The sequence below is a fragment of the Acidaminococcus sp. BV3L6 genome, from assembly GCF_000468835.1.
Lineage (GTDB): Bacteria > Bacillota > Negativicutes > Acidaminococcales > Acidaminococcaceae > Acidaminococcus > Acidaminococcus intestini.
The window spans coordinates 1-52,809 of sequence record NZ_AWUR01000006.1; the positions used below are offsets into that span (position 1 = coordinate 1).

At 50.2% G+C, this 52,809-nt stretch carries 43 protein-coding genes and 1 other RNA gene; 3 read left to right on the plus strand and 41 right to left on the minus strand.

What is annotated here, in order from left to right:
* Positions 1 to 56 precede the first annotated feature (56 nt).
* The 37 genes from HMPREF1246_RS10680 to HMPREF1246_RS01080 form a co-directional block, all read right to left on the minus strand.
* Positions 57 to 3,542, minus strand: a complete 3,486-nt coding sequence (locus HMPREF1246_RS10680) for an autotransporter outer membrane beta-barrel domain-containing protein (RefSeq protein ID WP_231368191.1) — start codon at positions 3,540 to 3,542, stop codon at positions 57 to 59.
* A 646-nt stretch (positions 3,543 to 4,188) separates the two neighbouring features.
* Positions 4,189 to 4,932, minus strand: a complete 744-nt coding sequence (locus tag HMPREF1246_RS00905) for a 5'-methylthioadenosine/S-adenosylhomocysteine nucleosidase (protein ID WP_021736438.1) — start codon at positions 4,930 to 4,932, stop codon at positions 4,189 to 4,191.
* 3 nt (positions 4,933 to 4,935) lie between these two features.
* Complete coding sequence (locus HMPREF1246_RS00910) at positions 4,936 to 5,658, minus strand: SIMPL domain-containing protein (RefSeq protein ID WP_009015573.1); 723 nt, start codon at positions 5,656 to 5,658, stop codon at positions 4,936 to 4,938.
* A gap of 229 nt (positions 5,659 to 5,887) precedes the next feature.
* Complete coding sequence (locus tag HMPREF1246_RS00915; protein ID WP_021736450.1) at positions 5,888 to 6,388, minus strand: Rrf2 family transcriptional regulator; 501 nt, start codon at positions 6,386 to 6,388, stop codon at positions 5,888 to 5,890.
* A gap of 91 nt (positions 6,389 to 6,479) precedes the next feature.
* Positions 6,480 to 6,806, minus strand: a complete 327-nt coding sequence (locus tag HMPREF1246_RS00920; protein ID WP_009015575.1) for a co-chaperone YbbN — start codon at positions 6,804 to 6,806, stop codon at positions 6,480 to 6,482.
* A 401-nt stretch (positions 6,807 to 7,207) separates the two neighbouring features.
* A complete protein-coding gene (ftsY, locus tag HMPREF1246_RS00930) occupies positions 7,208 to 8,122 on the minus strand; it encodes a signal recognition particle-docking protein FtsY (RefSeq protein ID WP_009015576.1) in 915 nt (304 codons plus the stop codon).
* Positions 8,119 to 11,679 (minus strand): chromosome segregation protein SMC, encoded by a 3,561-nt coding sequence (smc, locus tag HMPREF1246_RS00935; protein ID WP_021736429.1) that lies wholly within the window; start codon positions 11,677 to 11,679, stop codon positions 8,119 to 8,121. Before smc ends, ftsY begins: the two co-directional genes overlap by 4 nt.
* A gap of 15 nt (positions 11,680 to 11,694) precedes the next feature.
* The gene (pyrR, locus tag HMPREF1246_RS00940) at positions 11,695 to 12,249 is read right to left on the minus strand and encodes a bifunctional pyr operon transcriptional regulator/uracil phosphoribosyltransferase PyrR (RefSeq protein ID WP_021736426.1); all 555 of its coding nucleotides are present in this window, start codon (positions 12,247 to 12,249) and stop codon (positions 11,695 to 11,697) included.
* Positions 12,250 to 12,261: 12 nt separating this feature from the next.
* Positions 12,262 to 13,218, minus strand: a complete 957-nt coding sequence (locus HMPREF1246_RS00945) for an RluA family pseudouridine synthase (RefSeq protein ID WP_035224064.1) — start codon at positions 13,216 to 13,218, stop codon at positions 12,262 to 12,264.
* Positions 13,170 to 13,625 carry a signal peptidase II gene (gene lspA, locus HMPREF1246_RS00950; protein WP_021736432.1) on the minus strand — a complete coding sequence of 152 codons (456 nt, stop codon included), beginning with the start codon at positions 13,623 to 13,625 and terminating at the stop codon, positions 13,170 to 13,172. Before lspA ends, HMPREF1246_RS00945 begins: the two co-directional genes overlap by 49 nt.
* 46 nt (positions 13,626 to 13,671) lie before the next feature.
* A non-coding RNA gene (ssrS, locus tag HMPREF1246_RS10175) (6S RNA) lies at positions 13,672 to 13,853 on the minus strand.
* 310 nt (positions 13,854 to 14,163) lie between these two features.
* Positions 14,164 to 15,954 (minus strand): aspartate--tRNA ligase, encoded by a 1,791-nt coding sequence (gene aspS / locus HMPREF1246_RS00955; RefSeq protein ID WP_009015581.1) that lies wholly within the window; start codon positions 15,952 to 15,954, stop codon positions 14,164 to 14,166.
* Between the two features lie 6 nt (positions 15,955 to 15,960).
* A complete protein-coding gene (gene hisS / locus HMPREF1246_RS00960) occupies positions 15,961 to 17,223 on the minus strand; it encodes a histidine--tRNA ligase (RefSeq protein ID WP_035224067.1) in 1,263 nt (420 codons plus the stop codon).
* A gap of 90 nt (positions 17,224 to 17,313) precedes the next feature.
* Entirely contained in the window at positions 17,314 to 18,384 is a 1,071-nt protein-coding gene (locus HMPREF1246_RS00965; protein WP_021736425.1) for an AI-2E family transporter, read from the minus strand.
* 11 nt (positions 18,385 to 18,395) lie between these two features.
* Positions 18,396 to 19,019 (minus strand): MBL fold metallo-hydrolase, encoded by a 624-nt coding sequence (locus HMPREF1246_RS00970; RefSeq protein WP_021736455.1) that lies wholly within the window; start codon positions 19,017 to 19,019, stop codon positions 18,396 to 18,398.
* 14 nt (positions 19,020 to 19,033) lie between these two features.
* A complete protein-coding gene (gene dtd, locus HMPREF1246_RS00975; RefSeq protein WP_021736437.1) occupies positions 19,034 to 19,483 on the minus strand; it encodes a D-aminoacyl-tRNA deacylase in 450 nt (149 codons plus the stop codon).
* Between the two features lie 9 nt (positions 19,484 to 19,492).
* Complete coding sequence (locus HMPREF1246_RS00980) at positions 19,493 to 21,715, minus strand: bifunctional (p)ppGpp synthetase/guanosine-3',5'-bis(diphosphate) 3'-pyrophosphohydrolase (protein WP_016459683.1); 2,223 nt, start codon at positions 21,713 to 21,715, stop codon at positions 19,493 to 19,495.
* Between the two features lie 13 nt (positions 21,716 to 21,728).
* Entirely contained in the window at positions 21,729 to 24,065 is a 2,337-nt protein-coding gene (gene recJ / locus HMPREF1246_RS00985) for a single-stranded-DNA-specific exonuclease RecJ (protein WP_021736428.1), read from the minus strand.
* Between the two features lie 11 nt (positions 24,066 to 24,076).
* Positions 24,077 to 24,439, minus strand: coding sequence for a lipopolysaccharide assembly LapA domain-containing protein (locus HMPREF1246_RS00990; RefSeq protein WP_009015588.1), 363 nt, complete (start codon positions 24,437 to 24,439; stop codon positions 24,077 to 24,079).
* 91 nt (positions 24,440 to 24,530) lie between these two features.
* Positions 24,531 to 25,472 (minus strand): D-2-hydroxyacid dehydrogenase, encoded by a 942-nt coding sequence (locus tag HMPREF1246_RS00995; protein WP_021736440.1) that lies wholly within the window; start codon positions 25,470 to 25,472, stop codon positions 24,531 to 24,533.
* Positions 25,473 to 25,831: 359 nt separating this feature from the next.
* Positions 25,832 to 26,104, minus strand: a complete 273-nt coding sequence (locus HMPREF1246_RS01000) for a YdbC family protein (protein WP_021736444.1) — start codon at positions 26,102 to 26,104, stop codon at positions 25,832 to 25,834.
* A 402-nt stretch (positions 26,105 to 26,506) separates the two neighbouring features.
* Positions 26,507 to 27,595, minus strand: coding sequence for an LptF/LptG family permease (locus HMPREF1246_RS01010; protein WP_021736449.1), 1,089 nt, complete (start codon positions 27,593 to 27,595; stop codon positions 26,507 to 26,509).
* Positions 27,596 to 27,603: 8 nt separating this feature from the next.
* Positions 27,604 to 28,323 (minus strand): LPS export ABC transporter ATP-binding protein, encoded by a 720-nt coding sequence (gene lptB, locus HMPREF1246_RS01015; RefSeq protein ID WP_009015592.1) that lies wholly within the window; start codon positions 28,321 to 28,323, stop codon positions 27,604 to 27,606.
* Positions 28,324 to 28,337: 14 nt separating this feature from the next.
* Positions 28,338 to 29,186: an LptA/OstA family protein gene (locus HMPREF1246_RS01020; protein WP_014128244.1), complete on the minus strand. Its 849-nt coding sequence runs from the start codon at positions 29,184 to 29,186 to the stop codon at positions 28,338 to 28,340.
* Complete coding sequence (gene lptC, locus HMPREF1246_RS01025) at positions 29,187 to 29,735, minus strand: LPS export ABC transporter periplasmic protein LptC (protein ID WP_014128243.1); 549 nt, start codon at positions 29,733 to 29,735, stop codon at positions 29,187 to 29,189.
* A gap of 16 nt (positions 29,736 to 29,751) precedes the next feature.
* Positions 29,752 to 30,621 carry a lysophospholipid acyltransferase family protein gene (locus tag HMPREF1246_RS01030; RefSeq protein ID WP_009015595.1) on the minus strand — a complete coding sequence of 290 codons (870 nt, stop codon included), beginning with the start codon at positions 30,619 to 30,621 and terminating at the stop codon, positions 29,752 to 29,754.
* Positions 30,621 to 31,163 carry an HAD family hydrolase gene (locus HMPREF1246_RS01035; protein WP_009015596.1) on the minus strand — a complete coding sequence of 181 codons (543 nt, stop codon included), beginning with the start codon at positions 31,161 to 31,163 and terminating at the stop codon, positions 30,621 to 30,623. The genes HMPREF1246_RS01030 and HMPREF1246_RS01035 overlap by 1 nt, the downstream gene beginning before the upstream one ends.
* Complete coding sequence (locus HMPREF1246_RS01040; RefSeq protein WP_021736439.1) at positions 31,164 to 32,129, minus strand: SIS domain-containing protein; 966 nt, start codon at positions 32,127 to 32,129, stop codon at positions 31,164 to 31,166.
* A 4-nt stretch (positions 32,130 to 32,133) separates the two neighbouring features.
* Positions 32,134 to 32,955, minus strand: coding sequence for a 3-deoxy-8-phosphooctulonate synthase (kdsA, locus tag HMPREF1246_RS01045; protein WP_021736448.1), 822 nt, complete (start codon positions 32,953 to 32,955; stop codon positions 32,134 to 32,136).
* Between the two features lies 1 nt (position 32,956).
* Positions 32,957 to 33,736 (minus strand): 3-deoxy-manno-octulosonate cytidylyltransferase, encoded by a 780-nt coding sequence (gene kdsB / locus HMPREF1246_RS01050; RefSeq protein ID WP_009015599.1) that lies wholly within the window; start codon positions 33,734 to 33,736, stop codon positions 32,957 to 32,959.
* On the minus strand, positions 33,733 to 36,264 hold the full coding sequence (gene lpxK / locus HMPREF1246_RS01055; protein WP_021736443.1) for a tetraacyldisaccharide 4'-kinase: 2,532 nt from the start codon (positions 36,262 to 36,264) through the stop codon (positions 33,733 to 33,735). The genes kdsB and lpxK overlap by 4 nt, the downstream gene beginning before the upstream one ends.
* 47 nt (positions 36,265 to 36,311) lie before the next feature.
* Positions 36,312 to 38,081, minus strand: a complete 1,770-nt coding sequence (locus HMPREF1246_RS01060; protein WP_009015601.1) for an ABC transporter ATP-binding protein — start codon at positions 38,079 to 38,081, stop codon at positions 36,312 to 36,314.
* Positions 38,078 to 39,211 carry a lipid-A-disaccharide synthase gene (gene lpxB / locus HMPREF1246_RS01065; protein ID WP_021736441.1) on the minus strand — a complete coding sequence of 378 codons (1,134 nt, stop codon included), beginning with the start codon at positions 39,209 to 39,211 and terminating at the stop codon, positions 38,078 to 38,080. The genes HMPREF1246_RS01060 and lpxB overlap by 4 nt, the downstream gene beginning before the upstream one ends.
* Positions 39,212 to 40,105: 894 nt before the next feature.
* On the minus strand, positions 40,106 to 40,252 hold the full coding sequence (locus HMPREF1246_RS10370) for a YvrJ family protein (protein ID WP_081690358.1): 147 nt from the start codon (positions 40,250 to 40,252) through the stop codon (positions 40,106 to 40,108).
* Positions 40,253 to 40,260: 8 nt separating this feature from the next.
* Complete coding sequence (locus tag HMPREF1246_RS01070) at positions 40,261 to 40,506, minus strand: DUF2922 domain-containing protein (RefSeq protein WP_021736452.1); 246 nt, start codon at positions 40,504 to 40,506, stop codon at positions 40,261 to 40,263.
* 97 nt (positions 40,507 to 40,603) lie between these two features.
* The gene (locus tag HMPREF1246_RS01075; RefSeq protein ID WP_021736447.1) at positions 40,604 to 40,810 is read right to left on the minus strand and encodes a hypothetical protein; all 207 of its coding nucleotides are present in this window, start codon (positions 40,808 to 40,810) and stop codon (positions 40,604 to 40,606) included.
* Positions 40,811 to 40,888: 78 nt separating this feature from the next.
* Complete coding sequence (locus tag HMPREF1246_RS01080) at positions 40,889 to 41,458, minus strand: N-acetylmuramoyl-L-alanine amidase (protein WP_021736446.1); 570 nt, start codon at positions 41,456 to 41,458, stop codon at positions 40,889 to 40,891.
* A gap of 446 nt (positions 41,459 to 41,904) precedes the next feature.
* On the opposite strand from HMPREF1246_RS01080, the gene HMPREF1246_RS11025 reads away from it, so the two are divergent.
* The 3 genes from HMPREF1246_RS11025 to HMPREF1246_RS01100 all read left to right on the plus strand — a co-directional run bounded on the left by HMPREF1246_RS11025 (position 41,905) and on the right by HMPREF1246_RS01100 (position 44,118).
* Positions 41,905 to 42,120: a helix-turn-helix domain-containing protein gene (locus HMPREF1246_RS11025; protein WP_367317818.1), complete on the plus strand. Its 216-nt coding sequence runs from the start codon at positions 41,905 to 41,907 to the stop codon at positions 42,118 to 42,120.
* A complete protein-coding gene (locus HMPREF1246_RS01095; RefSeq protein WP_035224079.1) occupies positions 42,117 to 42,659 on the plus strand; it encodes a sigma-70 family RNA polymerase sigma factor in 543 nt (180 codons plus the stop codon). The genes HMPREF1246_RS11025 and HMPREF1246_RS01095 overlap by 4 nt, the downstream gene beginning before the upstream one ends.
* Before the next feature lie 82 nt (positions 42,660 to 42,741).
* Positions 42,742 to 44,118, plus strand: coding sequence for a phage replisome organizer N-terminal domain-containing protein (locus HMPREF1246_RS01100; protein ID WP_021736433.1), 1,377 nt, complete (start codon positions 42,742 to 42,744; stop codon positions 44,116 to 44,118).
* A gap of 453 nt (positions 44,119 to 44,571) precedes the next feature.
* Here HMPREF1246_RS01100 and HMPREF1246_RS01105 read toward each other — a convergent pair whose 3' ends face one another.
* The 4 genes from HMPREF1246_RS01105 to HMPREF1246_RS01120 all read right to left on the minus strand — a co-directional run bounded on the left by HMPREF1246_RS01105 (position 44,572) and on the right by HMPREF1246_RS01120 (position 52,588).
* Entirely contained in the window at positions 44,572 to 47,892 is a 3,321-nt protein-coding gene (locus HMPREF1246_RS01105; protein WP_051296776.1) for a DEAD/DEAH box helicase family protein, read from the minus strand.
* Between the two features lie 40 nt (positions 47,893 to 47,932).
* Positions 47,933 to 49,915, minus strand: a complete 1,983-nt coding sequence (locus tag HMPREF1246_RS01110) for an Eco57I restriction-modification methylase domain-containing protein (RefSeq protein WP_021736430.1) — start codon at positions 49,913 to 49,915, stop codon at positions 47,933 to 47,935.
* Between the two features lie 958 nt (positions 49,916 to 50,873).
* On the minus strand, positions 50,874 to 51,485 hold the full coding sequence (locus tag HMPREF1246_RS01115) for a DUF6803 family protein (RefSeq protein WP_231368192.1): 612 nt from the start codon (positions 51,483 to 51,485) through the stop codon (positions 50,874 to 50,876).
* Positions 51,482 to 52,588, minus strand: coding sequence for a lactate oxidase (locus HMPREF1246_RS01120; protein ID WP_021736451.1), 1,107 nt, complete (start codon positions 52,586 to 52,588; stop codon positions 51,482 to 51,484). Before HMPREF1246_RS01120 ends, HMPREF1246_RS01115 begins: the two co-directional genes overlap by 4 nt.
* Positions 52,589 to 52,809: the final 221 nt, after the last annotated feature.

The window sequence follows — 52,809 nt, forward strand, 5'->3', positions numbered from 1 at the left end:
CCCCAAAAATGGGCATGTGAACCGCAAAGGATCCACATGCCCATATATGGTACTTATCAGAAGCTCCAGCGCAGTCCCACATCCCAGCTCCAGTTCTCATCGTAGCTGGAACCATCGCCCCGTTCAAGGTCGAAATAGGCCTGCAGACCGTCATTGATCTTATAGGCGCCGCCCAGTCCATAGGAGAACCAGGTATCGCCATAATCTTCATGGACGCGCAGCCGGTCCGTATCCACGGACATGACCGTCACATGGTTGCCGCCAAAGTCATGGTACCAGTTGGCTTTTGCATAGACCGCAAAACGCGGACTTTCATACCCAGCCCGGGCTCCAATCCGTCCCAGGGCGGTGTTCAGGCTTTCGCCTTCCACGTGCACCCCGTTCGAATCGGTGAAGGCATCGTTCCGGAAGTGTCCCAGGACAACCTGGGCCTGCGGCTCCACAAACCAGCCCTTTTCGTCCTTTTTCTTGTAGCCATATTCGGCTCCGAAGGAAAAGCCCGTACTGTTCGACTGACCGTCAATGAATCGGCCAAGACCGGTATAACCAAATTCATTTTCATACCGTGACCCTTTGAGGCTGAGGTCAAGGTACTGCCCGTTTTTCCAGACTTGCGTATCGTAAAGGCCTAGGGTATAGCCCTTGAGGTCCCCTTTCCCTGACACGTAGGTTGCATCGCCATCAAGGTAGGCAAAGCCCACACCGATGACGTGCTCCTTCGTGTCCGTCTTCTTATGGAGCCAGTCGTAGCCCACTTCGTACTCATTATACTTGGAGTCAACAAGAAAATCGCTCTCGCGGCTGAATTTCTTGCCCTTGCCCCGAGCCCAGATCCCGTTATCCGTATTGTCCGTAAGGGACCCATCCGCTTCGCCCATGCGGCGGAAGAGCGTATCCATGTCGCTTCTCCAAAGAAGGTAGTTGCCTCCCGTAATGCCGCCAAGGTTCCGGACCACCGTCGTGTGGTGCCCTTCGTCATTTGTCGGAGCCTTCGTAAAGCCCTTGAGGTACCAATCGGTGCTGTAGCCGTCTGTCACGTTGTCGCTGGTACTTGCAAGTTCAAGGTTGTAGTAGTAGAGAGCCGCTTCCGTTTCCCCGTCGCTCGCAAAGGATCCCTGTTCCTCGCCAACGCTCGCAAGGACCGTTCCAAGGACGCCGGACCAGGTATTGGACGTGCTGCTAAGATGCAGGGCCGTCGTTCCCGTATGGCTTCCCGTGACGTAGAGATGGTCGTTGCCCGTATTGGTCGACCCATCAGCGTCAAGATAGAGCGTTGCGCCGTCACCAGCAAAGGAACCTGCCGTCAGCGTCTCACCCAGCGTGCCGTCCATGAGGCTAATAGCTCCCCCCTCCGCGTTCAGGGTACTGACGGTAGAAGAATCCGTCAAATTCCACGTAGCACCGCTACTAAGGGTAAGTGTCATCGTATCGGCATCGTCTGTCGTCTTACCTGTAAAGGTATGGCTGACAGTTGCCGCAAGAGTACCGCTATCGGAAGTCGTAAGGTCACCCGTAAGGGAGCCTGTAGTTAAGGTCAAATTGCCGCTATCCGTGGCCGAAGCATCTCCCGTATAAGTTCCGGAGAGCGTCGCCGTAACAACGCCTTTATCCGTGGCCGTAAGGTCACCTGTAAGGGTCTTTGTCACCCCGGCGCTGCCAATCGTAAGTGCAGCCCCATTTCCCGTAGCAACGGCGCCGTTCTGCAAGGTAATCGCCGAGCCATCAAGGGATACTTCTGTATCGGTCCCATCCACTAATGAAACAGAAGCAACCGTACCAGCAAGGGTAAGGGACTCGGTCCTGCTGCTTCCTAGGGCAATGGCACTTCCATAGAGTGCTGAAATTGGATACGGAGACACTTCTAGAATAGGCGTATCTCTCGTCAACAAAATTGTTGTTCCATCTACTACGAGGGAAGATTCTATCCCATATGTGCTCACAATTCCACTGAACGTCACCGTATCTCCCGTGACAGTCGTCAAGTTGCTTTTTTGGTGGTTTCGTGTTGTCTGCATAAGCAGCGCAGTATTTATGACGACTGATTTGGTATTCTCATCGCCAATGGTAACGGTTCCGCCATAATCGTGATAAATCGCAAAATGCTGATCATCATTTAGTCCAATGACAATCTCATTTCCCTTTAGTGTGAGGTCAGCATCCTTCACATCAATATCAGCCCCAACATCACCCCCAATGGTAACAGTTGCTGTAGTATCGTCACCAATCGTGACAATACTTCCATCGTATATATCAATAGATGGACTACTGTACAACATTCCGTCTAAATAGTAGCTTCTATTGCCAATCGTGATGTCATTGCCGAGTATCGTTGTCTTTGTATTGACGGAATCAAAAAGAGTATCCACATAGACAGATTCTGTGCTTTTAGAACCAATCGTCAAGGCCCCACCCCTATAGGTATAGATGCGAGATTGTACAGCGATGGAAGATCCCAAAAGCTTCGTGCTAGCGTCACTGCCTACAGTCTGGATTGGGCCGTTTACGATTAAGGAATCCGTACTGTCCGAACCAATCACTAAGCTGCCGCCTTCATATTCAGTATCAAAGGTTTCTCCTGTTAATTTACCATTATGAATACCGTCTTCTGCCGTGACGGAAATGGTCTTTCCATAAAGCTCCAGCTTGGAGGCACCCCCACTAACAACAATGGACGAATCATCGCTGCTATTTTCCACATCGATTGCAAGGGACGTTGTACTATCGCTGCCGATTCGAACGGAAGCTCCCTCTTCCACATGAATCCCCCGCGTTTCGAGGTCATAATTATAAGTGACGCCATCTTCTCCAACTGTATTATGGGTCAGGGAAATCGTGGAACCATCGACAGTGATGCTGCTGCCGGAATCAACAGCTCCAACAGCTCCAATCGGGCCTTTTATGGTAACCGTACCCGATGCATTTACAGCAAGGCTGCTGCCACCGTCCGCATAGAGCGTGTGATCCTCATCTCCCCCGCTTCCCGAATCAGCAGAAGGATTTGGGCTATAGTTCAAGGTCACATCGCCTGCAGTTAGGGTAACGGAAGACGCCGCACCGTTATCTCCATCCGTTGACAGCACTTCTCCCGTTGTCGTAAGGGAAGTTGTATTTGCAGTCCCTATGGTAATGGTCGCTCCGTTGGTTGCTGTTACCGCTGCATAATCGTCCCCCTTATTGATGGTGATTTCTTTTGCATAAAGATTCACCGTACTCTTGTCCTCGGCAAGGATTTCCCCATTTGCCGTCAACCTGTCATAAGGTAAAGAGCTTGACCCAATCGTCACGACAGATCCTCCGCTGGCGTCGATGGCTCCCTCACCATCGGCGGTTCCTGATGGGGTAAAAGTAATCGTACCGCTCCCTGTCACGGTGACCTTAGCCTTATTTGTTGCATAAAGTTCGTCCAGTGTTTCATTGGACGAAGTCACGTCCGATGTTCCGCCATGATAGGAACTTGCAAAAGCTTCTCCCGACGCTAACGCGAAGAGGACGGCCGCCGATAAAAGTACTTTTTTCTTATGGGATAAATACATCATCATCATTCCTCCTTGAATGTTTCTGCCAAAGTGAGAAAAAATATGTCCTCAAATCAATGCCATCTGTTGTCACACTGTGCCCATATCCCCCAAGGGAAAAGGGGACCGAATGAAAATGAGGTTTTGCACACCACCTTTCCAACTCATATCTGTTTCTACAGGAAAAAGCCTTTTTTACCGAAACCCCAGAAAAAATGCCTGCCCCTCTTCCAGACATCCCAAAGAACGATTCCATAAGAAGACATGGCAAGTTTGGTTCGTTATAAATTATTTGATTTATCTCTCTATTCTTCCCATCCATTCCTATATTTGGTATCATTTTATCAGATAATGATTATTTTTTCCTATCAAAAATAAGATTTCTTTGTAAACAAGATGACTATTTTTAATTTATGTAACAATTGTTACATAAATTGCGATTTTTAGTTCCCAAAAGGATGATTTCCTAGCCACAGCAAATATAGGCGAAGGGGGCAGAAGCTCCAGCGCAGTCCCACATCCCGGCTCCATTTCTCATCGTAGCTGGAACCGTGCCCCTTTCAAGGTCGAAATAGGCCTGTAGGATGCATTTTACCTCATAGGGGCCGCCCACATAATAAAAACAGCCTCTCCCGATTCGAAGGGAAAAGGCTGTCGATTAGGTAACCATTGATTACATGAGGAAATTCTTCAATAAGCGATATAACGTCTCACAAACGGAGGGGTCAAAGGATAAGCCCCGTTCGTTATTATTGGAGATGATGCGGACAAACGCGCAGGGAACACGGAAACGTTTAGCAGTCATCCAAACTGCAGCGGCTTCCATTTCCTCGCAGAGGGCTCCCGTTTTTTCCCGTATGCGCCTGATCTGTTCAGACGCCTCGTTCCATTGATCACTTGAGGCGATGATGCCCGTGCGGTAGGAAGCGCCGCTTTTTTTGAGAAAAGCCTCCAGTATATATCGGAGCCTTTCATCCGTCTCAAGAAGCGGCGGCACATCGGGGAAGTCCATGGCAGCCACGGACTCGTGTTCAAGGCTGCCAAGCTCCATGAAACGCAGGCCATCACGCCCCAGATAGCGGGCGTTGGCATTATAAAGGGCACTTGCCAGCACCACGTCACCTACAGCAAGGTCGCCGTAACCGCCGGCCGTACCTTGGTTCACGATAAGGGAGGGCTGATAAAGAGCGCAGGCAAGAGCCGTTGCTGCACCAGCCGCGGCCGTGCCGATGCCGGTCTGCGAAATGATCAGGGGACGCGTGCCAAAGGTTCCTCGCCAAAAGAAAAAATCCCCATACACTTCAAGTTCAGCCCCTTTGAGGCGCTTGATGAAAGGAGCCACTTCCATTTCCATGGCGCCTTGGAGGACGATAGGTCCCTTCCCTTCTCCCAAAGATGTAAGCCTGGCATCAGACATGGGTTACTCCAAGGTCATGGCAAAGACCGTATTGACCGTAACGCTCACTTCATAAGGTTGGGGCGCAATGTTCGTTTCCGGTGCGGTGCTGTCGCTTGCAGTTTTTGCCATCATGAGAAGACGGGGAGAAGCGCCGAGGGTAAAGTTCGATTCACTGACACTGGCCTGACGCAGGACGCCAAGTCCCCGTCCACCCGCATTGGCGATGGTCTGGGCACTCTGGCGGGCATTTGTGACCGCTTCCGTCATGAGCTGACGGCGATAGACGGACTCATTCTGGAGACCATAGGAAAGGGATTCCACCCGGTTCACACCAGTTGAAAGCACACCGTCAACAACGGTTCCCAAGTCATTAAGATTCTTGACCTTGGCAGACCAAGAGGAATAGAGGCGATAGCCCGTCAGTTTCTGGCGTCCATTTTTTTCATAGGTATAAGTCGGTGCAACGGTGTAGCGCGTCGTTGCCCTATCAGCACTGGAAATCCCCAGGGCCGTAAGTTTGGCTAGAACCTTTGTTGACATTTGAGCGCCGCTGGCGCGGACGGCTTCAACCGTATCTCCCGTAGTTTCATAGGAAAACGTGACCGTTGCCATATCGGGTGCCACCATTTTGCGGGCCGTTCCCGTCACGGCAACCGTATCAAGAGGCTGCTCGGCATGAACCGTGGGAAGGCCAGTACTGAAAACACAGAGAAGAAGTGCGGCAGATGCTAAGAATTTTTTCACTTTGATTCACCTCATTACATTTGATGGCCTTATTATACCATGAGGGAGTGAAAAGAGGGTGAACTCTTTAACCAACGTGGTTGAAACAAAAGGGCAAAATTCCTGAGCATGGATTTTTCCTTTTGAATCTCTTGGGATCTGCCAGCTTTTTCCAAAAAGCAAAAGCCCCACAAACGATTCCATATCGTTCATAGGGGCGTTTTGACGGATTCAATTCGATTGCCTTGGATCAGGATCTGGAACGGTTTCGTTCATATCGATCCCACGCAGGGCAATCATGACAGCGCTCGCCATGGCATTTTTCCATACGGGCTCGCTGACGTTCAACAACTTCCTGGGCAATGGATTCGAGGGTGATGTGCTTCAATTCTTCCCGACAGGCGCGGTTCATCTCTTCATAAAGCCGGTCAAAGACAAGGGACATCCCGCTTGATATGAAGCAGTCCATATCTTCCGTCCCGCTCCGCCATTTGGTATCGACAAAGGAAATGCCGAGACCATCCGCAATGGTAAGAAGCGTCGCCTTTTCAGTGCCCGATACAGCAGCATAACCGCCGACATGACCTTCCTTGGTTTCAACAAGGCCCAATTTCTTTAATTTTCCCATGATCTTACGGACCCTGACGGGATTCGTACAGATATTGCGTGCCAGTTCATCACTGGAGACCAAAGTGCCCAAATGGGTCAGATAAACCAAGGCATGAACAGCCACAATGAAATCACTTTTCACTCACATGACTCCTTTTATACAAAAAGGAAATGGACACTCCATCCCCTCAGGCAGCCGCTTGGGCCGCTTTTTTAACCAGAACGGAAATACCTTAGAGAACTCCTTTTTCCTTCAGCCAGTCAGCGACAGCTTCTTTCGTCGGCGGGTTGACGAGGAGTTCACTATAGGTCCCCTTGCTGACGAGCATCAGGCTCGGAATGACTTCAATGTGGAACTGACGGGCCAGGGCTTCGTCATCATCGATGTTGACACCTGCAAAATCGACTTTATCATCGATTTCCATGGCAAGCTCACCCAGAGCGGGTTTCAATTTTGCACAGTATTTGCACCAAGGAGCAGAAAATCCTACGACTACAGGTTTCTTGCTCTTTACCACTTCGTTTTCAAAAGTTTCACCAGTAATCATTTTAAATGCCATATCAAACACTCCTTTATGACAAGAGATCCATAAGGACCGATGGAGAATGATTTCTTTGATTACTGTAATTTTATCTACTACAGTTTGGTTTGTCAAGATTGCATTTTTGGGGCATCAGAAAAGAGACTGAAGCCACTTGCCGCAATCAGAGTGAACGCGGCCGCTTCGATGCAGCAGGAAGTCCAGCTTGACGTTTCCAGTTTTGCCGCTTACCTACATCAAGCAAGCAGAAAGAAAGGAAGAAGCGAAAATAGACAAACGTCCGTTATTCCCTAAAGCGAAACCTTCCATTGGATAATAAGGTCAAGAGCCCATTGCCTTAGCAAGTACTTGTCTAAAGCAATGGGCTCACGTCCTGCATCAAATCCGGTTTCTTGTGCTGGCTCGGCTCACGGTCCTCATCACCGATCAAAAAGTGCATCCACAAAGACTTTCGGATCAAAGGGCCGGAAGTCCATCATACCTTCTCCGATACCAATCCATTTGACGTCAAGGCCCAGTTCTTCCTTGATGGCAACAACGACACCGCCTTTGGCCGTACCGTCGAGTTTTGTCAGGACAACCCCCGTAACATGAGCGGTCTCCAAGAAAATCTTGGCCTGGGTGATAGCGTTCTGCCCAGTCGTTGCATCTAGGACAAGAAGCGTTTCATGGGGTCCATCGGGCACTTCCTTGCGGATGACACGGTACATCTTGTCAAGTTCTTTCATGAGGTTCGTCTTGTTATGGAGACGGCCTGCCGTATCGACAAAAAGGACATCTATATGGCGAGCCATGGCTGCTTTTACCCCATCATAGACGACGGCAGCCGGGTCTGCCCCGATGTCCCCATGGCTGATGACAGGGACCTGCGCCTTTTCGCCCCAAATCTTAAGCTGCTCCACTGCACCGGCACGGAACGTGTCAGCAGCCGCACACATGACTTTATAGCCCATGAGGCGATAATAGTTGGCAAGCTTTCCAATGGTCGTTGTCTTTCCCACGCCATTTACTCCTACAACAAGGACGATGGTGGGATGGCCCTTGAAATTCATGCGCGGACCTTTGACGGTGAGCATGTCAGCGATGTACTGTTTGATAAAAGGCAGGGCTTCAGCGGGCGACTTGATTTCCCGCGTTGCTGCCGCTTTTCTCAGGGCCTGCATGATCTTTTCCGTCGTCTTGATGCCTACGTCGCCTGCAACGAGGATCATTTCGAGCTCATCCATGAAGTCCTCGTCCAGATCAACACTGATCCCGACCAGGTCTTCCATGCGCTCTGTAAAATTCTTGCGGGTCTTTTCAAGGCCCTGACGTAACTCTTCAACAAAACTCATGAAGCGGCCACCTCCGATAGTTTAACGGATAGGACACGGGAGACGCCGGATTCACTCATGGTGACGCCGTGCAGCGTGTCCGCAGCTTCCATCGTGCCTTTACGATGGGTGATGATGATAAATTGGGTCCGTTTTCCATAGTCCCGAAGGAACTCAGCAAAACGATCGATATTGGTTTCGTCAAGAGGCGCGTCGATTTCATCAAGGATGACAAAAGGCGCCGGATGATAGGAAAGAAGAGCAAAAAGCAAGGCAATGACGGTAAGGGCCCGCTCCCCGCCAGAAAAAAGGGATAGGTTCCGCATCTTTTTCCCTGGCGGCTGGGCTTCAATGTCGATGCCCGTTTCGAGAAGGTTCTCTTCATTTTGGATGACAAGACGTGCCTTCCCACCGCCAAAGAGCTTCTCATAGCACTTGCCAAAATACTCGTTGATTATGTCAAAGGCTTCTCGGAATCGTTTGGTCATATCTGAATTGATTCCACTGATGACAAGTTCAAGCTGCTTTTTCGCAGTCACCATATCATCGTACTGTTTGGTGAGGAATTCATACCGTTCCTTTGCCGCTTGGTAATCCTCTTCAGCCGCAAGGTTCACAGGCCCCAGGTCCTCAATCTTTTGAGCAAGGAGAATTTCTTCTTTCTTGAGGGCTCCTTCCCCGATATCAGTCAGGGCTTTTTCCCGGGCTTCCTCCACGGACAGCTTGAAATTATCAGCTAAGATTCCTGCCGTGCTTTCCATTTCAGAGGTTTTTCTTACGCTGTCCATCTCGACTTGATGCCGCTTTTCCTTGAGGCCTTCCAGGCGTTCCTGAAGCTTGCGGGCATTTTCAAGAAGGATGTCACGGCCCTCTTCATAGCCCTTTCGCATCTTTATAAAGGCCTGGGTCTTTTCATCCGTCCCTTCAAGGCTCTTGTCAAAGGCCTTGATTTTTTCCTCAAGGGCCGCAATGGTCCCTTCTGATTTTTTCAGCATGGCTTCGGTCTTTTCGATTTCAGCCACTTCGTTCAGGCGATCCTTTTCGGCTTTGGCACTGCGCTCGTCGATTTCTGCCATGCGGCTTTCAAGGGATGTGATCTGCGTTTTGAGGGTGTTATAGGAAACGATGACATCCTGATATTTTTGGTTCAACGTCTCAAGGCGAAGCTTGTCCTTTTGGAGGGTTTCTTCCTGGCTGCGGGCTTCTTCCCGCTTCTGTGAATCTGCCTCCTCAAGGGTCTTTACCTGGGGTTCAAGGCTCTTGATTTTTTCAGTTATGGCAAGATAGGCCTTCGCTGCTTCCGTTTTTTCATCGGAAAGAAGGAAGAGACTTTCATTCTTTTCACCCAATTCCTTTTGGGCCTGTTCCACTTGGGCGGACAGGGTTGCCATGGAAACAGCCAGTTTCTGGTAGGTATCGGCACACTGATTGCGGTCAATGACTGCATCCTGTTCCTGATGAAGGACTTCCTGGAGGGCTTGGTTAAGTCCTGCCAACTCTTTTTCCAATTGGGCCCGTTCCTTTTGGTGCGTTTCAAGTTCCTGATGGCGGGAAAGGAAACTCCTGCGATTTTCTTTTTCACCGCCTGCAAGGGACCCACCGGAATAGATGACGTCCCCTTCAAGGGTTACGACGCGAACGCGCATATCGGCCCGTTTAGCCGCATCTAGGGCCTGATCCAGGGTTTCAGCCACAAGGACCTGTCCCAGAAGAAAATCCACGGCCGGCATAAGGTCCGCATCGACCGAAACGAGACTTGAGGCAAGGCCGATGATACCAGGTGCCTTGAGGGCTTCTTTTTCCTTAGGGGAAAGGCTGCGGGGCCGGATGGTATCAAGGGGCAGAAAAGTCGCCCGCCCTCCTTTTTGGCTCTTAAGGTGACGGATGGCCTCCTTGGCCGTTTGGGCATCACGGGTAATGATGTTCTGCAGAGCCCCGCCAAGCGCCGTTTCAATGGCCGTTACATAGCGACCTTCGACATGGAGCAGCTCGCCCACAACGCCGCAGATTCCGCTGCGCCAGCCTGCTTTTGATTGAAGGATGGTCTTGACCCCGCGGCTGAAGCCATCATGGTCCCGTTCCATATTTTGGATGACCTGGATGCGGGCTTTCTTTTCACTCAGCTGCCTTTCCTTAGCGGCCACGGCCTTTTTGGCTTCTTCCAAACGAGCCGCAAGCTCATCAAGACGGGCTTTGGCAGCCGTGCCCTTTTCCTTGACACGCTCCTGCTGGTTTTTTGCGTCTGTAAGGGCTGTACTGCCGTTTGCCAGACGTTCTGCCGCACTTTTTACCTCATCTTCAGCAAGGTCCATTTTTTCCTTCATCTGGGCCAGGCGGCGATGGAGCTGTTCTTCTTCCTGATGGGCGGCGTTAAGGTCATTGCGCAGCGTTACAAGTTCCCGCATACGTTCAAAATTTTCGTTTTGGGCATCTTCCCTACGCTTTTCACTTGCTGCCACAAGGCGCGTCAGTTCATCCTTTTCCTTTTCCGTACGGGAAAGGGACGCCTTCACTGCCTGATACTTTGCCTCTTCCTCATCATAGGTGCCCGTGAGGAGGGCCAGGTTTTCCTGATTTGCTTCGATGTCCTTTTCAAGACGCGCCACGACGCCCTGCATCTGCTCGATTTGGATCTTTCCTTGACGCATCCGCTCACGATAAACGCTCGCTTCACTGACGCACTGGCTGCGCGCTTCCTGTTTTTTGCGCACACCTACCTGATAGGCGCCAAAAGAAGCCTCATGAGCCTGGAGCTCCTTATTTTTGGCATCGATTTCAGATTGGAGCTTAGCCGCCTCTTCGTCAAGGCGTCTTTCCTCTTTCCCCCACCCTTCAAGACGCGCTTCAATATCGCCCTTTTCCTTTTCCAGGTGGTCCAGCCTGCGCACAAGCTGCGTTACACGCACCAATTCATAGCGAGCATCCAGTTCCTTATAGGTACGAACCTTTTCCGCTGCCTTTTCAAGGGGCTTCAGCTGGCTGGAGATTTCCGTCTGGATATCGTGGATCCGCAGGAGGTTTCCTGCCGTATCATCGAGCTTTCGCAGGGCCTCTTTTTTACGGAGACGATATTTGGCAATGCCTGCCGTTTCCTCAAAAATGGTACGCCGGTCTTCGGGACGGCTGTTTAGGATCTCATCAATCTTGTTCTGGCCGATGATGGAAAGCGACCCGCGCCCCAACCCCGTATCGGCAAGGAGATTTACAATATCCTTTAACCGACAGTTCTTGCCGTTGATGGCATATTCACTTTCACCGCTGCGGTATACGCGGCGGCGGATACTGACTTCATCAAAGTCCACCGGAAGATCATGATCACGATTGTCAAAAACAAGGGTCACATCGGCCATGCCCAAGGGCCGGCGGGCACTGCTGCCGGCAAAGATGACATCTTCCATCTTGGTCCCGCGCAGGTACTTGATGCTCTGTTCACCCATGACCCAGCGGATGGCATCGGAAATATTGCTCTTGCCGCTGCCATTTGGCCCAACAATGGCCGTGATCCCATTTTCGAAATTGACATTGACCTTATCGGCAAAGGACTTGAAGCCATGGGCTTCAAATGACTTTAATCGCACGTAGGTCCATCCTTCTTAATTTGATTTGACATCTGCCAAAGCGACTTCATCTGTCCCGTCGATTTCCTTGATTGTGACGTTCACCGTTTCATGGGTGCTCGTCGGGACATTCTTTCCAACATAGTCCGCCCTGATTGGCAGTTCCTTATGTCCCCGATCGACCATAACCGCCAGTTGGATGGCTTTAGGGCGCCCCATATCGATGAGTGCATCAAGAGCGCAGCGAATGGTCCGGCCAGTAAAAAGAACATCGTCAATGAGAACGATGGTCCGACCGTTAAGGTCAAAATGGATATCTGTTTCTCCCATGACAGGATTATACCCCAAGGTAGACAGGTCATCCCGGTACATCGTAATATCCAGGGAGCCAACAGGAACTTTGACGCCCTCGATTTCCTCAATGGTCTTTGCAACGCGTCTGGCAAGCGGTACACCGCGGGTCGTAATGCCTACAAGGGCTACGTGCTCCACACCTTTGTTGCGTTCCACAATTTCGTGGGAAATCCGCACAAGGGCGCGGCGCATTGCATCTTCATCCATTATCGTTTTCTTTTTCACTGAAATGCTCATGATGGATTCTCCTTAATGAAATTGGCCATGGCGCAGACGCGTCAGGATCGTTTCCATATCGCTGGGAAGGGGTGCCGTAAAGGACATGATCTTTCCCGTCCGGGGATGACGGAACGTCAATGTCTCAGAATGAAGGGCCTGTCCGTCAATGGAAAAACAGGTCTTTTGCGGTTGATATTTGGGATCTCCCACCAGGGGATGTCCCAGATAAGTCATATGGACGCGGATTTGATGCGTCCTTCCAGTCTGGAGGCGGCAGCGCACGACCGTAAAGCGGCCGTAACGTTCAAGGACCTCATAATCGGTCACGGCAAGGCGGCCGCCGGAAGGCACAACAGCCATACGCATGCGGTCCTTGGGGTCTCGGTCGATGAGGGTCTCAATATGGCCCCGGTCGTCCTTGATATTGCCCCGCACAACAGCAATGTATGTACGTTTGGCTTCCTTGTCCTTGATCTGTTGGGAAAGCGACAGATGAGCCCTATCGTTTTTTGCACAGACCATGACGCCGCTAGTATCCTTATCGAGGCGATGCACAATGCCGGGCCGGACAACGCCGTTGATTCCTGATAAATCCTTGCAGTGATATAAAAGGGCGTTTACAAGGGTCCCTGTATAGTTTCCCGCCGCGGGATGGACAACCATGCCCCGCGGCTTATTGACGACAATCACATCCTCATCTTCGTAGAGGATAGCTAAAGGAATGGGCTCAGGTTCTGCCTCAAGGCTCACAGCAGGCGGAATGACAACCGTAAAGACATCCCCCAACTTGACCTTATAGCTTGCCTTGACCGGCTTTCCTTCTTTGGTGACAAGTCCTTTTTCCATATCGTGCTGCAGGCTTGAACGCGAAAGATCCAGGACGTCAGCAAGATAGCAGTCCGCGCGAAGCCCTTGATCCTTTTCTGCAGCGGGCTCAGTTACTTTTGTGGTTCCGTCTTCCGGCATTCGTCCATGACAATATTCCATACAATCAGCCCCACTCCTACACAAATAAAGATATCGGCCACATTGAAGATGGGCCAAAAATAAAAGTCAAAAAAATCAATGACAAAGCCCGTTTCGATGCGGTCAATGAGGTTTCCCACGGCCCCGCCCAGGAAAAAGGCTGCACCCAATTGGACGACAATCGCTTCTTCTTTGATCCTGCGCCAGAAATAAATCAGGACGGCAATGACGGCAACCGTCATCAAGATGAAAAACAGCCGCTGGTGCTCCAGCATTCCAAAAGCAGCACCGGGGTTAAGAATATAAGTCAGGCTCATGACCCCTGGCACGATGGGAATGCTCTCTCCCTCTGCCAGATGGGATTGAACCAGGATTTTCGTCACGCGGTCCAGGATAATGACGGCTAAACTGATGAGAACAAGAGGCATAACGCTTCGGACTCCTTCGAACGTGAATGAATTGATATAAAAAAGAAAGAGCCCTACAATGCCGTTTCCGTCCCTTGTTTTGAACCTGCATGAGCAGGTGGGTGCCCTCCCTGTCACTGCTGATGTCCCCTCAGGGGGGCATACCATGAGCGGCCGGAGTTTTCGGGCTCCCTTATAAAGAGTGTTGGCTCAAAACCTATAGGACTTTTTCGTACATCGGAGGGTTGCTCTTTACCTGTATTATAGCAAGAAATGGGGATGGGTGCAAGGTTTGAGGGAGAATCAGCCAGTTCAAAAAGCGGACTGATTGGTAAAATGAACGCTTCCCCGCTGCGCAAAAACAGAAGGAACGAGAAAATGCATGACGGCTTCCCGCATGGGGCTTATTTTGCTGCCCTCTTGGCTTTTCGCCTTACGTGCCCGCTTGCTGGCTCGCACCTTCGCAGCTCAACTTTCCGACTTTTTACCCTTACCTTTGAGACTTCCCCGTCATACAAAAACGAGCCAAGGATTTCTCCTCAGCTCGCAGTCAATGGGGTTATTCTTCTTTTTCCTTCTTTACGACCGTGCTCCTGATATGCAGTTCGCGCATCTGTTTTTCGTCGACGATGTTCGGAGCTTGGCTCATGACGTCCACAGCACTCTGCGTCTTCGGGAAAGCAATGACATCACGGATGGACGGACGTTTCGCCATGAGCATGATGAGACGGTCAAGGCCAAAGGCAAGGCCGCCATGAGGAGGCGCGCCAAATTCGAAGGCATTCAGGAGGAAGCCAAATTTTTCCTGAGCCTGTTCATCTGTAAGCCCAATGGCTTCAAAGACCTTGTTCTGAACAGTGCGGTCATGGATACGAATGGAACCGCCGCCAATTTCTACGCCGTTAAGGACCATGTCATAGGCTTTGGCATAGACATGACCTGGATCGGTGAGAAGCTTATCCACATCTTCATCGCAGGGAGACGTAAACGGATGGTGCATGGCGACATAACGGTGTTCTTCTTCGCTGTATTCGAACATAGGGAATTTCACAACCCACGTAAAGGCAAGCTTATCGGGATCGATGAGGTTCAGGCGTTTGCCCATTTCAAGACGAAGGGCACCCAACGCGGCTGCCACGACAAGGGGATTCTTATCAGCCACAAAGAGCAGGACGTCGCCTTTTTCAGCTTTGCCCGTTTCCAGGATGCGCTTCATTTCTTCTTCGCTGAAGAATTTGGCAATCGGGCTCTTGATGGAACCGTCTTCGTTGACAATGATCCAAGCAAGGCCCTTGGCACCATAGATACCGACAAAGTCTACAAGGCCGTCGAGTTCACGGCGCGGGATGGCGCTGTAGCCCTTGACGTTGATGGCTTTGACAAGACCGCCTTTTTCGATGATGTCCTTAAAGACCTTGAACTGGGTCCCTTCAAGGGCTTGGTTCATGTTGACAAGCTTCATGCCAAAGCGCAGGTCCGGCTTATCCGAACCGTACTGATCCATGGCATCATCCCAGGTCATGCGGCCGAAAGGAACCTGCAGTTCCTTTCCAAGAGCATTTTTAAAGACATAGGCAATGAGGTTTTCTGTCAGCGTCATAATGTCGTCTTCGTCGATGAAGGACATTTCCATATCAAGCTGGGTAAATTCAGGCTGACGGTCGGCGCGCAGGTCTTCATCACGGAAGCAGCGGGCAATCTGGAAGTATTTTTCCATGCCGGCTACCATGAGAATCTGCTTAAACAGCTGCGGAGACTGCGGCAGGGCATAGAACTTGCCAGGGTTGACACGGCTCGGGACAAGATAGTCACGGGCGCCTTCCGGAGTGCTCTTGCAGAGCATCGGCGTTTCGATTTCAAGGAAGCCCTGGTTATCCATGAAGTCACGGACGAGCTTCGTCACTTTATGACGGAGGATGAGGTTGCGCTGCATTTCTGGTCTGCGCAGGTCAAGATAACGATAGCGCAGTCTTACATTTTCATCGACGTCCACACCGTCCTGGATATAGAAAGGAGGCGTCTTGGCCGGGTTCAGGATATTGAGGCCTTCGACTACGACTTCCACTTCACCGGTCGGAAGGTTCGGGTTTACCGTTTCTTCCGTACGGTTGCGGACCATACCTTTGACTTGCAGGACAAATTCACTGCGGACCGTTTCCGCCTTATGGAAATCCTTGTCATCATGGGCCGGGTCAATAACGACCTGGACCAGACCGGACCGGTCACGTAGATCAATGAAGATAATTCCACCATGGTCACGCCGTTTGCTGACCCAACCGCACAAGGTAACTTCCTTGCCGGCGTCTTGTTTTCTAAGCTCACCACAGTGGTGACTGCGTTCAAAACTCATGTTGTTTTACACCTCTGCCTTTTTCATATAGGATACAATCTCGGATCGTTTGATTTCTTCCTGGCTGCTGTCAGCCATGTTACGGACCGTCACGGCACCGCGGCTGCGTTCTTCTTCCCCGAAGATGAGGGCAAAGCGGGCACCCGTGCGGTCAGCCTGTTTCATCTGGGCTTTCATGCTGCGTCCAATCTGGTTCATGTCGCAGGAATAACCGGCTTCACGCAGGGTCATGACGGCTTTGAACGCGTCTGCCGTGCCGCCTTCATCAGGCACAACAGCAAAGACATCGATGGCTTCTTTTTCGGACTTGAGGAGTCCCTGCTTTTCGAGGGCCAGGATGATGCGTTCAAGGCCCATAGCAAAGCCAACGCCCGGTGTGGAAGGTCCGCCCAGTTCCTCAACAAGGCCATCGTAACGGCCGCCGCCGCCAATGGCGCTCTGCGCCCCAAGCGGGGAATACTGGACTTCGTAAGCCGTCTTCGTATAGTAGTCAAGGCCACGGACGAGAGTGCTGTCGACTTCGTAGTCCACGCCTGCTTCATCAAGAAGTTTCTTGACCATTTCAAAATGATCATGACACTCTTCGCACAGGGAATCCGTGATCTTTGGAGCCCCAGCCATGAAGGGTTTATCATGGTCGACCTTGCAGTCAAGGATACGCAGGGGGCTGCGGTCAAAGCGGCTCTGGCAGTCCTCGCACAGTTCGCTCAGATGCGGACGGAAATAATCCTGCAGGAGGGTGCGGTGCTGCGGGCGGCATTTTGGGCAGCCGACGGAATTGATCTTGAGTTTAAGGTCCTTGAGGCCAAGCCGTTTGAGGACCGTAATGGCAAGCAGGATGGTCTCCGCATCCACCACCGGGGACGGGGAGCCCATCGCCTCGACGCCAAACTGATGGAACTGTCTCATGCGGCCAGCCTGGGGACGGTCGTACCGGAACATGGGTCCGATATAGAAGACCTTCAGCGGCATGGGTTCAGCATAGAGTTTATTTTCGACGAAGGAACGTACGACAGCAGCCGTATTTTCGGGACGAAGCGTAATGCTTCTGCCACTGCGGTCGTTGAACGTATACATTTCCTTATCAACAACGTCCGTACCGTCACCGATGCCTCTTTGGAAGAGTTCCGTATGCTCGAAGATTGGCGTGCGGATTTCCTGATAGTTGAATTCGCGGCAAACGTCGCGCAAGACGGATTCGACATACCGCCAGCCATTGACCGCGCCGGGCAGGATGTCCTTGGTACCACGGGGTGCCGTTGTTAACATAATAATCCCCTCCGTTTCCTTCAATAAAAAACTTCATGTAAACCATTTTAGTTTACCACAAGATACTGGATGATTTCAATATAAAGCGGCCTAAATTGCCTTTTCCTCCTCTTTGGGAAGAGGCTCACCCCAGTGCCAGAAATAGCCATAAAGGATCTTGATGATGGCCAGTACTGGCACAGCAAAGATCAAGCCAATGACACCGGCCAGTTTCCCTCCGATGATGACGGATAGGATAATGAGGACCGGATGCAGGGTAATGGCTTTTCCCACAAGGGTGGGCATGATGACCTGAGAGTCGACCTGGTAGTAGACAAGGTAAAAAATGAGGACCTGGAGCGCCAAGGCGGGCCGCTGCAAGAGAGCGACAAAAACAGCGACAAGGGTCCCCACAACAGAACCAACGAGGGGAATAAGCTCTGTCAGCATGGCAAGAAGACCAAGGACCAAGGTATACTGCACGCCAAGGACATAATTGCCAACGGTCAGGCAGCCTGCGGCCACAAGACAAAGCTTCAGCATATTGTCCACATAGGTGCAGAGCATGCTGCCAATGTCTTCGAGAACCTTTTCGGCAAGTGCCTGCCGGTCATAGGGAAAGACTTTGACAGCCATGGCCTTTAGGGTCCGCCAATCCTTCAGGAAATAAAAAGTCAAGAAAGGAACAAGGACCATACTCGCCATGGAACGGGCCACGCGAAAAGTCGACGAAATGAGGTCCTGGAAAAGGGCCATGACGTTACGGCCCGCCGTCGTCAGGGCTTCATTGATGAGGGCCTGCACATTGGCAGGAAGCGCGGCACGGGCCTCCGGGCCAAAAAACCAGTTCATGGTCGCTGACACCTGGGCAGCAAAACCCGGCAGGGCCTTGGTGAGGGTATTGACCTGTGTCACCAAAGGGACCATGAGGATCTGGAGGGCAGCGCTCATAAACAGAAGAAAGATGACAAATGACAGGAGGACGGCCACCGCACTCGGCATGCGGCGGTCCCGTCCCCACGTAATCTTTTCAAGCGCCCGGACAATGGGATAAAGCAAATAAGAAAAAGCAATGGAAATCAGGACGGGAAGCAGAAAATCGGCGACAAGGCAAAAAGCCGCAAAAGCAAGAAGTGCAAAAGCCGACTTTACAAGCATTCCCCGAGGTTTTTGTGTCATCATAGGGCCGCCTCTTACTGCAGAAACGGATTTCTCCGTCTTTCCCAGCCCACGGTCGTATCCGGTCCATGACCGGGAAACAGCCGATAGTCATCGGGAAGGGTCAAGAGTTTTGTCTTGATGGAAGTGAGGATATCATCATAGGAACCGCCGGGAAGATCCGTACGGCCGATGGATTCAAGAAAAATCGTATCCCCGACAAACACAACGCCGTCGCCAATGATGCACACACCGCCGCGCGTATGGCCCGGGGTTGCGGCAATGGTAAAGGTCAGACCGGCTTCTGTAACAGTCATGCCGTCTTCAAAATAGACGTCCGGCGGATCAAAAGTCTTATCCCGGTCTGTCGAATACGACAGGCTGCTGTTCCAAACGCGAAGCATAGGCGCGTCTTCTCGGCTCATATAGACCTTGGCCCCGGTCAGCTTCTTGACTTCGTCCAAAGCTGAAATATGGTCACCATGACCGTGGGTGATAAAGATGGCCGTAATTTTTTTGATTCCGGCTTTTTTAACAGCCTCCATAATCTTGAGTGCTTCATCACCGGGATCGATGATGATGCCCTCCCCTGTCTCCTCATTTTTGATGAGGTAACAGTTTTCCTGAATGGGGCCTACAACGATGCGATAGAGTTTCATAGATGGGTTTTCTCCTAAAATGTTTTGCGGCTGTCGATGAGGATCGTCACCGGGCCGTCATTGATCAGGGACACTTCCATATGAGCCTGGAACTGTCCCGTTTCGGTCTTGATGCCCTTTTCCCGAAAAAGGACCACTGCCCTTTCATAAAGCCGTTTCGCCTCATCAGGCGGGGCCGACTGGGTAAAGGAAGGCCGTTTGCCATGGCGCGCGTCCCCCAAGAGGGTGAACTGGCTGACGACAAGGAGCTCGCCTTGGGTATCCACAAGGGACCGGTTCATGCGGCCTTCTTCATCGTCAAAGACACGGAGACCGGCAACCTTCTCCACAATGTAGTGAAGGTCTTTATCCGTGTCCCCTCTTTCAACGCCCAAAAGGACAAGAAACCCCTTTTGGATCTGGCCGATGGATTCGTGATTGACACTGACACTGGCGCTTGATACGCGCTGGACGACTGCTCTCATAATGCTCCTTTACAGACCACTGGTCTTGCGTTCGACTTTATAGACGCCTTTGATGCGGCGCATACGGCCAATGATGTAGTTTAGCTGTTCAAGGCTTGTAATGTCAAGTCCCAGGTCCACATAAGCCGTTTTATCTGGATTCGTATGGGCATTGAGGGAATTGATATTGACCTTTGTCTCACTGGCTACGGTCATGATGTTGGCCATGACACCCGTCTGATCGATACAGCTCATGCGCAGGACAACCTTGTAGGCTTCATCCGTGTCGATGTTCCACGACACTTCAATCATACGGTCCGATTCCTCTTTATTGGCAAGGACATTGGGACAGTCGACGCGATGGACAGACACGCCATGGCCGCGGGTAACATAGCCTACGATAGGGTCGCCTGGAATGGGGTTGCAGCAGCGGGCAAGCTTCACCATGATATCATCTTCACCCTTGACGAGGATGCCATGACTTCCTTTATGGGGTTTGGATACCCGCGGTTTAAGTTCCTTAAGAAGCTGGGACAGATTCTTGGTCTGATTCTTTTTCTGGGCATTTTTGTAAAGCTCAATGAGCTTTACCATGACCGTGCTCACAAGGACGCCGCCATAGCCGATGGCAGCCAGCAGATTTTCCTCACTGCCGTCAAAGTGGGAACGTGTGGCCACTTCCTTGAGGTTTTCGCTCGTCAGGAGCTTTGCCGTATCATAGCCCAGGCGCCGGCATTCATGTTCAAGCATATCCCGTCCATTGACAATATTTTCTTCCCGCCGTTCCTTCTTGAAAAACTGACGGATCTTATTTTTGGTCTGACTTGACCCAACGATGTTGATCCAGTCGCGGCTCGGTCCAGGACTCGTCTTGGACGTGATGATTTCCACGATATCGCCGTTTTTGAGCTTATAGTCGAGAGGAACGATCTTACCATTGATCTTGGCACCGACGCAGCGATTGCCCACGCCCGTATGGATGCGATAGGCAAAATCAATGGGAACGCTGCCAAAAGGCAGGTCAATGACGTCACCTTGGGGCGTAAAGACAAAGACTTCATCAGAAAAAACGTCCATCTTGACCGTATCAACAAATTCGTGGGGATCGCGCATGTCACGGTGCCAATCAAGGAGCTGCCGCAGCCAGGCCATCTTTTCATCGGCCGACTTGTCCGATGAGCTCGGCATATTGGACCCGCCGGACTCCTTATAACGCCAATGGGCGGCAACACCATATTCGGAAATGCGGTGCATTTCAAAGGTGCGGATCTGGATTTCAAGCGGCTGCCCGCTCGAGGAAACGACGGTCGTATGAAGGGACTGATAGCCATTTGATTTGGGGACCGCAATATAATCCTTGAAACGACCCGGAATCGGGCGCCACTTTCCGTGGACAATCCCCAGGACGCCGTAGCAGTCCTTTACGCTGTCAACCAGGACACGGACTGCCAAAAGGTCATAGATTTCATTGATGCTTTTGTTGTCTTTCTGCATCTTCTTGTAGATGCTGTAAAAGCTCTTGGGACGGCCCTGGATTTCACATTTGATCCCACTATCACTGCACAGATGGCTCAATTCGTCCATGGCTTCCTGGACCATGGCTTCCCGTTCGTGCCGTTTGACCTTGACCTGCTCCACAAGCTCATAGTAATGCTGCGGCTCCATGTAGCGGAAAGACAGATCTTCCAGTTCCCATTTGATGGCATAGATTCCTAGGCGATGCGCCAAGGGCGCATAGATTTCAAGGGTCTCGCTGGAAATCCGTTTTTGTTTATTGGGCGGCATGTATTTCATGGTCCGCATATTATGCAGACGGTCCGCAAGCTTGATCAGGACCACGCGGATATCCTTTGCCATGGCAAGGAACATCTTCCGATAGTTCTCGACTTGCTGCTCCTCGCGGGAAATATATTCAATCTTGCCGAGTTTGGTGACGCCATCGACGAGTCCTGCCACTTCAAGGCCAAAAATATCGGTCAGCTGGTCGAGGGTCACATCCGTATCTTCCACCACATCATGGAGGAAGGCGGCAGCAAGGGTCGTATCATCCATATGAAGCTGGGCCAGGATGCTTGCTACCCCCAGCGGATGGATGATGTAGGGTTCACCGCTGGCCCGTTTCTGGCTGGCATGCTGCTCCGCCGCAAAATTATAGGCCTCCCGGACGAACTCCACTTGGCGAGGGGTCAGATATTTCCCGATTCTCACATAAAATTCCTCTGCACTGATTGGTGTTGCATCTAACTGTTCCATCTTCTCACCCCCTCTAATTATTCCATAAGGCTGCAATTGCCGCGGCCTTCATCTGCCAAGCGGCGGTCAGGCGTTTTTCCTTACGGTCCCGCTCAGCACAAAATTCCTGATAAGCAGGGTTTTCCGCCATGTCAATAGGCTGTACCTGCCGCGGCACAATGGTGCCATCCTTTTCCAGGAAAAAGTGCAGATCAAAAAAGAGCTTCAAGACACGTTCCGTAATGCGGTACCCTTCCCGTGTCGATCCCAAAAGGTCCTGTTTCGTGGCATAAGGACGCGAGTTAAGGACGCTCCGAATATGGGCATAGCAGTGGCGTAAGCCCATCACATCCGGATAGGAAGCATGAAGTGCCTGTCGGGCAGCCACCATCTCGTCGCGATGATACAGGAGATGGAGCACGCCCGCTCCTTTCAGGGGAAAATGAGCCTCATCCATAAGGGCAAAGGCACCGGCATCATAGAAAATAACCGTTTTGACCCCACTGGGAAGAGGCGCCCCGTAAGGAAGGACATCGACCCCGGGAGGAAAGGACAGTTCTGTTTCACTTTCCTGCTTATATAGTACTGTTTTTTCTTCTTTTTGTAAAATAGTATTTAAAATAGCTTCCTTGCTCAGGTTGCTGTGACGCCAATCAACGATGGTCTGTGCCGTATCGACAGCCTTGACCTCGAGGTCCACCGTGGTTACGCCGCGGAAGGTGTTGAGGCGGGGCACAAAGGCCACGGCTGCCTCTTCTCCCTCGTAGAAGTAATGGCTCCGCGGGCCTTCCTGCCACAAAAGTCCCTTATAGCCATAGCCGCCGCTTGAAAGGTCCAGCCGCAAATGACTGCCGTCCTTTCCCATAGTGCGCACGCCCGTGATGACGGCCCTTTCAAATCCCAAGATCGGAGCCGGATTGTTCTGGCCAAAGGGTTGGAGCCGTTCAAGTTCGTGGACAATTTTTTCCGTCACATCCTCCCCTTCGGGAATGAAATAATCCGGTTCCACTTCCGGTTCATAAATTTCGCCATGGAGGGCCGTTTTCACGGCCTCTGTAAAAAGATGCCGCAATTCGTCCACCTGATCTGCTTCCATGGTCAGGCCCGCTGCCTGGGCATGGCCGCCAAACTGGATCAGGGCGGGGCGGCAGGCTTCCAGGGCATGATAAAGATGGACCGGAGGAATACTGCGGCATGACCCTTTGGCAATGCCGTCCTTGATGGACATCAGGATTGTCGGTTCATGGTATTTTTCGGTCAGTCGGGACGCCACAATACCAATGACACCAGGATGCCAGCCTTCTTTGGCAAGGACAATGCCCCAGGTCGGGACCTTGCCCGACGCGGTCAGCATGGCTTCTGCCTCTTCAAAGATGCGCTGACTGATTTCCTGGCGCTTGGCGTTGAGGTCATTGAGTTCACGGGAAAGGGTCTTGGCTTCCTCGCTGTCACTTGTTATCAGCAGCTTTACGGCAAGCATGGCGTCGTCCAGGCGTCCAGCGGCATTGATGCGAGGTCCAATGCCAAACCCAATGGTGTCACTCGTAATGGGGGAACCTTCCCGCGTCGCCGACTGGATCAAGGCGCGCAGTCCCACAAGAGACGTATTGGCGATTTTCTTGAGTCCCCTGCGAACAATCTCCCGGTTTTCCCCTACAAGGGGCACCACATCCGCTACCGTTGCCACGGCAGCAAGTTCGATCAGATCTGTCCAAAGCGCACTTTCGGGATGAAAATGCTGCCACAGGGCCTGACAGAGCTTAAAAGCCACCCCACAGCCGCAGATGCCCTTTTCTGGGTATGAATCACCAGGCTGATTGGGATTTACGACCGTATAGGCCGGCGGAAGCTCCTGCGGGGCCAGATGGTGGTCCGTTATGATGACGTCAAGACCGGTGGGGGCCTTCTTGATCACATCCGCTCCGCTGATTCCCGTGTCGACAGTAATAACAAAGGTCGATCCACCAGCGTAGATCTTTTCAAGGGCCTCTAGGTTGAGTCCGTACCCTTCTGTATCGCGTCGAGGAATATAAACGGCAGCCTTGGCGCCCAAATTTTTTGTTAAAAAGAGAAAGAGCAAGGAGCTGGCAGAAGTCCCGTCTACGTCATAGTCCCCGTAGATCGTTATCTTCTCCTCCTTGCTGAGGGCTTCACAGATCCTCGTGACGGCCCGCTCCATATGGAGCAGTCCATAGGGGTCATGAAAAGGTTCGGGGCTGCCGTCAAGAAAGGTCCGGATGGCTTCAGGGTCCGTCAGGTTCCTTCGCTTGAGGATCCCCATAAGAACAGGAGAAAGGCCCAAGGCCTTTCCCGTTTCCAAAAGGTCAGGGTCAAGGGGCCCTGCCTTGTGACTGATTTTACTGCAGATCATGAACGAAATTCCTACTTTCCTGGGTCAAATGGTTTGATGATGGGATCATCATCCGTTTGGGGCGCGTCAGAGGCCTTAGGTCTTGCTTTAAAATGGGGAACCGTCCCCATCTTGCGCCGATTCTCGGCATTTTCCTCTTCAAGGGCCTTGATCTGCCCTTTGAGGCGGCGTTCCTTCATGAAGTGACCGGCCTTTACTTTAAGGGCAATGAGACCTGACAGGACAAGGCCAATGAGAAGGGAGCCAATGATAATCAAGGCAAGACTCATGGAAAAATGCCAGAAGAGGAAGGAAACTTCCACGCTCACGGCATTTTGAACAGCAAAGATGGCTACACACAGGGAAAGGATTCCCATGATAATCATATAAAACATGGTACTGCCTCCTCTCAACTCATCATAGTGAATAAAATATTATATCATGGATTGGTCCGCAATTTTGCAGGAAAATCTCAAAAAATGGCATCTATTTGCGATAACCCGTCTCCCTGTCGACAATATTTTCGAGGGGTTCCCCCTTGATGAAATGCGCAAGGTTGCGGCAGCTTATGGCAATGATTGCGTCCCACGTCGATTGGGCATGGTACCCGCCGCTTACGTGCGGCGTCACAAGAAGGTTCGGTGCTTCCCACAAGGGATCTGATTCAGGAAGCGGTTCAGGCGTTGCCACATCAATAGCAGCGCCGGCAAGATGTCCGCTTTGGAGGGCTTTCTTAAGCGCGTCCTGGTCGACGGCATTGCCGCGGCCGATATTGACAAAAAGAGCCCCTTCCTTCATTTCAAGGAAACGGGTTTCCGTATACAATCCCTGCGTAGCCGGCGTGTCAGGAAGACAGGAGACGACCACATCAGCCCGGGAAAGGATATCCCCCAGCAAAGCAAAAGTTCCCATTTCATCCGCTTCTGGGACAAGGTCGGACGAGCGCCGTCTGACACCAATGACGTGAGCTCCCATGGCTTTTGCAATGCGGCCGAAATGGCGGCCAATATCGCCAAAACCAATGACAGCGACCGTAGATCCGCAGAGCGTATTCACCGGACCGGCGTCTTCCCAGCGATGCGCCTTACCCTGATCATAATAAGTCGGAAGGCGCTTCATGAGAAAAAGGACCGTCGCCAGGATATGTTCACTGATGGCAATCCCATAGGCCCCTGTAGCATTGGTAAGAGCCACACCGTCTGGCAGGATACCAGGCTCGCAGTAGGTATTGGCTCCGGCTGAATTCAGCTGCAGGAACCGCAGCTTGGTCAAGGTCTTGACCTTCTGGGGCGCAATATTTCCAATGATGACATCTGCCTCCTTGAGCGCAGTCTCGTCCTTTCCAAACGTAAATTCAGCGCTTGGAGCGGCCTTTTTAAGGGCCATTTTATGTGCATCTGTTACAGGCATAACAACAGAAACCTTCACAATATGAACCTCCTCTGACGTCTTTTCAGACTCTTTGTTACACCTTTATTGTAGCGAAAAAAAGAGGTTTGAGCAATGGGAATTGGCTGATTGTCAGCCATTCATCCGGACTCGTCAACTCGTCAGGATGATGAAACAAGGCCTAAAGCATGCTGCTGGATTTTCTTAGTTGAAAAGGCCCTGCGTTAAAGAAGCCTTTGGATCATCCTGAAGCAGTATGGTTATCCTGTCAAAGGCCTTCGCGCTGTCAGGGAAAAAGGCCAAACCGCCATTTCCAAACACAAAAAGGAACTTCAGCCCTTTTCCGGATCAAGGGACTGAAGCTCCTTTTTCTCTCTGAAACTATCGCTTAGGATTTCTTACCGCTGCCCCCGCATTGGGGCTTCTTTATTCCGCATATTCGTCAAAAGGGCGTAAAGGATATCGGCTTCTTCCCGTACCAGGGTGATTCCCTTCCCCATCTTCTGATGATCCTCGCTCCACAGGCGGATATCAAGCTTGCTGCGGCCGCCATTATAGGAAACAAGATTGAGTTCTTTTGTCCACCCTCGGGGCGTCGTCGAAAGAACACCGATATGACGCTTGATATCAAAGGAAAAATCGCTGTCGGAACCGTTTGCTTTCTGTTGCATGATGCATACTCCTTTTTGTCGATTTCTAGTGCTGGATCCAGATCTTGCTGCAGCGTTGTAGGCCTACTCTTATTATACCGTAAATTAAAAAAAAACATGTTTCCCGATTATCGCGTAAAAACCGCCTTTCAGCACGGGAAAGGGGTCATTGGTAAAAAAGTCCCTTTTAAGAATAATAAGCGTTTGAAAAAAACACCATCTACAGGCTTTTCCGCAACACGGCGGACCCAAAGGGAGCATCCAAACAGTCCTTCAAAAAGGGAGCGCCGAGGCATAAGAAGTCCCCATGAGAAAGGAATCCTTGTGCAAATCAAAAAAGCCTCCATGGCTTCCTTACAAGCAAGGAAGCCATGGAGGCACGCGGCTGCAAGAAATCGGAAGGGTTCCTGCATTACGTTACAGTTAGTGATCCTTCTGCCAAATCAGGTAGGCTCCCGCACATCCGCACAGGAAGTTTGGCACGGCCGCCGCGATAAAAGGCGGAATCACGCCGCCCTGACCAAGACCGGTCATAAAAGTCATGATGGAGTAGTAAATAAAGATGATGACCACAGAAAAGCCAAGGCCCATACTGGTTCCTGCCCGCTGACTCTGAACACCCAGCGGCACGCCGATAAGAGCAAAGAAGAAACTGGCAAGGGGCACGGTAAAGCGGCTGTAGATTTCCATGACGTATTTGCTCGTTGGCTGGTACTGCCGCTCCAAGATACCAATGTACATCTTCAATTCACCGATGGTCATTTCATCAGGGTCTTTCTGATCAAGGGTGATGGTCTTTGGCGTTTCCGTAATGGGAAGGACCTGCTTATCAAAGGTCATGGTCCGCGTGAGCCCTTCCTCGTTTGTGATTTCCGTGATGGTTCCCTTTTCCATGATCCACGTCCCATTCTGCCATTTGGCTTCAGGCGTGCGCTGGATGCGGACGACGCGGCCCTTATCCCAATCCTCGATGGTGATGTCCTTCATGACGCCAGCTTTTTCATCAAAGGTCCGAGCATAAGTAAGACGCGTCAGCTGGCCCTTGGAAATATTTTTCAACAGGATATGGTCCTGGGTACGGGGTTTCGTGTTGTTCTTGATTTCCTGCTGGATGATGCGTTCATACTCGGCTTTCGCCGGCGGCACAACTTTTTCAGCCCAGACCACGGAAAAAAGGCTGACGACGAATCCAGCGGCAAGGATTGGCATGGCAATACGGCGGAAGCTCATTCCCCCACTGCGCATAGCCGTAATTTCGCTGTTTCCAGACAGCTGTCCCATGGTTAAAAGCGAGGCGAGCAGCATACTCATGGGGAAAGTGTAGTTGATGACTTCCGGCATGAGGCACAGGAACAGACGAAAAAGCGATGAATAGGACGCCCCATACTGCGTAATGTACTGGGTTACGCGGAAAAGAAAGGAGCTTGCCACAAAGATGGTTGAAAAGGCAGCCACCCCAAAAACAAAGGGCTGCAGCATCTGTTTTAAAATATATTTATCAAGTATCCTCATGGTACGCCTCACATCTTAAAGTCTTTTCCAAGGTAGTACTTCCGGGCAATCGGGTCGGCAGCGACCTTCTCACTGGGGCCTTCGACCATGATCTTGCCTTCGTTCAGGATGTAGGCCTTGTCAACGATGCTGAGCGTTTCCCGCACGTTATGATCCGTAATGAGGACGCCAATGCCGCGTTTGGCCAGATGTTTGACAAGGACCTGGATATCGGCCACGGCAATGGGGTCAATGCCTGCAAAAGGTTCATCAAGAAGGATGAAGGCCGGTTCCGTTGCAAGGGCACGGGCAATCTCCACACGACGGCGCTCACCGCCGGAAAGGGCCGTTCCCAGACTCTTACGGATATGCCCAATATGGAACTCTTCAATAAGGGCCTCCATTTTTTCTTGGCGTTTCTTTCCATCCGGCTCCACGTCCTCAAGGATGGCAAGGAGATTTTCTTCCACCGTCAATTTTCGAAAGATGGACGCTTCCTGCGGCAAATATCCAATCCCCGCGAGCGCCCGTTTATACATGGGCAGGTGCGTCACCTCAAGCTCATCCAAATGGACCGTGCCCCGATCTGGATGTTCCAGACCGACGATCATATAAAAGGTTGTTGTCTTGCCGGCGCCATTTTTACCGAGCAGGCCAACAATGCTCCCCTGGGCCACTTCGAGGCTGACATGGTCAACAACGATGCGTCCCCCATATTCCTTTACCAGATCATTTGCACGAATTTTCACAGGTTCTTTCTCCTTTAAGCAAGCTCCGTATCAACAGAACCGATGGTTACAGGCTCACCGGGCCAGTTGTAAAATTTATAGACCGAATCGGGCACACCTTCGCGCCCTGCAATCTGGAAGGTCGGGACTTCCTCACGGGGAGCCTCTTCCTTCTTGCGCGGAATGATGACCATGCGCACATCACCATCGCCTTGGGCAATCTTGCCGCCGGCACCGCGGATCGTAAGCGTATCGCCGCTGACCGTATTGCCTTCCTGTGTCGCTGTTGCGTGGCCGTTCAGATGGATGGTCCCATCGGATTCGTTGAGGTCATATTCAGCCGAATCAGCGCGGGCCGTAAGATCCCGAGGCGGGCTGATCAGGCGTACATTCCCGTCAGCAAAAGCCTTGTTTGTTTCCATGTTATACGTAAGCGATGCCGCGTCAAGGCTTGACCCATCATCCATGGTGAGCTGGGCCCAGCTGCCGACAGTTTCAGCGTATTTGGCCGCCGAGTCGTAGTTGACCTGCTCCGCGCGCAGGGTCTTGTCCGCCTTTTTAAGGACGGCATTGCCAATGGCGGAAAGATAATCGCCCTTATTCTTGATGATGAGGGACGCACTCGTCAGATGAGCGTCTTCTTGATCGGCAACGACGGACCCTTCAAGGCTGCCTTCCCCGGTCTTGGTGTTGTATTCTGCTTTTCTAGCCGTGGCGCGTCCTTTATCGTGGCGGATTTCCACGTTACCTTCGGCCACAGCCTGGCCGCTCTTAAAATCATACTCCACCTTGTCACCGCTGACGCTTGAAGCGGCAAAAGCCACAGCGCCCATGGACAGAAGGCCTGTCATGAGACAAGTGAGGAAAAGTGCTTTCATTTTCATTTAAAAATCTCCCTTCTGTACATGTGCATCCTGTTCCAGCGTGGCGTGCTCCATAGGCACATTGAAGGTTGCCTTGCCTCCCGTGGCAACAACGTCATCCTTGGTCAGCCGCGCATGGCCTTCGGCAATGACGATCTGCTTTTCGTTGTTCCAGGTAATCTTATCGGCCGTCACGGTCCCATTGGTACTGGTCGTGCCTTTGGGGTTCTTTGTAAGGATGACGCTCTTTGTTTTTACATCCACGTCCCCTTCATCAGCTGTGACGGTCATGGTTGAACCATCTTCATCATAGAAGGTCCCTTTGATGCCCTTCATATGATCAATCTGCGCCTTCCTATCGTAGACCATGGATTCCACCGTCAGGGACCACACCTTACGGCCATCCTTGTTTTCTTCGATAGTGGATCCAATGACCTGATGAGGATCTGTTTCCTTGGCCTTCTTGACCGTTCCTGCCGTGGGTTTGCTTGACAGAAGCCAAGCAATGACGCCGCCCATGAGCAGCACGGCCCCAATGACCATCATGATTGTCCGTTTATCAGAGCGCATGAATCGCTTTCCTTTCTTATCCTTCATAAGGTGTATTCCACCGGTGCTGGAACCAGATCCAGTTGTCCGGATATTCGCGGATAATGGCTTCCACTTCTTGGGTCATCTTGAGCGTCACGTTGTAATCATCCTTTTTGCGGTCTCCCGTATCTTCGTAATAAATGGGATCCTTCACAAACACGCGGTGGCCGCAGCCATTTTTCTTGCGGATGATGAAGATGGGAATGATAGGAGCCTTGAACTTGCGGGCAAAATACGCCGGACCTTCCGGTGTCGAAGCCATCTTCCCAAAAAACGGCACAAAGATGCCGTTATAGCCCCCGTCCTGGTCGGCAATCAGGCCCAGCATCCGGCCTTTTTTCATCGCCCGGGCACAGCCGAGGATCTCATTGGTCCCACGGGCAAAAATTTCCTGCCCGACACCGCGGCGCAGCTCATTCATGAAATCACTGTAGACCGGATTGGGCTGAGGTTTTTCCACAGCACTGAGGGGAAATCCATTAAGAGCCAAGGCCGCTCCGAGCCATTCCCAGTTATCCATGTGGCAGGCGAGCATGACAACCCCTTTTTTCTTACTGAGGGCTTCCCAAAGGACATCGGGCCGATCAAAAGTCACAAGGCCGCGGATGTTGTCCTTATTGAGGGCAGGCATGTAGAGCATTTCCATAAAGGTCATGCCTAGATTGAGGAAAAGGCGGTAAATGGTTTCCTTGGCCTCTTTTTCCTCCATGCCCATTCGCTCCATGATGGTCTTTTCCGCACGGACGCGTTGCTTTTTGGCAATATGATAGTATAGTTTACCACAATTTCGTCCCAGGCGGACCACAAATTTATAAGGAAGCCAGGAAACGAAGGTGCTCATCCCTTTGAGAATCGCATAAAGCATTACTGTCTGTCACCATACCCTTTTACCAGATACCCTTCCACGATGCCATCCCAAAGCCCCTTGGCCTTGAGGATCTTCTCGCAGACTTCACGGACAGCGCCTTCTCCCCCTTTTTTTTCGCAGACATAATCGGCACGGGCTGCTACCTCAGGCGCCGCGTCCTTGGGGGCAAAGGAATAGGCCGCGCGGCTAAAGGCCGGCAGGTCATTGAGGTCATCCCCCATGAAAGCCACGGCTTCCATCGGGATCCCCAGACGCTGGGCCGCTTCAACGAGGGTCTTTCCTTTATAGATTACATTTTCATAGACATTGCTGACGCCAAGTTCCATGGCGCGATGCAGTACAATCTCGCTGTGACGCCCCGTTATCAGGGCCACTTGGATACCATTTCTCATGGCAAGGCTGATGCCCAGGCCATCGCGTACATTGAAATGTTTGCTGAGTTCATCTTCCTGACCAATGATGATGGATCCATCGGTCATGACACCGTCCACATCGAGGGCAAGGAGACGGATCTTGGCAAACTCTTCGTCTTTCATCATTTATACCACTCCCTGATGCACAAGATCGGTCATATGGAGCAGGCCGACGACTTTCTTTTCTTCATCTACAACGGGCAGGACCGTAATCGGATGGGGTTTATTCGATTCCATGAGATGAAGGGCTTCTGCAGCCAGTTTTCTTGCTGTAATGGTTTTTGGCGACTTTGTCATGAGTTCAGAAACCGGTTTATTGAGGGAATCAAGGCTCTTTGCAAAGCCGCGGCGGATATCGCCGTCCGTGAGAAGTCCCTTCAGCCGGCCCTGTCCATCGACAACGGATACAGCACCAAGACCTTTATCGGTAATGACAAAAAGCGCATCCTTTACCGTCATGTCAGACGGCACCAGCGGATTTTCATCCCCTTTGTGCATGATATCCCCAACCGTAAGGAGCAGCTTCCTGCCCAGGCTTCCGCCGGGATGGTAAATGGCAAACTGATTTTCCGTAAAATGGCGGGCCGACAGCAGCTCCATGGCAAGGGCATCGCCAAAAGCGAGGGTTGCCGTCGTACTGCTCGTAGGCGCTAGGCCCAAAGGACAGGCTTCCTTCTTGACCCCGACATCAAGGACAATATCCGCGTTCTTGGCAAGGGTCGACTCCGGTTTGCCCACCATGGCAATGATGCGGGCCCCAATGCGGCGGATACTGGGCAGGATATGAAGCACCTCGCCCGTTTCCCCACTATTTGAAATGGCAAGGACCACGTCACCTTGTGTCACCATGCCAAGATCGCCGTGAATGGCTTCGGCAGGATGCAGGAAAAAGGACGGTGTCCCCGTGCTGGCAAGGGTTGCTGCAATCTTGCGGCCAATGATGCCGCTTTTTCCCATCCCCGTTACGATGATGCGGCCGGGGCAGTGAAGGATCATTTCCAGAGCCGCTCCAAAATGTTCATCGACACGGGGAATCAGTTCCAATATGGAATCCGCCTCGATCTGGAGAGCTTCTTTTGCGCGTTCAAACATGGTATCACTCCCTACGCCCAATGGCATCAATGGCTTTAGCGTCCAAAAGGACCTGTTCCATCTTGTCAAGGGCAATCATGTTGGGCCCGTCGGAAAGGGCTTCTGCCGGATTGTCATGGACTTCCATAAAAAGCCCATCGACACCGACTGCTGCAGCCGCGCGGGCCATATGGGGCGCATACTGGCTCTGGCCGCCGGAACTTGTGCCCTTGCCGCCAGGAATCTGTACGCTGTGCGTCACATCCATGATGACCGGATAGCCGAAGTCACGCATGATGGGAAGGCTCCGCATGTCCGTTACCAGCGTGTTGTAGCCAAAACTGGCCCCGCGCTCAGTCAACATGATCTTTTCGGTTCCAGACCCGACGAGCTTATTGATGACATTTTTCATGTCCCACGGAGCCAGGAACTGGCCCTTCTTGACGTTCACCACACGGCCTGTATGGGCAGCTGCCACGAGCAGGTCCGTCTGGCGGCAGAGAAAAGCCGGGATCTGGATGATATCGAGGACTTCCGCTGCTTTTTCCACTTGATAGGTTTCATGGACATCAGATACAACAGGGACGCCCAGGTCCTTTTTGATCTGCTTCAAGATTTCAAGCCCTTCTTCCAGACCCGGGCCGCGGAAAGCCGTAAGGCTCGAACGATTTGCTTTATCGAAGGAAGCTTTGAAAACATAGGGCAGGCCCACCTTTTCACAGATGGCCTTGGCCCGTTTTCCGATCATGAGACTCCGTTCATAGCCTTCCAGGACGCAGGGACCAGCCATGACAAGGAGCGGATGGCCGGCACCGACTTTGTAATTACCAATCGCTACGGTCTTCATGTTACTTTCCTTCCTCGGCAGCTCGTGCCGCTTCTTCCTGACGTTTCTTTTCTTCTTCCAGTTCAAAAACCTTGTTGGCCCGATCCAGATCTTCCTGCGTATCAATGCCAATGCCTTTGAAATCCGTCGTGAGAACCTTGATCTTGGCTCCCGTTTCCAGGGCACGCAGCTGTTCCAGACCTTCAATCTGTTCAAGAGGCGTAGGAAGCAGTGCCGCAAACTTCAATAGAAAGTCACGACGGTATGCATAGATACCGATATGCTTATACACTTTGAACTCCGGTGTCTTGTGACGGGGATACGGAATCAAGCTGCGAGAGAAATAGATGGCATAACCACTTTGGTCCGTAACCACTTTGACCGCGTTGGGATCGTCATATTCTGACGCATCCATAAGGGTCTTCGCCGTCGCCATCTGGAGCTGGTCGTTATTTTCGAAAGCTTCACAGAGGGAATCAATCAGTTCTGGCGGAATCATCGGTTCATCCCCTTGGACATTGATGATGACATCGACCTTATCATAGCTCAAGGCGACCTCAGCAAGACGGTCCGTACCGGACGGGTGCGTGGCCGCCGTCATCATGGCCTTGCCGCCAAAGCCTTCCACGGTTTCCTTGATGCGTTCATCATCGGTAGCAACAATGATCTCATCAGGAATCTTGGCTTGGGCTGCCCGTTCGTAGACACGCTGAATCATGGGCTTACCGGCCAGATTTGCAAGAGGTTTCCCCGGCAGACGGGTAGAAGCATAACGCGCCGGAATCACACATAAAACTTTCATTGTCTTTTGTTCTCCTTTTCGATGGCAGTGGTAATCGTTTTCACAAACGCCTCTTCCCCACTGGTGATCTGGATTTCCATGTCTAGGACATAGAGGGGGACCTCACGATGGAGGTAGATGAATTCTGTCGGGATCTTAACGGCGTCCTTGCCTGTTGTGACAAGGGCCGTGACCCGTTTGCTGATGGCCCGTTCCATGATGTACTGCATTTCCACCATGCCATAATCGTGATGGTCCGGGTAACGGATGGCTTCTGCAATCTGAAGCCCCTCACCAGCCATGGTCTGTTCAAAGCTTGACGGGTTGCCAATGGCCGAAAAGACCATGACTTCCTGTCCCTTGAGTGCCTCAAGGGGAAGTGCCTTGGAGCCATCATTTTTATACCAATCGGCAATCTCAATGAACGCACAGGGGTTGTGGATACTCTCCACAATGGGCGCATTGGGTTTGTAGCGATGCAATTGGTCGCAGAGCGTGGCCCGGGAAATGGGTGAACTCTGGTCGCATTTGGTGAGCAGGAAGAGGTCGGCGCGGCTGAGGTTCTTCAGCGGTTCGCGCAGGGTGCCTCGGGGAAGGATGCTGCCATTGCCAAACATATTGAGCGTATCCACAAGGACCACATCCAGGTCCCGGTGGAGCTGCCAATGCTGGTAGCCATCATCGAGGATAATGACTTCAGCCTTGAATTTGTCGACAGCATACTGACCTGTAATGGCGCGTTCCTTCCCAATGACAACGGGGATCCCAGGCAGCTGTTTTGCCATGAGGAACGCTTCGTCACCGGCTTCATAGGCAGTCATGTAGATCTTTTTGCCGTCGGAAACAACACCGATCTTTTCCTGCCAGTGGGACCGATAGCCGCGGTTCAAAATAACGACACGGTACCCCATGTCGCGGATCATAAGAGCCACTTTCTGGGCGGTTGGGGTCTTTCCGGTACCGCCAACCGTAATATTGCCAATGCTGATGACGCAGCAGTCCAGCTTTGTTGTCGGCAGGAGATGGTGATTGTAGCAGCTCAGTTTGAGGCGAACCCCCACTTCATAAAGTACGGATAGGACGCGGAGCAAGGAAAGGACCAACCAGTCCAGCACATTGTTGTCCTCACCATGGGAAAGCTGGATCAAATATTGTGTCACTGCATCCCCAGGGCGCATGCGGGGCGATACTTCATCGTTGATGTTGCGCGTGCTGATCTTATAGTGGGTGTTGACCATGCTCTCTGTGGCTGTAAGCCGCAGGAGTTCCTTAAGATAGCCAATGGTGCGGACCGCGGCTCCGCGGTTTTCGCGGATAACCTGGATGGACGCGTCGCCCATCTTTTTACGGAGTGCGTCATCACGCAGGATTGTAAGGAACATAGCCGTCAGTTCCTTTGTATCCCGAATTTGGACACAGGCTCCCACCTTGCTCAAAAGAGAGAAGGAATCCTTGAAGTTTGACATGCTCGGACCCACAATGATGGGTTTGGCATGAGCCGCCGGTTCAAGGACATTGTGCCCGCCATGGTTGATAAGGCTGCCGCCGACAAAAACGACATCACCCACGGCATAGATGCGGCCCAATTCCCCGATCGTATCAATGAGGATGACAGGGTAACGCGGCCGCTGCCCTTTTTCGTCGCGAAGGACGGAGCGCAGGCCTACCGTGAGACCGAAACGTTCGGCAAGACGCGTGATTTCATGGGTCCGTCCCGGCTTTCTCGGGGCAATGAGGAGCCGTGCCCTAGGAAATTCCTTTTGGACTTCTGTAAAGGCTTCAAAAAGCTTTTCTTCTTCCGTCGGATGGGTGCTCCCCGCGACGATGACTGGATAATCATCGTAAAGACCGAGTTCTTCCTTGTAGGTCTTGAGGTCTTCGGGCGTCACTTCTGCATAGGTCTGATCAAATTTCGTATTGCCCGTTATATAGATGCGGCGCTTTTCCGCGCCCAGATGCTCAATGTATTCGGCATCAATGGAACTTTGCATGCAAAAACGGGTCACGCTTCCCATCATATCATCAAGGATGCCGTAAAGGTACCGGTAACTTTTGACGGATTTATCGGAAATACGGCCGTTTACCATCATGACGGGAATGCGGCGGCGCTTGATGGCACGCAGGAAATTCGGCCACAGCTCCGTTTCCACAGGCATGAAGATACGCGGCATGATGCGCTTGACAAAGGATTCGGATACAAACGGCATATCAAGCGGGAAATAGATGATGGCGTCCGCTTCGGGAATGATTTGGTGGGCCATGTTATAGCCCCCCGTCGTCACGGCAGAAACCAGGATCTTGGCATCAGGCATAGCCTTGCGGATTTCCTTCACAAGGGGGCTTGTGGCCACAATTTCACCTACGCTGGCCCCGTGGATCCAGATACAATTCTGGTGTGCAACGGCTGCGATTTCATCGTCACGAATAAAGCCCATGCTCTGGCGGAAGCGGCGGGGAAATCCTTTTTCCCGGAAATAGCGCCAGATGAAATAAGGCAGTACAAAAAAGATCAGCAGCATCACTGCCAGGAAGTTATACAGATAATACATGAGTCACCCTCGTTTCACTTTATCGGGAAGCCTATCTCCCGTACCTTTTAGGCGTCTTCACTTGCGTCATCCCCAAAAGTGCCGGATGCCGTCTGGTTCTCCTTGAACTGGATATCGTGCAGATGGGCATAAAGACCATGTTTTGCCATGAGCTGCTGATGGGTACCTTCTTCTACGATGGAGCCCTTATCAAGGACAATGATTTTGGCAGCGTTTTGGATCGTCGACAGCCGGTGAGCAATAACAAAGCTCGTGCGCCCCACCATCAGGCGGTCCAAGGCCTCCTGGACGATGCGTTCACTTTCCGTGTCAAGGGCACTTGTTGCTTCGTCAAGGATCAGGATACGGGGGTTCTTGAGGATGGCCCGGGCAATGGAAATGCGCTGGCGCTGGCCGCCGGAAATATTGACGCCCCGGTCACCAAGCTGTGTATCATAGCCCTTAGGCAGCTGCTGGATAAACTCATCGGCATTTGCGGCTTTAGCCGCTGCAATGACCTCATCCCGCGTTGCATCCAGCCGTCCATAAAGGATGTTGTTATAGACCGTGTCGTTAAAGAGGTTGGTTTCCTGAGGCACAATGCCGACCTGTTCGCGCAAGCTGGCAAGCGTCACATCCCGAACATCGTGGCCGTCAACAAAGATGGCCCCTTCCGTCACGTCATAAAAACGGGGCAAAAGGCTTGCCACCGTTGACTTACCGGCACCGGAAGGCCCCACAAGGGCAATGGCTTGACCGGGCTTTGCAGAAAAACTCACATCGTGAAGAATGGTCTCCCCTTTATTGTAGGCAAAGGATACATGACGGAATTCCACATTTCCCTCAACACTGGGCAGCGTGATGGCATCAGGCTTCTGCGGAATCGTATCCGTCAGGTCCATGATGTAAAAGACACGTTCAGCCGCGGCAAGCGCCTTTTGGATGCTTCCCAATACGCGGGCAATCCGCTTGATCGGATTGGAAATATTGATGGCATAGACGAGGAAAGCCACAAGGGACCCCGCCGTAATGTCACCGCCGATGACGGAACGGCCGCCAAACCAAATGATGGCCGTGACCCCAAGGGCCGCAATGAACTCAATGACAGGAGACAGGGTTCCCATGAGCTTGGCACTTTTCATATTGGCGTAGAAATTGGCCTTGTTCTGCTGATCGAAGCGGGCAATTTCATAGGGTTCGCGGACAAAACTCTTCACAACACGCGTAGCAGCCAAGGTTTCCTGCAGGATCGACGTAATATCCGCCGTTGCCTGCTGGATACGGTGGCCGCTCTTGCGAATCTTCTTGCCAAAGAAATCCATGAAGAAAAGAACCACTGGGAAAGTACAGAACGTAAAAAGGGTCAGCTTCCAGTCAAGGTAGACCATGGCGCCGACGCTCCCGATAAGGACACTCGTTTCCGTGATGATTTCAATGGAATTGGCCACCATGGCGCCTTGGAGGGCTGCCACGTCGTTTGTGACATAGCTCATGATGGTACCCAGCTTATTCGTGTCAAAAAAATGAGTCGACAGAGTCATGAGCTTGCGGTAGACAATTCCCCGTACATCGATGACAATGCTCTCGCCGACATAGTTCATGAGATAGCTCTGACCATAGTAGAAAATGCCGCGGGCAAAGAAAATGACTACGATTCCAAGGGAAATCAAATTAAGGAGATCACTATCCTTGTTCTGGAAGACCTTATCAATGACATCGCGGACAATCCACGGCACATAAAGGTTGGCAGCGGCCGTCATGACCGTACAGAAACCGGCTGCAATGAGGCGTCCCAAATAGGGACGAATGAATTTGAGGATTCTAAGATATAGGTTCATTTCTTCTCCTTGGCAGTTTCAAGTATAAGGGCAGCCGTCCGCTTGACGGCGCCCGGAGCTCCGAGCTTATAAATGGCCTCCCGAAGATCCTGATGGACCTTGGCCCCTTCGGCAGGATCCAAAAAGCGCAGGACATGACGGGCCATATTTTCCGGCGTCATCTTTTCCTGAATGAGTTCGGGCAGGATTTCCCGGCCTGCTAACAGATTGGGCAGGCCTGCATATTTCACTTTGACGAGGGCTTTAGCAATGGCCATGCTGATGGGACTTGCCTTGTAACAGATGACGCTGGGAAGATCCATGAGGGCCGCTTCCAGGACGACGGTCCCGCTCGTAGCAAGGGCCGCGTCGCAGGCACCCATAGTGTCATAGGGATGCCCTTCGACAATGCGGACGGGAATCTTGGACGTATCAAGGGCTGCTTCGAGCTCCCGACGATCCACATTGGGCGCCTTTTGGAGAATGAAATCCGCATCAGGCTGGTCCTTTTTGATAAGCGGCAATGCTTCAAGCATCACGGGAAGGACGCCTCGAAGTTCACCCTGACGGCTTCCTGGGAGCAACAGGATGAGCGGATGGCCTGGCCTTTTACCGACCGTCTTTTGGGCTTCTAATTGGCTCATCGTAGGTTTTACGATATCAACAAGAGGATTGCCCACAAATTCAACAGGCGCGCCGGCTTCCTTATAGACCTCATAAGCAAAAGGATAGATGCAGGCCACACGGGCTGCCAGACGGGCTACCATCTTGGCCCGCCCCCGCCGCCAGGCCCACGCCGAAGGCGGAATGAAGGAAAAAACGGGAATACCTAACTGCTTTGCGACCTTGGCCACACGCATATTAAAATCTGGATAATCGACAGTCACAAAAATATCCGGTTTCCGTTCCACCATAACCTGGCGAAAAGCATCCCGGAGCCGAAACAGGTCTGGTAGTTTCCGGAGGACCTCAACAAAGCCCATGACGCTGTTGTCTTTATAATCAAAAATAACCTCTCCGCCAGCAGACCGGAGCGCGTCGCCGCCCATGCCAAACACTTCGGCATCAGGTGCAAGGGAAAGAATTTCCCTCGTCAGGGCCGCGGCATGCAGGTCGCCGGAAGCTTCACCGGCCGAGATGAAGATACGCATCCTATGGAACCCTCCTCACGTAGGATTAAATGACAGTTTGACAGTTTATTATATCATATCGGAGGAAATTTTGCTGTAGCTTTGGGTTCCTGGTATGTGTCGACATGTTCTTGAAAGCCCCCTATAAGATTGTGCTGCAGCCTCATTACATGCGGAAAATGGATCCTACGTGGCCTATGGCTGCTCTTGCCCGTCCCATAGCACCTCCCTGATTTTTCCAGCCCCTTATGCATGGCGTGGGGCTTTTAGCCTGTCCCAATTCCTCTTTAACTAACCGCTAAGGCGGCAGAACCCATTGTTTCCTACAATAGGTTCTGCCGCCTTAAGGAGAAAGCTCCAGAGGACCTTTTTCATCTAAAATTCGTTCTTAGCCTCCCTTATTATTTTGATGACAGATCACGCTATTTCAGGGGAGACCTTCCCTTATTTTGATAGGCATTGTCTAGACAACACGATTTCAGCAATAGGGGTCTCCCTTTTATTTTACAAGGACTATTTTTCCCTACCAAGAAATATTTTTTACTTAGGCATCTTTGATTTTATATTTAAATTTAAATTTAAATATAAAATCTATACTCAATTGGGATTATTATTTCCTTCTCTTCAACAATTCTGCTAAAGTATGATTCTTCTTTAGCTTCATTTGAGGGAAATGATTTACTCCTTCCAGCTATCTCATTTTACATATAGATAAACACAAAAAAGACCGTGAGAAATGGGTCTCCAATCCATCTCTCACGATCTCTTTTTGAAAACAATGTTTTCCATTGCGCGTAAATTATAGCAAAAAATATATATTATGTCTATATATCTTATTATACTATATTCTGATATCGCCTATCGAACATTCAAATATGCAAAAATCCCGCAGCCTTTTCGGGCTGCGGGATTTTCTTATTTCGTCACGATTTCACGCAACATATTGATGCTGACGGTCAGAGCGTCAAGTTTACTTTCCATGCGAACAAGCAGATACCAGCTGATTACCATGGGAAAGCCGTACTGGGCGGCCTGACCGAGCAGAACGGACATGCTATCCATGATAAAGCTTAGGCAACGGGTTCGTCTTCAGCTGCTTCCAGCACTTCAAAAACCTTTGTGGTTTCTTTCAGCGTTGCGCCCTTAATGGCGGAAAGCTGCTTACTTACGCTGTCGCCAATGACGTTGAGGTCAATAAGTTTCTGCATGACCGGTTCCACATTGGCTCTGCTGATATCAGCAATAGGAGCTGCAATACGGATGGTCTTGCTTTTGTTGTCACCAAGTTTAAAGATCATTTCGAGAGATTGAGACATAATGATTCTCCTTTGGGGTCTAAGTTCTCGCTTAAGTGGCCCTAAAAAGCGGCGAGAGCGCTTTTAGGGGACGTCCTAGTCGATGGTGGGTTTTAGCTTACGCCTTCAGTTCGACACGTTTAACGGCATAGATGGTTTCCGGCGTGTCTTCCATGAGGCTGCCAATGGCCTTTCCAGCTTCCAGCAGCTTTGCATCCTCGGCGTCAGGGTTCATACCCTTATAGGTGACACGAGTCGTCTTCATCTTACCGTTGACTTCGTTCACGTTTTCGAGCTGCAGAGTAACTTCTTTGATGTTTTCCATTCTGTGTTTCCCCCTTAGTATTTTGACGATTGAGCGATAAAGGAATGTGGAACATGAGGCAGACGCTTACGCTTTCAATTAGTAAGCTAACTGAAAGGGTAAGAGCGATGCCAAATGATGTCGGTACCACTGAGCTTTTCCTCGGAGGACGTCTCCCCCATATTTCCACTTGCCATCTCCATCCTTGATTTCATACAGATCCCAGCGTTCGAATCGGTTCGTTCCCGCCAGGGCTGGTCCGTATCCGTCGAGGTCAGCTGCTTCCGCATGAGTCATGACATGCGCTTTGTCAAGCGGAATATCAAGAGTAAGGGTCAGGAGTGCCACGAGGGCCGCCGTTTCTTCCACCTGCACCGGGGAGGGCGGAAAGACGCCCAAGTCAAAAGATCGGTCGGCGTACATGACGGCGTCCTTAGCGCAGCACATGGCAATCCCGATGGCGCCGCTATTGCGGAGATAGGTGTGGGATAAAAGCTCGGTAAAGCAATCCGATGCGCTGAGGACGTCCCCTGTTCCCGTGACATTAAGATGATAATCAGGAAAGGTCTGATCATAAAATCCGGCTGTCCAGTGGAGATAGATATGGGATAGTTTCCCATAGTCCTTTTCCGCCCTTCGGCAAACGTCCCAACGCGATAGTCTTTTCATATGTTTCCACACTCCTCATCATTTTTGGCGGTGGGAAGCTCATCTTCCCCATTTCGCCTTACACTATATAAGTGTCTGCACTTTATGGATTTCTTCAAAATTTTTAAAAAATATTTTGAATTTTAAAGAATAAAGGAATGGTGCGCATTTCAGGATTAAAAGTGTATCATGGGTGATACATTTCTCTCTATTATAATAAAAATGCTTATTGTAATCTTGATTATTTATGATATTATAAAAAAGTCGTGTTTGTTGAAAAATTTGATATTTTCTTATTTTTTAGCATTCTTATTATTTGAATCATTGCAATATGCACATCTACATGGCCATGAATTTGTACTATTTTTTGTAATGATGAAACACAATGACGCACTGCGATCTGCTCCGGATCATTCCAATTCCAAGTAGAAAAGGAGATTATAACAATGAGAATTGAGTATAATCCAATGTTTACCCTTATCAAACAACGACATCTCTCAATCGGCCAAGTCGCACGCATGGCAGGAATCAGCAGAGCCACCTTAAATCGGATTTATGCAAGTTATAAGGCAAATGACGATTCCTATCGTCCAACGCTTACGGTTTTAGTTCGTCTGTGCAAATGCCTCCATTGCCACCGTATTGATGAATTGATTAAGCTTGTAGAGGTAAAGCTACCATGAATCAGCTGCGCAAACTCGCGGGGACAAACGAAGGAAAGTGCGAAATGGTGAACCTTCTAAAAAAATTTCAGCCTCTTTTGAAACATTTCGAGAAAAAGGAAAGAAATCTTTTAAAACGAGAAGATCTTCATTCCATTTTATCCATTGCCCTTCTAGAAGCAGCGCTTCGCTACGAAGGACCTGAAGAGAAATTTCCTGGTTATGCCAAAACTTTCCTTCTAAACACGCTCCGTAATTATCAGCGCAAAGAAGCAAGATACCGACAGTCAGAAGTTAGCTTAGACCAAATTTTTAAAGAAGATACTTATGAAATGGATCATCATCTTGACATGAAAGAAAAAATCAAGACCGTAAAAGAGGTGCTCAATCAACTTACAACCGAAGAAAGAAACTTACTGATTGAATCGGCAACAAAGAATGGCTCTTTTAAAATGCTCGCTCAAAAACATCATATTCCACCAAAGACACTCTACAGCCGGTACCATAGACTCCTTCAAAAGACGAGGAACTTACGAAAAGGCAGCGTAAACTGCCTTTAACATGCATATAGGACCGCTCCTGCGGTCCTATATTTTTTGCCCAAATGAGTAAATCACGTCATCAAAGAAGGGAACTTTCACCATGACAAATCTAAAATCTCTGATTGAATTATTAAACGACGACAGCATGAAAATGATTACGCCCCTCATGGCGGACAGACAATACACATACAACATGCTTTGGCTGCGTCTTCTTACGCTTGCAGCCGAACTCGATAAAAACGGCGAAATTTCCGCCCCAAATGGTGCGCCCTTTGATAAGGATATCCTCCTGCAGAAACTGCACCTTTCCGATGGAACATTTAAAATCATGGAAGGCATCCGCTACTTTGATCATTGCGGTCTTCTAAAGTGCAATCATGGCGTTATTCGCATCAAAAATTGGAAACACTATCTTGCAATCGGCGGAACCATTAAAAACGCGTCTAAAGAGGAAAAAGGCCTGTCTAATGACGCCATTCGTCAGCGTCGTTGCCGTTTAAACAAAAAACTACGAGAAGAAAAACTGCGCTGCGAGCAAGAGGAAAAAACAAAAAAAGAAGCTAAGAAATCTTCTCAAACCAAAAATGAAATTCAAGAAATTTATGTATCAGGGACAGAAGTGCTCCCTCAAGGATACAAAAATATCCGTGACATAAATGAAAAAATACAAGGCAAAGAAGAATCTTTTGTCACGGATTTCCAGCAGGTAAACGTGACATGTCACGATTTTGAAGAAAATGAGGGTGTGACATGTCACAATAAAAGTGACCGTGACATAACCGTGACATATGAGGAAGATGCAGATTCTATGCGGGTTACAACGGATTCGGATAAAAATGCGTTAACCGTGACATCCACTCAAAAAGAAGCCTCGCGCGCGAATATAGACTATTCATCTTTATATTTACATAAACATAATAAAAACAACAAAACATGTTTTTCTAAACAAGTAACGTCTGTAAATGTAGAACAGGGGAAAAAGCAAACGAGTGATCATGACTTTTTTGTGCCGCCGCTTGAACTGGAAATTTGTGAAGCAACACCTTCCCAAAAAAATATGAAAAGGGCAGATCATCTCTTCGCTGTGTTCGGGGAAGAAGTAAAAGAAACGGGACTTAATGGAAAAGCGAAAAAGGTCGATTCTCCCGAAGAAAAAGCACAAAAAGATGGCCTTCGTAAAACACTCATTGAGGAGCTCGGTATGAATGCAGCCATTGCCAATGCAGTTTTGCGCAAGTGGAACACGGAAACAATCAAAGGCGCTATGCGCGTCATGAGTAAATACATGCCTTATGGGCAAATTCGTAATGAGTCCGCCTATCTTATTGGGCTTTTGAAAAAAGGCGTCGGTGAACCGCCAAAGGGAACCAGATACTCCTGTCCCAATGGCTGCGAGGACGGATACATTCTAGACAGAAAAAATGGCAGAGCAACGCCATGCAGTATATGCCACGGAAAAAGAAAGCGAATCGGTTGATGAGGCACGCATATGTGTCGGCATTTTCTCGAAAGTCCCCCCATAAGATTGTCTTGCAGCCTCATTACATGCGGAAAATGGAGCTTACATTTCCTATGGCTGCTCTTGCCCGTCCCATAGCACCTCCCTGATTTTTCCAGCCCCTTATGCATGGCGTGGGGCTTTTAGCCTGTCCCAATTCCTCTTTAACTAACCGCTAAGGCGGCAGAACCCATTGTTTCCTACAATAGGTTCTGCCGCCTTAAGGAGAAAGCTCCAGAGGACCTTTTTCATCTCAAATTCGTTCTTAGCCTCCCTTATTATTTTGATGACAGATCACGCTATTTCAGGGGAGACCTTCCTTTATTTTGCATGGATTATTTATACCCTACAAAGAAACATATTACGCTTAAAACGGGAAATTTTCCCCACATTAAACATGCCCTCACCCCTTTTGGGTGAGGACACATACTTTTACTTCAAATTAAACGACTCTCGGCACAGTTCTTCCAGCGTGCCATCTTTCGATGCTTCCGCAGCATCGGCTTGGACAAAATTCTTCGTTTCCAATTTCAGCGTTTCATCAAACCCAAGGATATAGTTGGTTGCAATGAGATAGATGATGCGCGTCGGCGCCATGCCATAGACCTGTTTGCGTAGGATATGCTCGATGCGCGCTTTATCGTCCGGATAGAGCTGCTTCATCTTCGGCGACCGGAAAAGTCGCTTTACAATTTCTGTAATGAAAAGACCGGACTTCATGTAAAGATCCGCAAAAGTTTTATTTGGATCATCAAAGCATCCGGGATTTTCTTTTTCCAGGCGGTCTACCATGTCCTGCACGACCTTTTTGGGCGTAAAGATCTGGTTCGTCTTTTGTGGCGGAATGTAATCAAAAATATCTTCATCCTTACTTTCGTCGAAGTAGTTGGCAAGTTCCTTTTTCTTCTTCAGGAATTCCTGGATGGAGTCATTGAAAACGACTTCGTTAAACAAATGTCCTTCAAAGTGTTCTAATTTACCGGTAGCTTCACTGATTCGCTCTCCGCCATCACGGAGATAACGGAAGTCTTCTTCCGGCATGCCCGTTACTTCTTTAAATACATCATCTTCCGTGTAATCATCAAAATTGGCAAGGGTTAAGTTTTCATCACCGTAAGCCATGACAAAGCTTGGAATACTGCGGCAGAATCCCCTCAGCCGAGCTCTTGACCAATCTTCAGAATCAGATTTTTTCTCTTCGGCCTTTAATTTTTCCATCTGTTCAACCACATTTTTCTGATTTTCTTTAAATATGGTTTCTGTTGCAGACTTTAAGGAGTCACCAGCACTGGCCACAAGTTCATCCAGCGTATTATGGTAGTCATTACTCGCTGATTCTATCTCTTCAGACGTTGTGCTTTCTGCTTTGCGCTTTTCAAACTCAGCGTTTGCAACGGCAATTTTCTGATGAGTATCCGTTTTAATACGCTCAATTTCTCGAGAAATATGCTCATTGACCGCCTTTTCGACCTGTTTCGCCGCTCTCGGTTTGAGCTGATAATTTTTGTTTGCTACATCGATGACTTCCTTCTTGATCTGCTTTTGCACCGCATCCTGCACTTTATGGAACGTATTTTCGATGTGGAAAGGATCTTTGCTGAGACCGCTCGTTACTTCTTCCACCGCTTCCGGAGCTGCATAGATCTTATTTCCAAAAAGTTCATTGCTCTTTCCGATAACAATTTCCTCCGGAACAACAACATTTCCCGTATCGTCAAGAGAAATATCTTCGGCAGGATCCAGAGCGGCCCTTTCCTTTTTCGGATTTTCCTCTTTGGCCGGCGTCAGTTTTTCTAAGATTTCCCGAACTGTGCCCGGCGCACCAAAGACATTGCTGATATTTTGAAAAAGGAAGTTAGACATGAAACCACGGCGCACAACTTCGAGGCTCTTAAGCCGCCTCGGAATGGTAAGGACAGCAGCAGCGTCAAGTTCGACCATCTTTCCTTCTGCATCTTCACCAAGGACAGGGAAGAAATTAAGAAGTTTTTGAATATTTTCTTTGCGCTCTTCCGCCGTTCCGCCCCCATTGGTCGTACTGGAAAGAAGGTTATTGGCAAATTCGTCAAAAATGATAAGCGTACGAGCCGGATCAAAGTCAAAGATATAAGCTCGTTCCTTACGGAACTGTTCTGCCCCCACCCGAATCATGCAGGGATTTTGCGCGCGGAACGCAGCCTGCATATAACTTGAAGGGCTCTTCAGGTTGCACAGCATAAGAACACCTGACCATTCCGGGATGGTCACGCCGACCGTAAGCTGCCCCACAGAGAGGGTAATCGTCTTTTCGTGCTCCGCAATGGCTTTTTTCACGCGGTCAAAGGCTTTTTCTGTTTCCTCATCTTCTGAAAGTTTGCCATCACCGGCAGCGACGATAATTTCATATTCGCCAAAGATATCCTTGAACTCATCACTCTTCATCATACGGGCAAGAGCCTTGCAGCTGTCGACGCGGTTCAGCATCCAAAGGGTATGAGCCAGTTCCTTGCGCAGTGTCGTCGTAGAGAAAGGATATTTTTCATTGGATGTAAGAGAGCGAAGAAATTTCTTGACCTCTTCTTCGTGAACAAAGTGTGTACTCTCCCCCGTTCCTTTCGTGAGGAAAAATTCATTGAGGTCAAAGGCGTAATCGACGGCACCATCCTCATTTTCAAGGTCAACGCCTCGTTCAAGTTTTTCCTGGATCATACCAGAAATCTGGTACGTGTACATGGAAAGCTGCGGCAAAACTTCATAGGGATTATAGTCATCGCTTTGCCAGGATGCTTTTCGTTCCTGCTCATCCGCATAGGACCAGTTATAAATCTGTTCTTCCGAAAACTGTCCGGAAGCAAGAGCCTTAAACGGCGTGCCTGATAGATAAAGCGTATGTTTTCGGCTGATATTTTCAAAGGCATGTTCCGTACGGATTGTATCAATGCCTTCCTGTGCCTCGTCAATGACAAGAAGGTCGAAATCGATGCCATGATGCGTTATACCCTTTAAGTCATTATAGGATTTGGCCATCCATTCGAGCTTCTGGTAGTTGCCACCAAAATAAACGGACCCTTTTAACCCTTGGAGGGATTCAAAGGCAACCATACCATGGGATTTTCCTTCCGGAAGGCGGCTTTCCGCGTCAAGATAAGCTTCCCGCGTATAGACTCCCTTCTTGCCTTTGAGAGCATCCGTATCCGAAACGAAGCGAAGCTTTCCGCGCCAACCGATGAATTTATTAAAGTCTTCTGCCCAGGAGTTTGCAATGGCCGGCCGATTTGTAACGATGAGGACCTTTTGGAATCCCATCTGCCGAATCAAATCATAGCAAGTAAGAGTCTTCCCAAAACGAGGTTTTGCATTCCAAAGGAATTCCGTCCCCCCTTTTTCGAAATAGGCCTTGGTCTTTGCTACGGCATCCTGCTGTTCCTGACGCAGTTCGTAGGTGCTGCCCTGCTGCGTTGGCTCATCCTTGCGGCTTGCAAATTGTCCAAAATACAGATAGGAAGTTGCCGCATCCGTATGGAACCACTCCGTCTTAGGACGCCGTTCAATGCTCTTCTGGACTTCCAGATATTGATGGAAATCATGGTCCGTAAAGGATTTTCCTGAACCATCTTTATATAGGGCATTATCCTGCCATTCTACCGTATAAGGGATGGAGGCCGTGTGCGTCTGCTGGTTGATTCGTTGCTCTACAGTTTGCTTTTCCGTGTAACCAATCTTGATCCAGCCCTCGTTTGACGTGACAGTCGGCGTCGTATAGGCATAAATCATGGGAACAACTTGTTCAAAGGATCTAATTTGAGGCGTCACGTCACTTCATCTCCTTTACATGGCTTTCGATGAATTCGATCTCCGTTTCGTCAAGTCCGTATTTCTGATAAAGCTGCAAATCGATGTCATGAATAGACTGAGACCAGTCGATATCGGAAGAAGGAGTAAAGTCTTGCATGGGAATCATATTCCATACTGCTGGCGGACAATGCTGAGTAACTTTTTTTATACCGAGCATAGCCCTAAAGAATTTGGTTTTAAGATAAGTTTCCAATGTTCTAGCTTCTATTTCCGTTTTAAATGGACCTGCGCTGAGATAAGTATCTGCGCTACCATCGCCAGGCAATCCCAGAATAGGCAGCGTTAAAGTTTCCCCAAAATGTCCTTGACTATTAGCTTCTGGAAGGAACAACTTATAGCCGTCTATATATTTATTATTTTCTATATATTCTTTATTAATAAATCTATATTCCCTATTACCATCTATTCTTCCTAATATTCTTATACTTTTCTCATTTCTCTTAGAAGAAAATAATTCAGGAGCTTTTTTAATGATATTAGATACAATTTTTGCTCCAGTTCCTTTTCCTGACAAAGCTCTGACCTGAGGAAAAGCATCAAATGCTAATTTTGAGAATCTGAATAATCCCTGGGAAGCGATGATGGAGTCTAGTCTATTTTTTCCATGTTCAACTTGATTGACTTTTTTAACAACACCATTCATTTCCTGATAAGAAGTAAAAGTTCCTATAGCCCCAAAATCCTTACTATCAGATCTAAAAGTAATCGCAATTCCGCCTTTTATTTCAGTATCATGAAATAATCTTGTAGCATCAGGCTCATAATACAATACTTTTAAATGCGTATCCTCTAGCATCTTTTTATTCCAGGCCTTTGGTGTTTGTCCGGCGTTAAATAAAAACCTTGCTGGCGTAATTAATTCAACATTTGATGACGTATCATATGCTTGATCCATAAAAAGATTATAAATAGGATTTTTTCTATCGCCATCGTTTGCAGTTTCTTCTTGATACGGAGGATTTCCAATGACAAAATCAAACAACTTCTTTCCCATGGTCTTTTCCTTCACCTTCCTGAATAGAACTGAGAGTTTGGAACGCCAATTGTATGTAACAGCCGGTATCGCAACGGCTTCTTCCATCTTTCGCTCTGCTTCCTCCCAATCAGAGGAGAAAAGCTCGCCGAACGTCATTTGGTGAAACTCTTCGTAGGGTTTTCCTGTTGGCACGATATCTTTAAGGCCATCCATTTGCCAGATGTTCCAGGCAATGCGGTTTGCGATTTTCCGAAGCAGTTTTCCGGGCGGGATCTCGCCCCACCGCTCCTTGTAATAATCGATGAACGTAAGGTACAGATTGACGCGGGCAATAAGGACGTTATCGCCTTGATATTCATACCCATAAGATGCATCAAGGGCTCGCACGGCCCATTTGACCCATTCTTCGCGGGTTTGTGTATTTTCATTCACAACGCGGAGTTTCCGGTCCACAATGCCAATACGGCGGTTCAGGGGTTCGATCCTTTCACCCGTCGACGCATCATAACGAGAGCAAAGATATGGGGCTTCCCCACAAGTGATTTCAAGCCGTCTTGAATCAACATAGCACTGCCACCGTTTCCGTTTGGGAAGCTCAATCTTTCCTTCCGTAGGAACCCACGAATGGTCCTCCTGAGGCGTATTGAAAACGTTCTTGCGATGAAACCAGTCTTCATCACAGACGTTATTCATTTCGTTGCAGACCCAAGCCGGCGTAAAGACCTCTGCCTTTTTGCGCGTCCGCTGGGCCTGATCTTCCATACTTTTTCGGATGCGGGGACGAATGACGTCTGCATGCTGGAGCAGCAGGGTCCGGTCGATTTGGTCCGTATCCTGGAAGCCATTTCCAAAGGACGCATACGTGTCCGTGGCCCAAATGATATTCTTTTTTGTGGATTTATTTTGAAGCAGTTTGTCCAGTACGGGAAGTACAGGGTAACTTGCCACATCAATCAGTCTTTCCACGTAATTTATCCTCCTCAGCTACAGGGAAATAGCATACCGATTCTGCATATTGTGCGGGGGACCACAATCCAAGGGTGATGCCATAAAATCATGATCGCAAGAACCACCAAAATAGGTAAAAATCACTGTATGCACCCTTCACACCAGTCTCTATTATACATGTTTCTTTAGCAATATGCAGTAGAATAAATGGGACAGGATTGAGATAAAAAATAAGCAGGGGAAAGACTGTGCGGCCGGCCCCAAACCGCCCTACGGGAGGGGGCCGAATTGATTCGCCCGAAAACATGTTTCTCGGACTTCCGCTTCGCTCCAAAAGCGTCCTTCGAAACCTGGGCGAATATTCCTCACTCCCGTTCGTGTGGAGACGTTGCCCCCAAAAACGGGGCACCTCATCCACCACCATCAAGGAGGTCATAAAATGACCCACTTGATGGTCCCCCGCCTTGGTAAGGCGGAGCGGCATTCGCCGCCTTGAGACAGGTACCCTGACGGAAAAACCTCAAAGGGGGTTGTCAGGCTTACATTTCTTATCACGAAGGGAAGGAAGATGATTGCGCGCGGCAATCCATTTATCGTGAGGGTGACAGACTAAGCTATTTCGTTCTTATCCCCGTTGATCAAACTAAAGAAAACTATGAGCGTCCAGCCCCATTTCTTCCGCACATCATCCATGCCTAGTCGTTTAGCCATAACTCTTCCTGATGGGTCCTCTTAACCGCTTAAATACACAAAAATCCCGCAGCCATCACATAGCTGCGGGAGACTTTTTCCGTTTGTACTGACAAGGGCAAGGCCACGCTAACGGACCACGTTCGCCTCGGTCAATGCCTTGATGTTTTCTTTTAGGGTGCCCGGCTCCTTTATTAGGTTGTTGCTGTGCGCCTCAATCCGCGATTTGTCTGTAAGGGAGGCTTCCAAAAACCGCTTAGACCGGAAGGGGTTTTATGCTGACCCGTCAGGGATTTTGCCCGCAGCCGTAAGAGCCGTTCATGGGGCCCTGTTGGGGGCCGCCCTGCCGCGCGCCTTCCATCATGGCGCCATGCTGGAAAGCGGGATTCATCTGCATGTCTTGATGCATGGGAGCAGAAACTTCATAGCCGCCAAGACGGGGATCGACCATGCCAAAGACCATGGCAACATGGGTGAAAAAGACAAAGAGCAGCAGGATGAAGATATGGCATTTGGCATTTTTCTTGGCGTCCGGGCCGTTACCAATAAAGCCGAGCTCCGTGAAAAGAAGCAGGAAGGCGGGGATGATGCCAAGGACATAGGCCCAGACCGCGATAAGGTCGATGGGGCCCCGCCACTCAATGGTGGGGATGTAGCGCGTAACTAGGTAGAGGGCGGCCACGATGAAATAGAGGCTAAAGAAGAGACCGCCTCGATGGGAGAGGGTCTGCCATTTTTCCCTTTCTTTGCCGCTTCCTAAAAGGCTGAAGGCTTCCGCCATAAAAATGGTTTCGATGAAAACCACGGGGACAGCCATAAAGAGAATCAAAAACCAGGGGGAATGAAGACTTAAAAGCTCCATGTAATGGGTCATGACCATGGGAATGGCTCCTTTCACACAAGAGGCGCTGCTTTATGCAGCAAAGGGGTACGCTTGATGGCTTCGATGTCTTTGGTGCCCGCTAGCTGCATGACAATGGACAGTTCATGATTGATCTGGTCAAAGACGGATTTGACGCCTTCGGCGCCGCCGAGGTTCAATCCGTAGATCAGGGGGCGTCCCAGAGCCACGAGATCGGCGCCGCTTGCAAGGGCTTTGAAGACGTGGCTGCCGCGGCGGACTCCGCTGTCAAAGACGATGGGAACGCGGCGCCTAACCACGGACGCTATGCTCGGAAGGACCGTAATGGAAGCAGGCCCCCCATTAAGCTGCCGCCCGCCATGGTTAGAGACCCAAATGCCATCAGCACCGGCCTTGATGGCAGCCTCCGCGTCTTCTGGCGACTGGATGCCTTTGACGAGGACGGGCAGCCCGGAGAGGGTCTTGATCTTATCAATATCGGAAGGAACAAAGTCCGCTTTTGCCGCGGCGTAAATCTCGGCAATGCCTTTGCCGACCCCGTCTTGGGAAGAATAGGCGGCAAGGTTTGGCATGGGCAGCGGGAACTGGAAGTGATTGCGTACGTCCTCTTCACGGTAGCCGCCCAGGGTCGAATCCACAGTGAGGATGATGGCTTTGACGCCTGCCTTGACGGCTTTTTTGACGAGATAGGCGTTAAACCCATCGTCCTTACTCATATAGAGCTGGAAAAACTGCGGGGCGCCGGGCGCGGCGGCAGCGACATCCCTTAGGTCCGTGCTGCCGTAGGTGCTTAAGGAAAACAGGGACCCTGCCGCGGCCGTTCCGATGGCCGTATCGATTTCCCCTTTGACATGAGCCAGACCGTGGGCGGCCGATGGGGCCTCAATCACAGGGGTCTTGAGGGAAATCCCAAAAATCGAAGTACTAAGGTCAGCCCCACTCAGTCCCTGGAGGACCCGAGGGATGATCTGCAGGTCATCAAAGGCCCTCGTATTTTCGCGCAGCGTCCATTCATCCTCGGATCCGCCGCGGATATACCCAAAGGCGCCCCGTTCCATGTTCGCTTTGACCCGTTCTTCCAAGGAAGGTAGGTTCAGGATGTCAATCGGGTGTTCTTCCATACTTGTATAATACGTCATGATGGCGTGCCTCCTTGCTTGTAAGCATATAATAGAATTCCTAGGGAAATCCTTCGTTATAATACCCTTATTAGGTATATGAGTCAATAAGGGATCTCTCTGTTTGCAAATTCTTCACAGGTTTTTCCCTATTTTGTATGTTTTTTTAACAAGAAGGTGCATGGATTCATGCTATGCTGGAACGGGCTGTCCTTAAGGATTCCCTTTTATCCATAAAAAAA

What these genes read in the sequence shown, in the direction of transcription:
- HMPREF1246_RS01000 (WP_021736444.1), bottom strand. Translation starts at nt 26,104, where the DNA reads ATGCAACAGAAAGCAAACGGTTCCGACAGCGATTTTTCCTTTGATATC.
- aspS (WP_009015581.1), bottom strand. Translation starts at nt 15,954, where the DNA reads ATGAGTTTTGAACGCAGTCACCACTGTGGTGAGCTTAGAAAACAAGAC.
- HMPREF1246_RS01020 (WP_014128244.1), bottom strand. Translation starts at nt 29,186, where the DNA reads ATGAAAATGAAAGCACTTTTCCTCACTTGTCTCATGACAGGCCTTCTG.
- lptC (WP_014128243.1), bottom strand. Translation starts at nt 29,735, where the DNA reads ATGCGCTCTGATAAACGGACAATCATGATGGTCATTGGGGCCGTGCTG.
- hisS (WP_035224067.1), bottom strand. Translation starts at nt 17,223, where the DNA reads ATGTTAACAACGGCACCCCGTGGTACCAAGGACATCCTGCCCGGCGCG.
- HMPREF1246_RS10680 (WP_231368191.1), bottom strand. Translation starts at nt 3,542, where the DNA reads ATGATGATGATGTATTTATCCCATAAGAAAAAAGTACTTTTATCGGCG.
- HMPREF1246_RS00945 (WP_035224064.1), bottom strand. Translation starts at nt 13,218, where the DNA reads ATGGAATATTGTCATGGACGAATGCCGGAAGACGGAACCACAAAAGTA.
- HMPREF1246_RS01070 (WP_021736452.1), bottom strand. Translation starts at nt 40,506, where the DNA reads ATGTCTCAATCTCTCGAAATGATCTTTAAACTTGGTGACAACAAAAGC.
- ftsY (WP_009015576.1), bottom strand. Translation starts at nt 8,122, where the DNA reads ATGAGTTTTGTTGAAGAGTTACGTCAGGGCCTTGAAAAGACCCGCAAG.
- HMPREF1246_RS00990 (WP_009015588.1), bottom strand. Translation starts at nt 24,439, where the DNA reads ATGTTTTATATGATTATCATGGGAATCCTTTCCCTGTGTGTAGCCATC.
- HMPREF1246_RS00905 (WP_021736438.1), bottom strand. Translation starts at nt 4,932, where the DNA reads ATGTCTGATGCCAGGCTTACATCTTTGGGAGAAGGGAAGGGACCTATC.
- HMPREF1246_RS00980 (WP_016459683.1), bottom strand. Translation starts at nt 21,715, where the DNA reads ATGGAACAGTTAGATGCAACACCAATCAGTGCAGAGGAATTTTATGTG.
- kdsA (WP_021736448.1), bottom strand. Translation starts at nt 32,955, where the DNA reads ATGAAGACCGTAGCGATTGGTAATTACAAAGTCGGTGCCGGCCATCCG.
- lpxK (WP_021736443.1), bottom strand. Translation starts at nt 36,264, where the DNA reads ATGTATTATCTGTATAACTTCCTGGCAGTGATGCTGCTGATCTTTTTT.
- HMPREF1246_RS01030 (WP_009015595.1), bottom strand. Translation starts at nt 30,621, where the DNA reads ATGCTTTATGCGATTCTCAAAGGGATGAGCACCTTCGTTTCCTGGCTT.
- kdsB (WP_009015599.1), bottom strand. Translation starts at nt 33,736, where the DNA reads ATGAAAGTTTTATGTGTGATTCCGGCGCGTTATGCTTCTACCCGTCTG.
- HMPREF1246_RS00920 (WP_009015575.1), bottom strand. Translation starts at nt 6,806, where the DNA reads ATGGCATTTAAAATGATTACTGGTGAAACTTTTGAAAACGAAGTGGTA.
- HMPREF1246_RS01010 (WP_021736449.1), bottom strand. Translation starts at nt 27,595, where the DNA reads ATGAGGATACTTGATAAATATATTTTAAAACAGATGCTGCAGCCCTTT.
- HMPREF1246_RS01035 (WP_009015596.1), bottom strand. Translation starts at nt 31,163, where the DNA reads ATGATGAAAGACGAAGAGTTTGCCAAGATCCGTCTCCTTGCCCTCGAT.
- HMPREF1246_RS01120 (WP_021736451.1), bottom strand. Translation starts at nt 52,588, where the DNA reads ATGACGTATTATACAAGTATGGAAGAACACCCGATTGACATCCTGAAC.
- HMPREF1246_RS01075 (WP_021736447.1), bottom strand. Translation starts at nt 40,810, where the DNA reads ATGGAAAACATCAAAGAAGTTACTCTGCAGCTCGAAAACGTGAACGAA.
- HMPREF1246_RS01060 (WP_009015601.1), bottom strand. Translation starts at nt 38,081, where the DNA reads ATGAACCTATATCTTAGAATCCTCAAATTCATTCGTCCCTATTTGGGA.
- HMPREF1246_RS00965 (WP_021736425.1), bottom strand. Translation starts at nt 18,384, where the DNA reads ATGATGACACAAAAACCTCGGGGAATGCTTGTAAAGTCGGCTTTTGCA.
- HMPREF1246_RS10370 (WP_081690358.1), bottom strand. Translation starts at nt 40,252, where the DNA reads ATGGATAGCATGTCCGTTCTGCTCGGTCAGGCCGCCCAGTACGGCTTT.
- dtd (WP_021736437.1), bottom strand. Translation starts at nt 19,483, where the DNA reads ATGAGAGCAGTCGTCCAGCGCGTATCAAGCGCCAGTGTCAGTGTCAAT.
- HMPREF1246_RS11025 (WP_367317818.1), top strand. Translation starts at nt 41,905, where the DNA reads ATGTTTACCCTTATCAAACAACGACATCTCTCAATCGGCCAAGTCGCA.
- HMPREF1246_RS01080 (WP_021736446.1), bottom strand. Translation starts at nt 41,458, where the DNA reads ATGAAAAGACTATCGCGTTGGGACGTTTGCCGAAGGGCGGAAAAGGAC.
- HMPREF1246_RS01105 (WP_051296776.1), bottom strand. Translation starts at nt 47,892, where the DNA reads ATGATTTATGCCTATACGACGCCGACTGTCACGTCAAACGAGGGCTGG.
- HMPREF1246_RS01040 (WP_021736439.1), bottom strand. Translation starts at nt 32,129, where the DNA reads ATGTTTGAACGCGCAAAAGAAGCTCTCCAGATCGAGGCGGATTCCATA.
- HMPREF1246_RS00970 (WP_021736455.1), bottom strand. Translation starts at nt 19,019, where the DNA reads ATGAAACTCTATCGCATCGTTGTAGGCCCCATTCAGGAAAACTGTTAC.
- lspA (WP_021736432.1), bottom strand. Translation starts at nt 13,625, where the DNA reads ATGCCTCTTGTTCTCATCAGTTTAGCCGTCATTATCCTGGACCGCGTG.
- pyrR (WP_021736426.1), bottom strand. Translation starts at nt 12,249, where the DNA reads ATGAGCATTTCAGTGAAAAAGAAAACGATAATGGATGAAGATGCAATG.
- HMPREF1246_RS01095 (WP_035224079.1), top strand. Translation starts at nt 42,117, where the DNA reads ATGAATCAGCTGCGCAAACTCGCGGGGACAAACGAAGGAAAGTGCGAA.
- recJ (WP_021736428.1), bottom strand. Translation starts at nt 24,065, where the DNA reads ATGATCTGCAGTAAAATCAGTCACAAGGCAGGGCCCCTTGACCCTGAC.
- lpxB (WP_021736441.1), bottom strand. Translation starts at nt 39,211, where the DNA reads ATGCGTATCTTCATCTCGGCCGGTGAAGCTTCCGGCGACCTGCATGCC.
- HMPREF1246_RS01100 (WP_021736433.1), top strand. Translation starts at nt 42,742, where the DNA reads ATGACAAATCTAAAATCTCTGATTGAATTATTAAACGACGACAGCATG.